We start from the raw sequence: 54,935 nt of genomic DNA on the forward strand, positions 1-54,935 counted from the left end.
AGGCCGTCGTCAATCGCGCTGCAGCTGATCAAGCGGCTGCGTCTACAGCGAGAGAAGACCTCGATGCCGAGCTCGACCAGATCGGCGCACTGCGAAAGGAGCAATGAGCATGCGGGCCATGACTATTTGCTGCGCACTGGCAATCGCTGGGTGTGCGACGACAGCGCCGACGCCTCAGCCGCCTCAGACCGTGACCGTTACGAAAGTCGTTGACACAGCGTGCGACTGGGTCAGGCCAATCACCGCGAGCAAGGCCGACACCGCTGAAACCAAACGTCAAATCCTCGCGCACGATTTGGCGGTCGCGAAGAACTGTCCGGGCAAATAGAAAAGCCCGGCACGAAGCCGGGCAACATTGCCGAGAGGGCAAGCGCATGGATGCGACACGCGCGAGGGAATAATCGCGTACGCAGCGCAGCGATGCAACGCCGGTTGGTGAAGCACTGCATTGCTCGATGCGAAACAGGCGGAGCCGGCGGATTGGGACGGCGGTGCTCGCGCATGATCTCGCGGTAGCGAAGAACTGTCCTCGGAAATGAAAGCCCATGGCGCGGCGCTCAGGACTTGTCGCGCGTCGATATTTGACCGTCGCCGGACATGATCTTCGCCAGACCAGGAAAGTAGACGTCGCACCGCTCGTGGTGCGCGGTCGCGCTCCGCCGGGGACAATCCGCCAACTCGGCGCCGAGATCGGTCATCGGGAAGTCCGGTCCAAGCCGTGCCACGAGGTTAGCGACGCGGTATCGGCCTTTGCGGTCACAGCGAGAGCACCTGATGTCGATGTGGGTCGCGCGTCCGGCGACCGCGCCGAGCGAGACGCTTCCCGAACTCATCGCGCTGCTGCGGGCAGGCTTTCGCCTTCGAGCCAGTCTGGACGCTCGTACTCATCGTCGTAGTCGTTGACGACGCAATCGCAATCCCCGCACATCCACCGATCCGGCGCGTCGCCGACTGCGGCGTGAAACTCTTCATGCCCGAGCGCCCGGGCGCATATTGGACACCGCATCCTCGGCATTTCTTCCTCGCTGGTGCGACACGCATTGTTGCGCGCTGTACACTGTATATATAAACAGTATATGCTCAGATGCGCACGCCGCGCCGAAAAATATTAGGAAACGCCCTCCAGCGATATTAGGAGCCGAGATTCCGAGATGTGCGACACTCCCGCCACTCAAGGCTTTCTTGGCATGAACTCCCGATTCGCCATGCTGACCGTCCATCACCTGAACAACTCCCGCTCGCAACGCGTGCTGTGGATGCTCGAAGAACTCGGCGTGCCGTACGAGATCAGGCGCTACGAGCGCGATCCGCAGACGATGCTCGCGCCGCCCGCACTCCGCGCGGTGCATCCGCTCGGGAAGTCGCCTGTCGTGACGGACGGCGCGCTTGTCGTCGCGGAGTCCGGTGCGATCATCGAATATCTGGTGGACCGCTACGGCGAAGGGCGCTTCGCGCCGCCGCACGGGGCGTCGCCTGAACGCGTGCGCTACAACTACTGGATGCATTACGCGGAAGGCTCGGCCATGCCGCCGCTCCTCCTCAAGCTCGTGGCGTCGCGAATCGGAAAGGCGAAGATGCCGTTCTTCGCGAGGCCCATTGCCCGGCGCATCGGCGAGACGTTGCAGCGCGGTTTTATCGATCCGCAACTGAAGCTGCATTTCGGCTATATCGAAAGCGAACTCGCAAAGTCGCCGTGGTTCGCGGGCGATACGTTCAGCGCCGCCGATGTTCAAATGAGCTTCCCGCTCGAAGCCGGCAGCCAGCGCGCGGGCGCCAAGGATTGGCCGCATATCCGCGCGTTTCTGGAACGCATTCACGCTCGGCCTGCTTATCGGCGCGCATTGGAGCGCGGCGGCCGCTACGACTACGCGGGCTAGCCGCCCGTCCAGAAAAGCGCCGCGCGTTGCGTACAATGAGGCGCACCACGCGCCGCACCCTGGCCGCGCGTTTCGTCGCAAGTCCCTCACGCTCAAAGGCAACGCATGGCCCGAATCGTTCCCGACGACTGGAAGAACCTCGAAGCGACCGGCGCCGCAGCGCGCGAACTGGAGACGCTCGCGCAACTCGAAAAGCTGCCCGACGACTACACGGTCTATCACGGCGTCCACTGGACGCGCATCAACGAAGGCTTCTCGGTTTTCGGCGAGGCGGATTTCGTCGTGGTCGCGCCTTCGGGGCGCGTGCTGATGATCGAAATGAAGGCCGGGTTCCTCCGCGAAACAGGCGCAGGGCTCGTCAAGGTCTATCTGCAGAAGGAGCGCAATGTCGCCATCCAGCTTGCGCGCACGCTGGAAAACCTGCACCGGCGCTTCACGGCGGCGTTCGGCGCGGGGACGTATCGCATCGAGGAACTGCTGTATTGCCCCGACTACACGGTGAAAGACGCGGCGATCGCGGGCGTGCCGCCGGGCCGTATCGTCGATGCAAGCCGTAAGGCGCAGCTTGCGCGCGTCGTGCTGGAGATTCTGCCGCCCGACGAGCCGCGCTTCGAAGCCGCCGCGCGCATCCACCACTTTCTCGCCGATGAACTCTCGCTCACGCCGGACACGAACGCGCTCGTCGGCGCGGCGAACACGCTCGTCACGCGGCTGTCCGGCGGACTCGCGACGTGGGCGCGGCGCCTCGAATTCGAGCCGTTTCGTCTGCGCGTGATCGCGACGGCGGGCGCGGGCAAGACGCAGCTCGCCGTGCGCGTGATGCGCGACGCGCTGGCCGCCGGCAAGAGCGTGCTGTACGTCTGCTTCAACCGGCCGCTCGCAGACCATATTCGCGCGATCGCGCCAAAAGACGCGAAGATCGCGAACTATCATCAACTGAGCGCAGCGGTTGCGCGCGATGCCGGCAGCCCGCCGGATTTCAGCCAGCCCAACGTCTTCGCGACGCTCGAAGAGCGCTTCGCGGCCGTGCCCGTGCCGGAGCACTGGAAGACGGACGTGCTGATCGTCGACGAGGGACAGGATTTTCAGGCCGCGTGGGTCGAGGCGCTCGAACGGCTGCTCAAGCCCGATGCGGCGTGGTGGTGGCTCGAAGATCCGATGCAGAACCTCTATCTGCGCGAGCCGGTGCCGCTGCCCGGCTGGACCATCCTGCGCGAAACCACCAACTATCGCAGTCCGCGCGACTTGCTCGGCTTTATCCGCAAAATCGTCGGGCCGAATGTGCGGCTCGATGCGGGCAGTCCGTTCGACGGCTCGGACGTCACCGTCTCGACCTATGAGGACGGCCATCCCGACGAAGTCATCGAAGCCACGAAGCGCGCCATCACGCACGCGCTCTCGCTCGGCTTTCGCAAGCAAGACATCGCCGTGCTGTCGTTTCGCGGGCGCGAGGGTTCGGCGCTCACCGCCGTCGATCATCTCGGGCCGCATCGGCTGCGCGCGTTCACGGGAACGTACGATCTGTTCGGCAATCCTGAGTATCGCGAGGGCGACGTGCTTCTGGAGTCGATCTATCGCTTCAAGGGGCAATCCGCGCCGTGCGTGATCCTCACCGAAGTCGACTTCGACACGCTCGACGATCAGGCGGCGCGCAAAGTGTTCGTCGGCGCGACGCGGGCGACGATGAAGCTCATCGTGGTCGCCTCCGAACGCGCGACGCACGCGATGGAAGCGTTGCGCTAGGCCGCGCCGCAGTCGTCTCATGCCATTCATGCAGAACCGGCGTCCGTGGCTGCGCCGCCTCTGGTATGCGGCGCTGATCGCGCTCGCGGTCGCGCCGCCGCTCGGCGCGGTCGGCTATATGCTGTATTCCGGCCTGCTGGCCCGGCAGCCGCACGGCATGGTCGTGCCGTACGAGGGCTTGTACTGGGACGCCGCGCAGTTCCAGATTGCCTACGAGCGCTTCGAAAGCCAGGTGCTGCTTTTTCGCAGCGGCATCGACGAGGATGCCGGCGCGGTCCGCGATTCGTATGCTCGTCTGCGAGCGCGGCTCGACATCGTCTCCGATGCCACGCGCACGCCCGAAGGCCACGACGCGATGCACAACCGTCAGCAGGAAATCTTGCGCCAGCTGCATACGGCGCTCGATTCCATCGAAGGCGACGTGAGTCGGCTGACGGTCAGGCAAAGCCGCGCGCTGCGGGTGATCGGCGTGCTGCGGCAAAACGCGCCCGCCGTCGCGGAACTAGCGACCGGCAGGCGGCTGATGGACGCCGCCGAGCGCGAAAACATCGTGCGCGACTTCGAGGCCAAGCGCCGCTATCTGCTTTATGGCGGCATTCTGCTCGGCTTGTTGTCGGCGGCGGCGACTTCGCTGCTTCTGCTCAACGGCTATCGGCGCGCGCGCCTGATCGAGCAGCAACGCGCCGCGCTCTCAGCCGAGCATCAGGCGACGCGGGCGGCGCGCGAAACCGCTGTAGCAAAAGACACGTTCCTCGGCATGATCAGCCACGAACTGCGCACGCCGCTGCACGCGATCGTCTCCTCCATCGAACTGCTCGGGCTGAATCTGCGCGGCGAGGCGGATCGCAAGATCATTCAGCGGCTGGAAACCGGCGCGCGTCATCTGGAAGCGCAGATGCGCGACCTGACCGATTACGCGCGCCTCGGCGCCGGCAAGCTCGAACTGCGCCTCGCCGCGTTCGATCCCGCCGAACTGCTCGATTCCATCGTCGATGCGAACCTGCCCGCCGCGTCCGCGAAGGGCCTCGAATTGCGCGGCGAATACAGCGGCGAGCGTGGGCTGCTCGAATCGGACCCGCATCGCGTGCGTCAGATCGTCACCAATCTCGTCACGAACGCGATCAAGTACACGGACGCCGGGTCCATCGACGTGCGCTTCGTGCGCGACCAGGCGCGTCTCGATATCTCCGTGACCGACACGGGGCCCGGCATCGCGCGGGAACAACTGCCGCTCATCTTCCAGGAATTCACGCAGCTCGATTCGTCGAGCACGCGGCGTTTCGATGGCGCTGGGATGGGGCTCGCAGTCGTGCGAGGCTTGGTCGATCTGCTCGGCGGCAGCATCGACGTGTCGAGCGAAGTCGGTCAGGGCGCGGCGTTTCGCGTGAGCCTGCCCGCCGTGTCCGTCGACGAGATGCCCGAGCGCCGCGACGACGACGCCGAAGCCTCCGCCTTGCGTAAGTCGCGCGTGCTGGTGATAGACGATCACGAGTCGATCCGCGACTCGCTGATCGAGATGCTGACGCTTCTGGGTTACTGGGCCGTGGGCATGCCGGACGTCGACAGCGCGCTCGCGTGGCTGCGCGCCAACGACGCCGACGTAATCCTGCTCGACCTGCACATGCCGGGCAAGGACGGCTACTCGTTCGCCAACGAATACCGCTCGCGGATCGCGCCGGGCGCGAGCGTGCCGATCATCGCGGTGAGCGCGTATGTGCCCGAACTCGTCGATCCGACCGCGACGGTGCTCTTCTTCGACTACCTGCTGAAGCCGGTGCGCTTCGAGGTGCTGAAGGCGGCGGTGCATCGCGCGGCGACGGCGCGGCGGCGCGCTGCCTGAGGCCTAGTTCCGCAACAGCCGCTTCGACAGGTCGGCCACCAGAATGCCGAGCCGCGCCGGCTTCTCGAAGCACGCGACGTTGTAATCGCGAATGATCTGGCTGATCTCCGATTCGCTCGCCTTGCCGGTCGTGAGCTCGCCGGTGAGCACGAAGATCGGCGCGTCGGGGTTGTCGGACTCGCGCACCGCCTGTATCGCGCCCGCCGAAGTGTGCGCGCCGAACAGCCAGTCGATCACCACGGCGTCGAAGACCTGCGACTGCAGCGCCTCCAGAAACGCGTCGAGGCCGTAGAAGGCCATCGCGGTGAAGCCGGTCATCTCCAGATAGTCGTGCAGATTGTCGGCCGACGCGTGATCGTCGTCGACGACCGCGATCACGGGCTTCTCGGTATCCGCGCGGCGCGGCTGGATCTCGATCTTGTGGACGTCGCTCGCTTGCTGCAACAGCACGCCTTCGTGGCGCGTGACGATCCAGCGGCCGTTCACTTTCTGCGCAATGAAATCGGGCCGGCTGCCCGCGTCCAGTGCATCGCCGATCCACGCGGTGCATGGAATCTCGACCGAGCCGAGCTTCAACACGGCGTCGTGGGCGGTGCCTTCGGTTTCGTCGGGGCGCGTATCGATGCTGTCGAAGAGCTGGAGCGCGGGCTCGTCGAAGGCGTCGGCGACACGGCGAATCTGCGCGAGCGTCCACGGGCTATTGCCGCGCAGCTTGCGGTGCCCTTGCGAAAAGCTCAGATCGAGAATGCGGCACAGTTCGGCCGTCTGCTGACGCTTGCCGATGCCGTGACGGCTCATCAGCTCGCGCACGCGCTCGGCGACGGCGAGCGATTCCAGTGAAGAGGTTTCAGAGACCATGCTGCCAGGCGGGCGGGAAATAGCTGCGAACGCGCAGCGAACCGCCCATTGTAAAGGGCCGCGCTCGGCGTGCCCCAAAACGAAACAATGAAGCAGCCGCCAATGTTCAGCATAGGAATGAAAATCGGCCGGTCGATTAATCTTTACAATGTAAAAATCCGTTGACGCGGCTGTGCTCAGACAGCACAATGTTTCCAGCGTAAAGATTCGTGTTGTGACTTTCCTGACGGTTCAACGGAGAACGATCATGTCCTTGCAAGCAATCTTGGCCGGTACGCCGGCGTGGGTCTGGGTGTTGTTGGCGGTGCTCGTTTCGCGCGGCCTCAAAGCGATGAAAGGCGGCACGGCGCCGCTCTCGAAGCTCGCGGTCGTGCCGGCAATCTTCGCCGCGTGGGGCTTGCTGCATGTCGTCAGAGGGCCGGACGCCGGCTGGGAACCGGCAGCGACGTGGCTGATCGGCGGCGCGATAGGCGGCGGCATCGGCGCGATGCTGGCGAAGAACAGCGCCATCGCCGTGGACCGCGTGCGGCGCACCGTCACCGTGCCGGGCTCCGTCGTGCCGATGCTGCTTATCCTCGCGACGTTCGCGTCGAAATTCTTCATCGGCTTCGAACTGGCGACGGGCGCTGGCATCGAGTCGACGTGGGCCGTGCTCAGCGCGCTGATTTCAGGCGTGGTCGCGGGAATCTTCGCGGGCCGCTTCGTGATCTACTGGCTGGCGCTGCGCCCGGCGGCGGCCGTGTTCGAACGGGTCTGATGGTCGAAAGCAAAAAGCCGTGAAGCCGATGCAACGGCTTCACGGCTTCGTCGTCGGAACGCGCGCTTATTGCGGCTGGATATTCGCGGCTTGCAGGCCCTTGGGACCTTGGCGCACTTCGAACAGCACCTTCTGATTTTCTTGCAGCGACTTGTAGCCGTCCGCCCGGATTTCCGAGAAATGCGCGAACACGTCCGGGCTGCCGTCGTCCGGCTTGATGAACCCGAAGCCCTTCGTGTCGTTGAACCATTTCACAGTGCCAGTTGCCATTATTTCCTCTTCTTCTGCAGCGTTGAGCGAGACCGAATCTCGCTTGGGTAAGTAATCGTTGAAGGCGTGTTCACGCGAACGCGGCTTCGGCGGGGATTTCGTCGAGCAGCGTGGAGAGTTGGCCCTCCGTCTCGCGGCCGCTGAATTCACGCAGCGTCGCGAGCAGCGTGCGCCACGGCGCGGGCCAGCGCGTTTCCCGCACGCAGCGGCCGGTCGCGTCGGTGATGCGCAAGAGCGTGGTGTCGGGGTAGTAGGTGAGGGTGACGGGTATTCCGTCGAGAATGCAAGTAGCGGTACAAGGCTTCGGTGTGAACATGCTGTTTTTGTTGGATAAGTGGTCGTCGGTGCGCGCGGCGCGCGCCTGGTCGGTCGACGGTGCAGAGCATTTAGCAACGTCTGTGCCTGTTGGTCGCCTTGTTCCTTGCACGCCCGGCTCCATCGTCGGATTTCGAAAACGCGTTTCTAGATGTTAAGCGGCGAATGCTTTAGTTTTGTGTTAGTTAGCTGACGTTCCGCGGATAAACTGCCTCGCACTTTATTCGAGGAGTCTCATCATGTTCGTCGCTGCCTTGTTGCTTTGCCCCGTCGGTGTCGCCGCGCTTTTCGCCTTCGCCCTGTATGCCGATAAGGTGTTTCGGCGCGGCAGCCGGCAAAAGCCGCCCGCGCCCCTACACTTCGAGACGACGCAGCGGCCCGTCTCCGACCGCTGACGCAGAGAGCCACCGATCCGCTTTCGTTATCGAACGATCGCCCATTCGGATTGTTGCGTTATCGCTGCCCGACTATAGTGCTATCGACGACACAACAGGAGACAAGGCATGAACCGGATCGATCTGGCGGAACGCACCGTGGTCATCACCGGCGGCGCGCGGGGCATCGGCCTCGCGGTGGCCGAGCGGGCGCTGGCTTCGGGCGCGAACGTGGCGCTGTGGGATGTCGACGCCGAGCGGCTGCAGCGCACGCGCGCCGAACTCGCGTCGAAGCACTTGGAGCGCACCGTCAGCGACTCGGTCGTCGAGCTGACCGATGAAGCGTCCGTCGATGCCGCCGTGCAATCGACGCTCGCCGCGCACGGCAAGATCGACGTGCTCGTGAACAACGCGGGCATCACCGGCGGCAACGGGACGACGTGGGAACTGGCGCCCGACGTGTGGCGCCGCGTGATCGACGTGAATCTGATCGGGCCGTATCTCACCTGTCGCGCCGTCGTGCCGCACATGCTAAAGAGCGGCTACGGCCGCATCGTCAATATCGCCTCGATCGCGGGCAAGGAAGGCAATCCGAACGCCTCGCACTACAGCGCGTCGAAGGCCGGACTGATCGGGCTGACGAAATCGCTCGGGAAGGAACTCGCGGGCAAGAACATTCTCGTGAATGCGGTCACGCCCGCCGCCGCGAAAACCGAAATCTTCGATTCGATGTCGCAGCAGCACATCGACTACATGCTCTCCAAGATCCCGATGAACCGCTTCCTCATGCCGGAGGAAGCGGCGTCGCTCATTCTGTGGCTCTCCTCCGAGGACTGCGCGTTCAGCACGGGCGCGGTGTTCGACCTGTCGGGCGGACGCGCGACTTACTGAGCCGCGCGCTTCACGGGAGAGAGACACGGACCATTCCGCCGCGGCGGAAGGCGCTGTCACGTCCCGCGTGATGCGCCGACTGCTGCAGTTTCTCTTTGATGTACGTGCGCGTGCCGGCGCGCGGCGCGGCGCCCGAGTCTCGCGTCGATAGCCCCAAGCCCGCGAACGCGTGCTGACCATTCCAACATTCGGAGACGAAACCATGTCCATGCCCACCATTCGCCAGGTTCGCGCTTTCGTGGTTCGCGGCGGCGGCGCCGATTATCACGATCAGGGCGCCGATCACTGGATCGACGATCACATCGCCACGCCGATGGCGCGCTATCCCGAGTATCGACAGAGCCGCCAGTCGTTCGGGCTGAACGTGCTCGGCTCGCTCGTCGTCGAGATCGAAGCGAGCGACGGCACCGTCGGCTTCGCGGTGACGACCGGCGGCGAGATCGGCGCGTTCATCGTCGAGAAGCATCTCGCGCGTTTCATCGAAGGCCAGCGCGTGACGGACATCGAGAAAATGTGGGATCAGATGTACTTCGCGACGCTCTACTACGGCCGAAAAGGCATCGTGCTGAACGCGATTTCGGGCGTCGATCTCGCGCTCTGGGATCTGCTCGCGAAGGTGCGCAAGGAGCCGGTGTTTCAGCTGCTCGGCGGCCCGGTGCGCGACGAATTGCAGTTCTACGCGACCGGCGCGCGGCCGGACCTCGCGAAGCAGATGGGCTTCATCGGCGGGAAGATGCCGTTGCAGCACGGCCCGGCGGAAGGCGAGGAAGGGCTCGCCGCGAACATCGCGAAACTCGCGGACATGCGCTCGAAAGTGGGCGACGACTTTTGGCTCATGTTCGACTGCTGGATGTCGCTCGATCTCAACTACGCGAAGCGGCTCGCCACGGCCGCGCACGAATACGGCCTGAAATGGCTCGAAGAAACGCTGCCGCCCGACGACTATTGGGGCTACGCCGAACTGCGCCGCTCCGTTCCGCGCGGCATGATGGTGACGACGGGCGAACACGAAGCGACGCGCTGGGGCTTCCGCATGCTCTTCGAGATGGGCTGCGCGGACCTCGTGCAGCCGGACGTGGGCTGGTGCGGCGGCATCACGGAGTTGATCAAGATTTCGGCGATGGCGGATGCGCATAACGTGCTCGTCGTGCCGCACGGGTCGTCGGTGTACAGCTATCACTTCGTCGTGACGCGGCACAACTCGCCGTTCGCCGAATTTCTGATGATGGCGCCGCAAGCCGATCAGGTCGTGCCGATGTTCACGCCCTTGCTGCTCGACGAGCCCGTGCCGGTCAACGGCCGCATGAAAGTGCCGGAAACGCCGGGCTTCGGCGTGCGGCTGAACCCCGAATGCGCGCTGGCGCGGCCTTATACCCACTGACGAGGCGTCCCATGCTGCTAGACAACAAAGTCGTGATCGTGACGGGCGGCTCGCGCGGCATCGGGCGGGCGATCGCGCTGGCGAGCGCGCGCGAAGGCGCGAACGTCGCGATCAATTACTGGCGCGACAACGATCAGTCGTACGGCAAGGCATTGGCGGTGGAGTCGATCGTCGGCGAGATCGAGGCGCTCGGCCGCCGCGCGATTGCGGTGGAAGGCAACGTCGCGGAGCGCGAGACGGGCATCGAACTGGTGCGGCGCACGGTGGGAGCGTTCGGGCGCGTCGACGTGCTGTCGAGCAATGCGGGCATCTGTCCGTTCCATGCGTTTCTAGACATGCCGCCTTCGGTGTACGAAACGACGGTCGCGGTGAACCTGAACGGCGCGTTCTATGTGACGCAGGCCGCCGCGAATCAGATGAAGGCGCAAGCCACGGGCGGCGCGATCGTCGCGACGAGTTCGATCAGCGCGCTCGTCGGCGGCGGCATGCAGACGCACTACACGCCGACCAAAGCGGGCGTGCATTCGCTGATGCAGTCGTGCGCCATCGCGCTGGGACCGTACGGCATCCGCTGTAATTCAGTGATGCCCGGCACCATCGCGACGGACCTGAACGCCGAAGACTTGTCGGATGCCGACAAGCGCGCGTACATGGAAAAGCGCATTCCGCTCGGTCGTCTCGGCGCGCCGGACGATGTCGCGCAATGCGTGGTGTTTCTCGCCTCGGACCGCGCGCGCTATGTAACGGGCGCGTCCTTACTGGTTGATGGCGGGCTCTTCGTCAACTTGCAGTGACGGCGAGCGAAACGGCCGAGTATTTGCGCAGTAACGCGATGAAGTACTCGGCCGGCTCGCTCAGCGTTTCGAACTTGCGGCGCAGCAGGCCGAAGCCCGACAGGCTCTTGCCGATCTCGACGGGCAACTCTACGAGCAGTTGCGCGCGCAGATAGTCGCGCACGACGGACTCGGGCAGCATCGCGACGGCGTCGCTGTTTTGCAGCAGTTGCAGCGTCGCGAAGATGGACGCGCATTCGACGATATCGGCGGGCGTGGTCAACCCCGCGCGCGCGAGTTCTTCCTCGAAGAGACCGCGCGCGGGACTCGTGATCGGCTGAAGAATCCACGGCCATCCGACGAGCGTGTCCAGTTCGAGCGAAGCCTTGCTTGCAAGCGGATGCTTCGCGCGCACGACGAGGCGCATGGCTTCGCGAGCGAGTGGTTCGAAGTCGAAATCGTTGTGCTGTAGCGGCGTGGTCAGGCGGCCGAGCGCGAGATCCACTTCGCGGCGATGCAGAAGTTGCACGACCTGATCGCTCGTTTCGCCGAGTATGCGCACGTTGAGCAGCGGGCGTTCGGACTTCAGTTCGGTGACCGCCATCGCGAGGACGTCGGGCGCCGCGCCCATGATCGCGCCGACCGTCAGTTGTCCGTGACCGCCGCGCCGCTTGTTGTCGAGATCGTCGGCGAAGCGCGTGAGGTCCGCCAGCGAGCGGCGCGCGTAGGCGAGCGCGGCGGTGCCGAGCGGCGTCGGATGCATGCCGCGCGCATTGCGGTCGAAGAGCTGGAAGCCGAACGCTTCTTCGATATCCGCGAGCATGCGGCTCGCGCTCGGCTGCGCGACGTTGATGATGTCCGCGGCCTGATGAAGGTTGCGCGTGTCGTCGAGCGCGACGAGCAGCGCGAGATGCTTGAATTTGAGGCGATTGACGAGCGCGAGCTGTGAGACGTTCTGGTTCATTGAAGAGCCCCGCATGATGCAACGCAACGATGTTCGCTGATACGGTTTTGCGATCGGCCAATCCTGCTTTCGGATTGTCGTGCTATCGGTCGGCGCATTATAGTCGCAGCCATAACGCGCCTCTACGCAAAGACAGGGCGCATCGAACATAAGAAGGCGGCCGCCATGGAGACAGTGGCTTTTCGCATGACCCTGAAGCCGGGCATGCGCGAGGAGTACGAACGGCGCCATCGCGAGCTATGGCCCGAACTGGCCGATGCATTGCATGCGGCCGGCATCCGCGATTACTGGATCTTTCTGGACGAAGCGACCGGTCATCTGTTCGCGACATACAAGCGCGCGGACACACATACGACCGACGCGCTGCCGAACTTGCCCATCATGCGTAAATGGTGGGACTTCATGGCGGAACTGATGGAGACGCATGCGGACAACGCGCCCGTCGCTGTTGCGCTTGCGCCCGTGTTTCATCTTGCGTGAATCAGCCCGAGCCGCGAGGACACCATCATGCAGGTTGTCGATCCGCATATTCATCTGTGGGACCTTTCCACGCACCATTACCCGTGGTTGGCCAATCCGCAGACATCCTTCGTCGGCGATGCGCGCGAGTTGCAGCACGACTATCTGCTCGCCGACTTGCTGCGTGATGCAGAAGGCATCGACGTGCTCAAGCTCGTGCATGTCGATGCGAATCACGATCCCGCCGATCCGGTGGAAGAAACGCGCTGGCTGCAAGGCATCGCGGATGGCGAAGGGCGCGGCATGCCGAACGGCATCGTCGCGGGCGCGGATCTGTCGCGCGACGACGCGCCTCGCGTGCTCGAAGCGCACGCGGCGTTCGCGAATACGCGCGGCATTCGCCAGATACTGAACGTGCATGACAACCCGCTCTACGACTACGTAGGCCGCCACTACATGCACGAGCCGCAATGGCGCAAGCATTTCGCGTTGCTGAGGCGCTTCGGTTTGTCGTTCGACTTGCAGCTTTATCCGTCACAGATGCCCGATGCGGCGCAGCTTGCGCGGGAACATGCCGACACGCAGTTCATCGTCAATCACGCGGGCATGTTCGTGGATCGGACGTCGCCGGCGGGGTATCGCGCGTGGCGTGAAGGGATGCGCGCGCTCGCGGCGTGCCCGAACGTCGCGGTGAAAATCAGCGGTCTCGCGATGTTCGACCATCGATGGACGGTCGAGAGCTTCCGTCCTTACGTGCTCGAAACCATCGACACATTCGGCAGCGAGCGCGCCATGTTCGCATCGAATTTTCCGGTAGACCGCTTGTTCGGCTCTTACACGGCGATATGGAACGCGTATGCGCGCATCGTCGAGGACGCCAGCGCGAGCGAGAAGGAAGCATTATTCGTTCGGAATGCAGAACGTATTTACCGCATCTAGGCAGGAGACGTTCGATGACACCAAGGCTTGAAATGCGGCATGCGAGCAAGTCATTCGGCCGCGTGCGCGCGCTCGGCGACGCGAGCTTGCAGCTCTTCCCCGGCGAAGTGCATGCGCTGCTCGGCGAAAACGGCGCGGGCAAGTCCACGCTCGTCAAGCTGCTCGCGGGCGTTTATCAGCCGGATTCAGGCGAGCTGCTGGTCGACGGCGCGGCGCGGCGTTTCGCCAATCCCGCCGAAGCACGCAATGCCGGCATAGCCGTCATCTATCAAGAGCCGACGCTCTTCGCGGATCTGTCCATCGCGGAGAACATCTACATGGGACGCCAGCCGCGCGACCGGCTGGGGCGCATCCGTTATGACGAAATGCATCGCGAAGTGGATGCGTTGCTCGCCTCGCTCGGCGTCAGCATGCGCGCGCAACGGCTGGTGCGCGGGTTGTCCATTGCGGACCAGCAGGTCGTCGAGATCGCCAAGGCGCTGTCGCTCGATGCGAACGTGCTCATCATGGACGAGCCGACCGCCGCGCTTTCGCTGCCGGAAGTGGAGCGGCTCTTCGAAATCGTGCGCGGGCTGCGCGAGCGCAACGCGGCGGTGCTCTTCATCACGCATCGGCTCGATGAGGTCTTTGCGCTGACGCAACGCATGACGATCATGCGCGACGGCATGAAGGTTCACGACGCGCTGACTGCGGACATGACCATCGATTCCATCGTGAGCAAGATGGTAGGCCGCGATCTCGATACGTTCTACCCGAAGGCCGATGTTTCGCCGGGGGATGTACGTCTTTCCGTGCGCAATCTGACGCGAGAAGGCGTCTTCAAGAACGTGTCGTTCGATGTGCGCGCGGGCGAGATCGTCGCGCTGGCAGGTCTCGTCGGCGCGGGAAGAAGCGAGGTCGCGCGGGCGATCTTCGGCATCGATCCGGTCGATGCCGGCGAAGTCAGGATGGGCGGCGACAAGATCGAACTCGGCAGACCGGCTGCTGCCGTGCGCGCCGGGCTCGCGCTCGTGCCCGAGGACCGGCGCGCGCAAGGACTCGCGATGGAGCTGTCCATCGCGCGCAATGCATCGTTGACCGTGCTCGGGCGACTGATGCGGCACGGTCTCATCTCGTCGCGTAGCGAAGCCTCCCTCGCCGCGGACTGGGGCAAACGCCTTCGCCTGAAAGCCAGCGATCTGGATGCGCCTGTCGGCACGCTATCGGGTGGCAATCAGCAGAAGGTCGTGCTCGGCAAGTGGCTCGCGACGAACCCGAAGGTGCTCATCATCGACGAGCCGACGCGCGGCATCGACGTGGGTGCGAAGGCCGAGGTGTATCGCACGCTCGCGGAACTCGTGAAGGAGGGCATGGCTGTGTTGATGATATCGAGCGAACTGCCCGAAGTGCTGGGCATGGCGGACCGCGTGCTCGTGATGCACGAAGGCCGTATCAGCGCGGACATCGCCCGCGCCGATGCGAACGAGGAGCGCGTGATGAGCGCGGCGTTGGGTGCGGTTTTAGGCGCGCCTGCGCATACATTGGGTCACGCGGCATGATGACACGACACTCTCCCAGCTTGCCCGCCATGCCCGCCGCGCAAGACAAGCGCGGCGGCTTCGCGGCATCCATCGCGAAGAGCCGCGAGCTGACGCTCTTCGTCGTGCTGCTCGCGCTCGTCGGCGCGACGGCGGCCGTGAAGCCCGACTTCCTCAATCTGCAGAATCTGCGCGACGTATTGCTCAATGTGTCGATCATCGGCTTGCTCACGGCGGGCATGACCATCGTGATGTTGATGCGGCACATCGACCTGTCGGTGGCGTCGATCGTCGGCGTGAGCGCGTATGCGGTCGGCAGCCTGTTCGTCATGTTCCCGCATATGCCCGTGTCCGTCGCGATGCTCGCCGGAATATGCATCGGAGTCCTGATCGGTGCATTGAACGGCGCGCTCGTCACGTTCGGCCGCGTGCCGTCGCTCGTTGCCACGCTTTCGACGCTATACATCGTGCGCGGCGCGGATTACGCGTGGGTCCACGGCGGACAGATCAACGCGACGAGTCTGCCCGATGCGTTCGCGAGAATCGCGACCGGCTCGTTGCTCGGCGTGCCGAATCTCGTGTTGATCGCGCTTATCGTGCTCGTCGCGCTGTCGGTGTATCTGAAGCAGTACCGCGGCGGACGCGAGCATTACGCGATCGGCTCGAATCCCGAAGCGGCGCGACTCGCCGGCATTCGCGTGGACCGTCGGGTGATGATCGGCTTCTTGCTGTCGGGCGCGATAGCGGGGCTTGCGGGCGTGCTGTGGCTCGCGCGCTTCGGCACGGTGGATGCCAGCACGGCGAAAGGCATCGAACTGCAAGTCGTCGCGGCGGCGGTCGTCGGCAGCGTCGCGATCACGGGCGGCGTCGGCACCGTGGCGGGCGCGACGCTCGGCGCACTGGTGCTCGGCGTCATCAACATCGCGCTGGTGGTGCTGCGCGTGTCCCCGTTCTGGCAGCAGGCGATACAAGGCGCGCTGATCGTCGCGGCGATCACGCTGGACACGTTGCTCGCGCGTTCCGTCGCGCGCCGCATGATGAGGAAACGAGATCATGGCTAAACCGGATTCCGCTTTGTCCATCGCCAAACGCCGTCATTTGCAGTGGGAAGCGATGCTCGTCATTGTGCTCGTCGTCTCGCTCGTGGCGGGGCGCGTGCTCGCGCCGATGTTTCTGTCGTCGGCCAATCTCTCGAACATGCTGGCCGATTTCACCGAGATCGCGTTGATCGCGCTGCCGATGACGCTCGTCATCGTGGCGGCCGAGATCGACTTGTCGGTGGCGTCGGTGCTCGGCGCATCGAGCGCGCTGATGGGCGTGCTCTGGCATATGGGATTGCCGATGCCGCTGGTTATCGCCATCGTGCTCGTCGCGGGCACGCTCGCCGGCCTGCTGAACGGGCTCGTCATCGTGCGCTTCGGCTTGCCTTCGCTTGCCGTGACCATCGGCACGCTCGCGCTCTTTCGCGGCCTCGCGTATGTGTTGCTCGGCGATCAGGCCATCGCGGATTTTCCCGCGTCGTACACGGCGTTCGGCATCAATACGGTCGGCGATACGTTCCTGCCCATGCCGTTCCTGCTCGTGATCGCGGGCGCCATCGTCTTCACGGTTCTATTGCAGGCGACGCCCTTCGGACGCAGCCTCTATGCCATCGGCGCGAACCCGACAGCCGCGCAGTTCTCCGGCATCGACGTCGGCAAGACGAAGCTCAGGCTCTTCATGATGTCGGGCGCGATGTCGGCGCTCGCGGGCATTGTTTATACGCTGCGCTTCACGAGCGCGCGCGGCGACAATGGCGAGGGCTTCGAGTTGTCCGTCATCGCCGCGGTGCTGTTCGGCGGCGTGAGCATCTTCGGCGGACGCGGCTCGATGATCGGCGTGCTGCTGTCGCTCGTCATCATCGGCGTGCTGCGCAATGCGTTGACGCTCGCGGACGTATCGAGCGAAACGCTCACCATCGTGACCGGCGCGTTGCTGCTTTCGTCGGTGCTGATACCGAATCTCGTCGCGCGCTGGCGGGCAGTACGCGAGAAGCGCCTGATGACGCAGACCTCATGACGCAGACCCTATGACGAACCGTTATACCCCGCGTTGATAACCCGCGCCGAAGCCTCTTTTCAGGGCCTGCGCGCAATGACAGGAGACATCCCGACATGAAAAAGCCCTATCGATTCGCACGCGGCCCGATGCTCGCGGCGGCCTTCCTGGCCGTCGCCGTGGCGCTGAACGCGAGCGCCGCCGAAGTGAAAAGCGGCCTCAAGATCGCGTTCGTGCCGAAGCAGATCAACAACCCGTATGAGGTGATCGCGGACGATGGCGGCATGGCCGCGATCAAGGAGATGAAGGGCGATGGCAAGGTCGTCGGGCCGTCGGACGCGGGGGCGTCGTCGCAAGTCAGCTATATCAACACGCTCATCACGCAGCGCCAGAACGCCATCGTGATCGCGGCCAACGATGCCAATGCGCTCGTGCCGTACCTCAAGAAAGCGATGTCGCAGGGCATCAAGGTCGTGACGTTCGACTCCGACACGGCACCCGAAGGCCGGCAGATCTTCGTGAATCAGGCCGAGTCCGAGGCCATCGGGCGCGGGCAGATTCAATTGCTGTCGAAGCTGATCGGCGGCGAAGGCGAATTCGCGATCCTCTCCGCCACGCCCAACGCGACGAATCAGAACGCGTGGATCAAATGGATGCAGGAGGAGTTGAAGAAGCCCGAGTATTCGAAGATGAAGCTCGTGAAGATCGCGTACGGCAACGACGATGACCAGAAATCGTTCGTCGAAACGCAGGGCTTGTTGCAGGCGTATCCGAACCTGAAGGGCATCGTCGCGCCGACATCGGTGGGCATTGCCGCGGCGGCGCGCTATATCTCCAGTTCGCCGGCCAAGGGCAAGGTCGTCGTGACGGGCCTCGGCACGCCGAACCAGATGCGCGCGTTCATCAAGAACGGCACCGTGCAGGCGTTCCAGTTGTGGGACCCGGGCCAGTTGGGCTATCTCGCGGCGTTCGCGGCGGCGAACCTCGCGTCCGGCACCATCACGGGCAAGGAAGGCGATTCGTTCGATGCCGGCAAGCTCGGCAAGCGTACCGTGGGCAAGAGCGGCGAAGTCATTCTCGGGCCGCCGACCACGTTCGACGCGAGCAATATCGATCGTTTCAATTTCTGAAAGACGCGGCGGAGCGGCTGCACGCTCCGCCATCGTCATGCGATAAGCAACCCTAACTATCGACGCGACTTCGACAGCCGGTGCGCGAGGCCCAGATTCGTCGCGATCTGCCAGACATACACGCGCGAGAAGCGCACGCCGAAGCGCCGCTCGATCAGTTCGCGCAGACGCGCATTGGTCCACGCGTCGCTCGGAAAACCGTGTTTGCGCGGCGAATTCTGCAACGCGGCCGCGATCCAGTCGAGCGCGGCGCGATCCAGTACGGACGTGCGACCGCCGACGCCCATCTTCGCGAGCGCGTCGAGCCCGCCGTCCGACACGATGGCCCGGTAGCGGCGCACTGTCTGCACCGAGAGATGCAATTCGTCCGCGACCGTCTCCACCGATGCGCCTTCCAGCAGTCTGCGCCCGGCGGTCATGCGCCGGACGACGCTCGGAAGGGTGGCGGGGCGGGACGGCATCGCGCTGGTCGCTCGGTCGCGGTCCGCGGCTTTTCTCGCGCGGCCGGTCAGCCGCGCAGCCCGGCGGCGCAGCCGCGCGCCGTGGAGTGCGCTCGGTAAGCGCAGGGCGCGTTCAGACGGGGCGCGGCGTCACGGCGTCCGTATGCGTTCATGCGTGGCTCCTTGTCGGGAGACTGCGGAACTCGATCGGGCGTGCTCAACGGCGAAAGGATGCGCGGCCGGGAAAGCCAGGCCGGCTACTTGTGGGCTACCAATAAACGTTTTACGGCGCAATGGACACGCATGGCCGAAAATATTTCGGCTTGAATATTGGGCGTGAATTGCCTATGGGCCGATCGACGCGCGTGTTCGGCCCACGCACGATGCGCGGCGAGCAACGCTGCGGGTGTCGGTTTTCGGTAGTGCGACTGATTTGCTTAGTCGTGGACAAGGACCACGACTCGCAGACACGTCAAACGCGATAGAACTCGATATCCTGACCCGCATGTACCGCGCGTTTCAACCATTCGGGCATGTCGCCGACGCCGTCCCACGTGTCGCCGCTCGCGTTTCGGAAAACCGGACCCGCGCCGTTCGATACCGGCACGGACGGCAATTTCGGCATCGCGCGATGCGGTTTCGGCGCGCCATTCGCCGCGTTCCCGTTGGTCCTGGTGAACGTGGGCGGTACGGGAGGCGCGGCCTGCGCTTCGGCTAATGCTTCGGCCAGAGCAGTTTCGGTAATCCCGAATTCGGCCATTCGGCTGCGCAAGTACGCAATGATGCTATCTCGCTTTCTTTCGTCCACGGCTTTCCTGATTCAGCTTTTTGATTTGCACAAGACGAACCCATGCCCCGCGCGGACCGGGGCGGTTCGAAGACTTAAATATATGTATTACCAAGCGTGGCGCAGTGTGTGCCGCTCGTCAATTGGTGTATTTACCGCGAGGCTGTTTTAATCCGCCAGACTCATTGACGCATTCGCCGAATAGAGCCGGTCCGGTCCATTCACTCGCTCGAGGATCACCGCGACGGACGCACGACAAGAGTGCGCGCGGGAAGTCACGCCGAAAACCGCGATCCGCTGAGGGGCATGCCGCGCCGCCGCGACGAAGCGGCGGCCGAAAGGCTCGCTCCACTTGTATTGTATGCCGGTCTTGGCAGCGTTTAAAAAGTTTTAACGCGAATGTTGTTCTCCCGGTAATTCCGCGCCGTGCGCGCGAATCGCGGCAATGAGTTCCGCCGGCGTTATTTCATAACGGACTTCGCGATGAATGCCGGGCTTGCGTTCATCGATCTCGATCAGCAGCACGGCCTTGCCGTCAGCAGCGGGTTCGAGCTTCAACGAGCGCACTTCCTGGCCGGTGGTGTCGTCAAATTCGGTCAGGAGCGTCATGGCTCCGGTGGCTGCGCTTCTCGGCATCGACATTCTTCCTCCCGTCTTGCGACGCATTTGTTGTTGTTCCGCTGCATCGCCCAGCCGCGCGCAGCGAATGGCGTGCGCGCTCCAGGGACGAAACAGGGCGGATACGGCGGACGCGAAGCGCGGCGCCTGCGCGAGCGCGCTCCGGTATCTCATTATTGCCTGTCAAATGCGCGGGCGTCCAGCGCGCGAGATTTCCAGCCGCTTGCGCCCGCTTGCGGCCGTTTGCGCCCTCAGGCGTTGGCGGCGATGGCGTCGCGGACCTCGGCCGTGATCTCGAACGAACGCAGGCGCGCCGCGTGATCGAAAATCTGCGCCGTGACGATGAGTTCGTCCGCCTGCGTCTGGTCGATGACCGAGCGCAGCCCGGCTTCCACGTCGCCGCGGTCGCCGATCACCGAGCACGACAGCGAGTGCTCGACGCCCGCGCGCTCGGCCGGCGTCCACGCAATGGATTCGACGGGCGGCGGCAGTTGTCCGGGCGTGCCACGTCGAAGATTGATGAACTGCTGTTGCAGCGATGTGAACAGGAAGCGCGCTTCGTCCGCGGTGTCGGCGGCGAAGACGTTCACGCCGACCATCGCGTAAGGCTTGTCCAGCGTGGCGGACGGCCGGAATTGCGAGCGGTAGACGTGCAACGCGGTCATCAGATAATCCGGCGCGAAATGGGACGCGAACGCGAACGGCAGGCCGAGCGCCGCCGCCAGCTGCGCGGAAAAGAGCGAGGAGCCGAGCAGCCAGATCGGCACATGCAGTCCCGCGCCGGGCACCGCGCGCACGCGCTGGCCTTCCACGGGATCGGCGAAATAGCGCTGAAGCTCCACGACGTCGTCGGGGAACGAATCGGCGCTGCCTTGCAGGTCGCGGCGCAGCGCGCGGGCGGTCGTCTGGTCAGTGCCGGGCGCGCGCCCGAGTCCGAGGTCGATGCGGCCCGGAAACAGCGAGGCGAGCGTGCCGAACTGCTCCGCGATGACGAGTGGCGCGTGATTCGGCAGCATGATGCCGCCCGAGCCGACGCGAATGGTCTTGGTGCCTGCCGCGATGTGCGCGATCACCACCGACGTGGCCGCGCTGGCGATGCCCGTCATGTTGTGATGCTCGGCGAGCCAGTAGCGCCGGTAGCCCCAGCGTTCGGCGTGCTGCGCGAGATCGAGCGAATGGGCGAAGGCGTCGGCGGCGGTGGAGCCGAGCGGAATGGGCGAGAGGTCCAGCAGCGAGAAGGGGATCATTGCGAGTTTGGCGTGCTACAGCGTGATGGCGTGGCGGCGCGACATGCGCATGGGCAGAGCGGCCTCGACGCGGCCACGCGTTGGATATTCGATTGTGCCGAAAGTCTGCGAAGTCTGCCGAAGCGGTCGCGAGCCGAGGATTCTGAGCGGAGTCTGCGCCGACGCTAGGCCAGCACCGGATATCCCTGCTCCGCCGCTTCGCGTTCGTAGCGAAGGATCGGCGCGTAATCCGCTGGCGTGAGGCGCACGAAGCCTTTAAGCCGCAGCCGGCTCCCAAGTGCCGGGTCTTGCGCGACCGTATCGCTGAGCGCGGCGGCGAGCGCATCGACGATTTCGCGCGGCACGCGTTTCGACGCGATGAACGGCAGCGCGGGCGCGCTCGCCGTCACGCCGAGCTCGCGCACGCCGGCCGCCAGTTCCGGCCGATGCGCGCGCACGAATGCGAGCGTCACGCAGTCGATGGCGGCGATATCCGCGCTTTTATCGATCGCGACCGCATGCAGCGACGCGAGATGTCCGCCGCTCTTCGCGACAGAAGCGAAGAAGCGCGAGCCCTGCGCGAACGGCGCCACCGCATGACGGAAGAGGTTCATGCCGCTATTCGAATCGTCGTCGTTGTAGACCGCGCGCAGCCCGCGGCAGTCCGCGAGCGATGCCGCGTTCACATGCGCGCCCGCGACGAGCACGCTGCGATAGCCGCCGCTTTCGTAGCCGTTTTCGTAGCCGCTTTCGCAGCCGGGCGCATCGAAATCGGGCGTGGCGACGAGCTGCACGCGATCATCGAGCGCATGCAGCAGCGGATATCCGCACGTCTGCGACAGCAGCAGGTCGTCGCGCAGCCAGAAGGCGGTCAGGTCAGAAACCGAGTCGGTCATGCCGAGCGTATCGCCGCGGGCCCTGAGCGTGTCGGCGAGCCGGGCGTGCACGGCATCGAGCAACGCGCGCCAGTCGGCGGCGAGCGCGGGCGTGACGTTGTACATCGGCAGGGCGGCGGTCCAGTGCATCGTCGGGGAATGGCGGGGGATGTCGCATCGTAGCGGTATTCGCAGCGATGCGTATTTCAATGGAAGGTCTAGCCTTTTTGCGGCGTCCCGGCTGCCGTAAAAGACGAACGAACCGGCCGGTTCCGCGTCACAAGCCGCCCGAAGCCGCCTCCGCGCTTTCCGCATGCCCGAACGTTCGCACTGCTGCGTCCTCGCCCGAGCCCGCGAACGGATGCACCGGCGCGACCGCCCGCGCGAACGCATACTGCCGGAACCACTCGCCGTAACCTTCCGCGACGAAGCCGCCATTGCTCGCCCGATACGCGTCCCGCCGCTCGCGATAGATGGCAGCCAGCGCAAACCACGGCACGCCCGGCAAGTCGTGGTGCACCGCGTGGAAGTTGTTGTTCAGGAAAAGCAGCCGCCACGGCCACGCGGCCTCGTTGATGACCGTTCGCTCACGTTCCGCGCCCGCCGCGCGATGCTCGTGGAACGATCGCACCGAAGCAAGCGCGAGCGCCGCATAGCCCACGCCTGCGAACGCGCGCCACGGCACGCCGCACCGAGTGTCGAGCCACCACGCGAGCGCCGCGAGCGCGGCGAGATGCGCGACCCAGCTCGCGACGATCCGCCAGTCGCCATCGATAATGGCCTGAGCCGCTTCCCGCCACGACGCGGCGATCGCGAACCACGGCCCGATCAGCACGCGGCCCACGAACGTGTTGCGCGCAGCGATCGCGCCACGCAATACGACGCCCGCGCTCGCCCACTGTTCGGGCGTCACGTAGTAGCTTTCGGGATCGCGGCCGGGCACGGTCAGATGCGCATCGTCGTGATGACGCAGGTGCGACGCGCGATAGACCGCATAGGGAAACCACACGGCGAGCGGCGCTAGTCCGAAGAGCATGTTGACGAGCGGCCAGCGCGTCGGATGCCCGTGCAACAGCTCGTGCTGGAGCGACATGTACCAGCACGACAACACCGCGAGCAACCCGAGCGCGAGCGGCATGCCGAGCGTACGCGCGCTCGTCGCGACGCCAATCCAGCCGCCGTACACCGCGACGATCACGAGCCACGTCGGCCATTCGGTGCGCCAGCGCCACGACGCGCGCCGATCCTGGATTGCATCGCGTTGGGCGTCGTCGAGATAGCGTGGCATGGCGGGCTCTGAATGGCGAAGGGCCATGTTAGCCGCGCACCGCCGCAAGCCCAACGAACGAATACGCCTATGTTTTTCGCGCAGCGCGAATTGGAGCGCGTTTTTCGCGCGCTTTTTCCCATGAAATGGATAGGATCCCGAATCAATGCACATCTGCGACACGGCCGGGTGCCCCGCACGCGATTATTGGCCGCGAGCCGAAGCAGGGTATTCTCTGACGCTGTCCCCGGTTCTTCGCCGCCACGCGCCCCTATGACCCGACCCACCGATTCCGCCCGCTCCGCGCGTCTTTTCGCCGGACTCATCGCGTTCAACGTGCTCGCGTGGCTCTGGGCGCTCATCGCGTTTCGTCACTATCCGCTGCTCATGGGCACGTCGCTGCTCGCGTATTCGCTCGGGCTTCGCCATGCGGTCGATGCCGATCACATCGCCGCCATCGACAACGTCACGCGCAAGCTGATGCAGCACGGCGAGCGCCCGCTCTCCGTCGGCGTGTTCTTCTCGCTCGGACATTCGACCGTCGTGATGCTCGCGACCGCGCTCATCGCCGCCACCGCGCTCGCCGTGCAGGCGCGCTTCGCGGCGTTCCGCGAGATCGGCGCGCTCATCGGCACGTCGGTGTCCGCGTTTTTCCTGTTCGCCATCGCCGCGATGAATCTGGTCGTGCTGCGCGGCGTGTGGCGCGCATTCCGGCGCGCGCGCCGCGGCGACGTGCTGAACGACGACGATGCCGACCTGCTCGTCGTCGGAGGCGGTCCGCTCGCGCGCATCGCGCGGCCGCTCTTTGCGCTGATCGGCAAGAGCTGGCACATGTATCCGCTGGGCTTCCTGTTCGGCCTCGGCTTCGATACGGCGACCGAGATCGGGCTGATGGGCATTGCCGCGTCCGAAGCGGCGCGCGGCATGCCGGTATGGTCGATCCTCGTGTTCCCGGTGCTGTTCGCAGCCGGCATGTCCCTGATCGATACCGCCGACAGCCTGCTGATGGTCGGCGCGTACGGCTGGGCCTTCATGAAGCCGGTGCGCAAGCTCTACTACAACCTCACGGTGACGCTGGCCTCGGTCGTGATCGCGGTGTTCGTCGGCAGCGTCGAGGCGCTCGGCCTGCTCGCGGATCGCCTGCAACTCAAGGGCGGCCTGTGGGACTTCGCCGCGCGTCTGTCGGATCACTTCGGCGCGCTCGGCTATGCAGTCATCGGCCTCTTCGCCGCATGCTGGCTGGCCTCGGCGCTGCTCTACAAGTGGCGCGGCTACGATGCCGCCGACGACGCGCTCGACTCGGGCATCGCGCGCTAGCTTCGACGTTCGCCTTCGCGCCAGCTTTCGTTTTCCTGATGCGGGCATCGTTTCTGCTGTCGATGAGCGCCTGCCGTTCATCGGCTTCGGCATGAACGGCTCTCAGGGAGAACACAACCATGGCAGATACGCAGGACAACTCGCGCGAGGGTTCAGCAGGCGCGGAATCACCGAATCTCGACGATGCACAACGCGAACAGGCGGCCGAGCATTCCACGCCACACGCGCTCGTCATTCACGAAATCGTGCGGGAGGAAGGCGAGGCCGCGATGGAGCGCACCTTCGCCGCGTTGATGTGGTCCGCGCTCGCCGCCGGCCTGTCGATGGGCTTCTCGTTTCTCGTGCAGTCCATACTGGAAAGCGCGGTGCCCGAGTCGCAGTCGAGCCACCTCGTCACGAGCCTCGGCTATACCATCGGCTTCGTGTTCGTCATTCTGGGGCGGCAGCAGCTTTTCACGGAAAGCACGCTGACGGCGGTGCTGCCTGTCCTCACGCGCCGCGACATGAAGACGGTCGCCAAGACCGTGCGCCTGTGGATCATCGTGCTGGTGTTCAATCTGATCGGCACGGCGATCTTCGCGGGCCTGCTGCAACTTCCCGGCGTGTTCTCGCCTGAAGTGACCGAGGCGCTCGCCAAGGTGGCGAAGGCGCCGTATGCCGGCAGCTTCGGCGTGACCTTGGCGCGGGCGTTGTTCGCGGGCTGGCTGATCGCGTTGATGGTCTGGTTGCTGCCGAGCGCGAGATCGGCGCGTCTGCTCACGATTCTGCTCGTCACGTACACGGTCGCGGTCGCGAAGCTCTCGCACGTGATCGCGGGCTCCGTCGAAGCGGCTTATGGGGTGATGTCGGGCGCGGCCAGCGTTTCCGACTACTTCCTCGTGTTCCTCGTGCCGACGCTCATCGGGAATATTCTCGGCGGCGTGTCGCTCGTGGCGATTGTGAATCACGCCGCCATCGCGCCGGAAATCAACGGCACGGCGCAGAACGCGGACTAAGCGGATCAAGCGGACCGAGCCGACGTACGGCGCGGCGCGCTACTTGTTGTTGCCCGCGCCGGTGCCGTACAGCCCGTTGTTGAAGCCGCCGGCGCCGTTCGTCGAGTGTTCCTTGCCGACGGTCGGGCCGCGCGATGCGCCCGCCGCGTCCTTCGACTGCGGCTTCTGCGTCTCATGCACGGCGACGCCGGACGGATTGGCCCGCGCGGTCGAATCGGACGTGCGGTTCTCCTGCTGATCCGAGCCTTCCGGTTTCGTGATCTGCGCGCTGGCGCACACGCTGGTTGCGGCGGCGAAGCACGCGAGCAGCGTGGCGGCGATTCGTTTGCGTGATGCGGACATGAGGTCTCCATGCAGTTCGTGAGCCAAGAGCCGAGCACGAACGATGCCTGAGAAGCGTCTCCGCCGTGTCGGCTCAAGTCTCTCGCTGCGAGCCTGCGCGCCCGCCGGCCGGACCGTGCGGGCGATGAGCGTCGCGCACGTGGCGCGAGTGGCGAAAGCGGCGGTCAGGCCGCTTTCGCCCAAAGCCTATTGGTCGACCTTTTGCGGCTGCCGCCGTCGCGCGGATGAATGTGGACGGCATCGAGTGCGGCGCGCAGCGCCTGAATGCGCTGCTTCTGCGCGGGCACGAGCGCATAGCCGCTGACGACAGCCGCGAGCCGCTCGCGCCAGTATTCGACGTTGAGCGTTCCGGACGACTGGCTCTTCATCGCGCGAAGCTGCGCCACGGCGCGTTCGATATGCTGCAACTCGACGTCCGCCATCGCCGAGGGCAGCAGGCTGCCCTTGGTCTCGCTCTTCTTCTTCATTGTTGGTCTTCCTCTCAGCCGCGCGGCGTGACGCTGTCTCGCGTCTCCCATCGCACGGGCACCCCGTTCACCCACGCGCTTTCTATTGAAACGTCGCGGGCGGCCCTTGCTCATTTTCTGAAATTGTTCGGGCGTGACCGGCAGGCGTAATCCGCAGTCTTGCTCGGCGGCTGCCAACGGTACGACCGTTGACAAAAATGTACGCAACGGGGGCCTGTTGCCTCCGTCTGTCATCGCACATTGATCAAGGGGCTGGCGCGTTTTTCGATGCTGCGCCGCGCCACGCCGAGCAAGCAGAGGCGGGCGGCGAGCTTAGTCCGCGTCGTCGGAGGAAGGCTTTTCCGCGCGCTTGCCGCTGCGCCCGATCTGCGCTTCGAGCGCTTCGTCGAGCTTGCTCACCTTGCGCGGTTTCGCCGGTTCGCGTGCGTTGACGAACGCGATGAAGTCGTCCATCGGCAACGGGTCGCACAGCTTCTTCGAGCCTTCGGCCGCGCGTTCTACCAGATAGAAGTAGCCGCCCGGCATGCTCACGGCCGCGTAATGCGAATTGCCGCTGCGCGTCTTCAGCCGTTCGACGGCGCTGATGGCTCGTGTCGAGCGCATGATGCTAGGCCCGTCCGCTCACGGCGCGCACTTCTTGCCCGCGCCTTCGATCCACATGTTCGACACGTGGCGCTCGCCGGGGTAGAAGCGGTAGGTGGTCTCGCCGTTGTCGTAGCGGACCTTGACGACGTTCGAGTCGCCGAATTCGAGCATGGTGCCTTGCGGAATCGCCGTCTGCTTGTAGGTGGCGTTGTGTTTCTTCGCTTCGTCGGCGATGCACTGGACGATGCTCGCAACTTCGTTATGCGTCGATGCGGCTTCGACTTCCGGCTGGCCGGCGTCTTCGTTATGAAAGCGGCCGCAAGCGGCGATGAGAAGGGGCAGCGCGAGGGCCGCAGCGAGTTTCTTCATGATCTTCCCGGTATGAGGGTATGGATTCGAACGCTCCATTAGAGCACAGCGTCTTTACAGTTCGGCGCAGTGTCGGACGAAGCAACCTACGAGCCCGCACGTCTAAGGGAAGCGCCTCGTTCACGCGTCCGGCGGCACGCCCAGAAGCGGCAACGTCCCTCCGACGATGCCCGAGAACACCGGCCCCGCGACGGTCCCGCCGTAGTACGCGCCGCCCGATGGCTCGTCGATCATCACGGCGACGATCACGCGCGGATCGCTCATCGGCGCGATGCCGACGAACGACGCGCGATATTTGTTCGCCGCATACGACCGCCCGACCTGCTTGCGCGCCGTGCCCGTCTTTCCGCCCACGCGATAGCCCTCGACCGCGGCGGCGCGTCCGGTGCCGTCCGATCCTGTGGCCGCTTCGAGCATGTTGCGCACGGCGGCGGCCGTCGCGGGCTGCACGACCTGCGTGCCCGCGCGGCGCGTTTCGCCGTGGATGAGCGTCGCGGCATGAAAGCGCCCGTCGCCGGCATACGCCGTGTAGATCTGCGCGATCTGCAAGAGCGAGAGCGACAGGCCGTAGCCGTAGGCCATCGTCGCCTGTTCGATCGGCTTCCAACGTTCAGGCGCGCGCAGCCGTCCCGTGGCCGCGCCGGGAAACGTCAGTTCCGGCGCCTGTCCGATGCCGTATTCGCGGTACTTGTCCCAGATGGTCCGCGCGGGAATCTTCAGCGCGAGCTGCGTCAGCGCCACGTTGCTCGACATCTGCACGGCCTCCGACACCGTGATGACGCCATGATTCGACGTGTCGTGAATCACGTTCGGCCCGATCTTCAGCGTGCCGGGATTCGTGTCGATGCGCGTGTCCGGCCGCACGTGACCGAGGTCGATGGCGAGCGCGGCCACGAGCGGCTTGATGGTCGAGCCCGGCTCGAACGTATCCGTGAGCGCGCGGTTGCGAAGCTGCTCGCCCGTGAGACGGCGGCGGTCGTTCGGATCGAAGCTCGGGTAATTGGCGAGCGCCAGCACTTCGCCGTTCTTCGCGTCCAGCACGACGACGCTGCCCGCGCGCGCCCGATGTTTCGCGACGGCCGCCTTGAGTTGCGAATGCGCGAGTTGCTGGATGCGCCGGTCGATCGTCAAGTGGATGGTTTCGCCGTTCTGCGGCATCTCCGTTTCGCCGATCTGCGACACCACGCGCCCGAGCCGGTCGCGGATGACTTCGCGCTGCCCGGCCGAACCGGCGAGGCGCGCGTCCGCGGCAAGCTCCACGCCTTCCTGGCCCCGATCCTCGTTGTCCGTGAAGCCGACGACATGCGCCGCCGATTCGCCTTCGGGATAGAAGCGTTTGGTGTCCGGCACGAGCGTGATGCCCGCGCGACCGATTTCCGCGATGCGCTCGGCCGTCTCTGCCTCTACCTGGCGCTTGAGCAACACGAAGCTGCGATCCGTGCCGATGCGGCGGCTGAGTTCGCTCGCCGGAAAGTCGAGCAGCTTGGCGATGTCGTCGGCGCGGGCGGCGTCGAAACGCTTCGGGCTCGCCCAGACCTCGTACGTGGCGAGGCTGACCGCGAGCATCGCGCCGTTTCTGTCGACGATGCGCCCGCGCGTGGCGTCGAGCGCGAGCGTTCGCTGGTAGCGCTTCTGTCCTTCGCCGATATAGAACGCGTGGTCGACCACCTGCACCCACAGCGCGCGCCCGGCGAGCGCGAGGAACGCGGCGGTGACGCCCGCGAGCACGAACGTCGAGCGCCACGCGGGCAGCCGTTGCGCGAGCATGGCGCTGCGATGATGCGTATGGAATTCGCGGCTGCCGCGCGTCTTATTGCTTTTGAACATCGGCGCGATGCGTCAGGCGGGATCGGACTGCGCGAGGCGCGCGAGCGCGGCGTCGAGATCGGACGAAGGGATGGAGCCGTCCGCATCGGGCAGACGAATGCCGAGATCCTCGCTCAGTACGCGCCGAAGCGCTTCGACGCCGACCAGTTCGCGATGCGTGGTGCCGTCGCGTTCGTCGTGCAGCGATAGACGCTGGTCGAAAAGACCGTAGCGGCGCCCCGGCGCGAGCCGCGCTGCGAGCAGGTGATGCACGAAGACCGACTGCGGATACGTGGAGACGAAGTAGTTCGACATCTCGTAGTCGATGTCGTATTGCGGATCGAAGTCGAAGCGGTAGATGGCCGTCCACGTCCCGTCGATCAGCGCTTCCATCCGATAGTTTGGCAGGCCCGCATCCCAGTCGATGCGTTGCAGCCTGAACGCGCCGTGCGGCGTGATCTGCTCCAGACCGCCTTGCAGCGCGAGCGGCGCGGAAAGCGTCATGCCGCCGAAGCCGACATCCGCGACGAACGCGCCTTCGTCGAGTTCCACGACGAGCAGCATATGCGAGCGCGGCGGCATGACCGATGCATCGCGGCCCCACAGCACGCGGCCCGCGTAGCTTTTCACGCGAAAACCCAGTGCTTCGAGTACGCTGCGGAAAAGCAGATTGTGTTCGTAGCAGTAACCGCCGCGCCGGTTCGTGACGAGCTTGCGTTGAATCGAGGCGAGATCGATCCGGATCGGACGGCCGAGCAGCACGTCGAGATTTTCGAACGGTATCGCCTGCGGATGTAGCAGATGCAGCGCGCGCAGCGTGTCGAGCGTGGGCGCGGGCCGGTCGCCGCCGCCGAAGCCGATGCGTGCGAAGTAGGCGGGCAGGTCGATGAGCGTGTCGGGTGATGTCATATCGATGTTGGCCTCGTGCTGCGAAGTCGCGCAAGCATTCTACGACACGCGAAGCGGAAAATTACAGATGGCCTACAAACGAAGCGGGCGCCGTAAGAAGCGATGCGCGATTGAACTGTGCCGCGTCGCCGGAGGTCTTTCCATTTTCGCTCAACGGATGAGGACACCCACGTCATGCCGAACGATGCAGACAATAGCAGTCAGGCAAGTGCTTCGAAGCCGTCTTCAGCGTCGCCCGCAGCGAAGCGCCGCGCGCCTGCGTGCACGCTCGTGATCTTCGGCGCGGGCGGCGATCTCACGCGGCGGCTTCTGATGCCCGCGCTCTACAACCTGTCCGCCGACGGTCTGCTCGACGACGACATGCAGATCATCGGCGTGAATCACGGCGAGCGCGAGACCTCCGCGTGGCGCGACGAGCTCACCGAGTCGCTGCGCAAGTTCGCCGCCGACAAGGCCAGCACCTTCCATACGTCGAAGCTGAACGAAGACGCGTGGAATCGCGTCGCGAACAAGCTCGAATACTTCGCGGGCGAGTTCGACGACGAGGAGACCTTCGCGCGGCTCGAAGCGCGTCTCACCGAGATGAAGAGCCGCAATGTCGTGTTCTATCTCGCGGTAAGCGCGCGGTTCTTTGCGCCGATCGCGGAACACCTCGGGCGTGCCGGGCTGCTGGAGGAGCAAGACGGCGCCTTCAGGCGGCTAGTCATCGAAAAGCCGTTCGGCACCGACCTCGCTTCGGCGCAGGCGCTCAACCGCTGCATCCTCGCGTATGCGAAGGAACCGCAGATTTATCGCATCGACCATTTTCTCGGCAAGGACACGGTGCAAAGCATTCTGGCCGTGCGCTTCGCGAACGCCATGTTCGAGCCGGTCTGGCGACGCGAATACATCGATCACGTGCAGATCACGGCGTCGGAGACCATCGGCGTGGAAGGGCGCGGCAGCTTCTACGAGCAGACGGGCGCGTTCCGCGACATGGTGCCGAACCATCTCTTTCAGCTGCTCGGCATGGTGGCGATGGAACCACCCAATTCCTTCGACGCCGAAGCTGTGCGCGACAAGAAGGCCGAGGTCTTCGACGCGATGAAGCCGCTTTCGGCGCGCGACGTGGTGTTCGGGCAATATGAAGCCGGCGCGGCGGGACCGGGTTATCGCGAAGAGCCGGGTGTCGCGAAGGACAGCCGCACCGAAACGTATGCGGCGGCGCGCGTGTTCATCGAAAACTGGCGCTGGGCCGGCGTGCCCTTCTATCTGCGCACCGGCAAGCGGCTGACGGAGCGCCGCACGGAGATATCGGTGCAACTGAAGGCGGTTCCGTTCCGGCTGTTCCGCGACACGCCCGTCGACGAGCTGACGCCGAACGTCTACACGCTGCGTATCGACCCGGCGCACGGCACGACCTTCGACTTCAACGTCAAGGTGCCGGGCCCGGTCATGCAGATGGGCGCGGTGCGCTCGTCGTTCGATTACGGCGACTTCTTCGCCGAGCGCGCGAACGTGGGCTATGAAACGCTGCTCTACGACTGCATGCTCGGCGACGAAACGCTGTTTCAGCGCGCCGACAGCATCGAGACGGCGTGGGCGGCGGTGGATCGCGTGCTGCATCCGGAGAGCGAACTGCCGGTACATGGCTACGCGGCGGGCAGCGCCGGCCCGGAGGAGGCGGACCGTCTGCTCGCCGAAGACGGCCGCGCGTGGCGTCCGCTGACCGACAACCGCAAGAAGAACTGAATATTGGATAACAACGATGACCAGCGTGAGCACGGAAACCCGAACGAAGCAAAGAAAGCGCGCGAGCACCGCGAAGGGCGCGGTGAAGGCGGACCGCATTCTCGCCATCGACATCGGCGGGACGGGGCTGAAGGCCGCGGTGCTGTCCGAAGACGGCGAGATGAAAAGCGAGCGCGTGCGCGTGCCGACGCCCAAGCCCGCGATGCCTGATGTAATCGTCGATACGCTCGTCGCGCTCGTGCAGCCGATTCTCACCGAGCCGCCGACGCACATTTCGATCGGCTTTCCCGGCGTGGTGCGCGATAACGTCGTGCTGACGGCGCCGAATCTGGGCAACGAATACTGGCAGCGCGTGCCGCTCGCGGACATGATCTCGCAGCGTCTCGGCGGCATGCCGGCGCGTATGATCAACGATGCCGAAATGCAAGGACTCGCGGCTATCGAAGGTCGTGGTCTGGAGTTCGTGCTGACGCTCGGCACGGGCGCGGGCACCGCGCTCTTTCGCGACGGCGAACTGATGCCGCATCTGGAACTGGCGCATCATCCTGTGTCGAAAAGCCGAACCTACGACGAATACATCGGCAACGCCGCGCGCGAGAAAGCCGGCAACAAGCGCTGGAACCGCCGCGTCGAGAAGGTGCTCGGCATTCTCGACACGCTCGTCAATTTCGACAAGCTCTGGATCGGCGGAGGCAACGCCACGCATCTGAACTTCGAGTTGCCGCCGAACGTGGCGGTCGTATCGAACGCGGCGGGGATCGAGGGCGGCGCGAAGCTGTGGCATCCGCGCTCGGTTCGCGAGACTCGCCAACTCTCCGACTTCAATCAGCGCGAAGGAGCGCCTTCATGAATGCCAATAGCCAATTCGGTTTGCACAGCATAAGCGGCGACGCCGCCGCCGCGTTCGAGGCGCTCGCGCACGTCCAACTCGTCGTGTCGGACTGCGACGGCACGCTGCTTCACACCGACAAGTCGATCAGCGAGCCCGCGAAGGACGCGGTGCGGCGTCTGCGGCAAGCGGGCGTCGAGTTCACCGTCGCGAGCAGCCGGCCGGGCGCGGGCATGCGCTATATCGTGGAGACGCTCGGCGTCGACATGCCGTATGCGTCGTATAACGGCGGCAATCTCGTTCAGCCGGGCACGTGGGAAGTGCTCGCCGCGCACAAGCTGCCGCGCGATGCCGTGCAGACGTCGCTGGAGGCGCTCGCGTCGGCGGGCGTGGATGCGTGGGTGTTCGTCGGCGACGTGTGGTATCTGACCAATCCCGACGGCGCGTATGTGCCGCGCGAACGGCGCACGGTCGGCTATGACGGCGTGCTCGTGCAGCGTTTCGACGATGTGGATCTGGATGCCGTCGACAAGATCGTCGGTTCGACGGCGGACGCGCCGCTGCTCGAACGCGTGGAAGCGCAGTTGCAGACTCAACTCGAAGGGCGCGCGAACGCGGCGCGCTCGCAAAGCTATTACCTCGACATCACGCACCTGCTCGCCAACAAGGGCGACGCGGTGCGCGAACTGGCGAAGCGCCGGAACGTGCCGCTCGAGCGCGTGGCCGTGCTCGGCGACATGACCAACGATATCGCGATGTTCGAGATCGCGGGGACGTCGATTGCGATGGGACAGGCGTCGGAGGCGGTGCAACGACGCGCGAGCCTCGTCTCGTCGACGAACGACGAGGACGGCTTCGCGGTGGGAATCAACGCGCTCTTGTCGGCGCGTGGGGTGTAGCGTGTAGCGTGATATGGCTGGTTTAACGGCGGCGCATCGGCGCGCGGGCTGCACCGCCGCCGCTTGCGCGTTCGTCTTTGTGACGGAAGTTGATGCGGCCCTTCGTCATGTCATACACCGACATCTCCAGCGTCACGCGGTCGCCGGCCAGAATGCGGATGTGGTTCTTGCGCATGCGGCCCGAGGCATACGCGCCGACGACGACGCCATTGTCCAGCGTCACGCGATAGCGGCTGTCGGGAAGCACTTCGTCAACGATACCGTCGAGTTCGATGAGTTCTTCTTTCGCCATTTGAGCTCCTGTTCAAGTAATAGTGGGTGCCGCGCCGCTCGACGCCACGCAACGGCATTCGCGAGTGTCGGCGGGCGACGGTGCGCAGAGCGCATCGCCGCTGCAACGCGTCGGAAGCGAAGTCGGGCGTGATCCGGCGCGCTCGAACGACGAACGCGCCGCGTCTTGCTTTCAGGCTCGTGGCGAGCTTGACGGCATAGGCCGGAACGACGGAACTCGCCTTCGAGCGGCAAGCCCTGGCCGGCATGACCGGGACGGCGACGCCGGCTCCCCGCGAGGCTTCGACCGAGATTCAGGGCGATGCCGCGAGTGCCGATGTGCGGTGTGATGCGGTGAATGGGTCTGCTGTGACTGGCAGGTGCGGTCAGAAAGCGGAAAAACAAGCTACTGACCAAGCACTGAGTCTGCGTCGCGACAGAATCCGTTTAGACAGAGGAAACCGCGCAAAAGTTCCTTGCGCGATGCCCGGCGAGTGATGCTGTGTTCTTGCGATGACTTCGCATCGACCCCGTATTATAACCAACCTGCCTTCTTGAAGCGCCAGAACAGCACGATATCGACCAGCAACATCGCGCCGATGCATGCCGGATAGCCATACGTCCAGTCCAGCTCCGGTATCCGGTGGAAGTTCATGCCGTAGATGCCGGCAATCATCGTCGGGACCGCGAAAAGTGCGGCGAACGAGCCGAGGCGCTTCGTGACTTCGCTTTCCGCCAGCGCGATCAGGCCGAGGTTCACCTGAATGGCCGTCACGATCATTTCCCGGCGGCCTTCGATCGTCTTCACGATGCGCAGCAGGTGGTCGTAGACGTCGCGGAAATATTCCTGCATGCCCGCGCATACGCCCGGCGGCCGCCCGCCGTAGAGCTTGCTCACGGCTTCGAGCAGCGGCGCCGTGTGATGCTGCATGAGCGTCATGCGGCGCTTGAGCGAGTACAGGTCCTCGATGATCTCGCGCGACGCAGCCGAGCCGTTGCGCTCGAAGATGCGCTCCTCCACTTCGTCGAGCGCGTTGCCGAGTGATTCCAGCACGGGGAAATAGCGATCGACGACGGCATCGAGCAGCGCGTACATCACGAACGCCGGGCCGTGCTTGAGCAACTGCGGCTCGCGCTCGCAGCGTTTGCGCACTTCTTGGAACCCTTGCGTGGTGCGGTTGCGCACGGAGATCACGTAGTTGCGCCCGACGAACACGTTGATCTCGCCGACGAGCAGTTCGCCTTCCTCGTCGAATTCGACGGTATGGAACACCGCGAAAAGCGAATCGCCGTACTCCTCGATCTTCGGTCGCTGATGCCCGTGTTGCGCGTCCTCGACGGCCAGTTCATGCAGGCCGAACTGATGCGCCATGTGCGCGAGTTCGCCCGGACCGGGCTCCTTCAACGCGACCCAGATGAACGAGTCGGGCAGGTCCCGGTACGCATTGATGTCGTCGATCTGTACATCTGCGAGCTTTCGGCCGTTCTGATAAGCCGCGCAATTGACCAGCATGGGGCGCCCTTGTTATCTCGATGTAATCAGCCGCGCGCCGCCTTTTGTAAGTGCACAAGATGCACAGGATGCAAGACAGGCGCGGGCGCGCGGACTTCCTCGTGGAAATCTTAGCGGATCGCGACGCGCGACGCGCCCTGTATTTGCACGCGCGCGCGGCGTTCAGCTTGCCGTGTAGTCGAGCTGCGGCACGACTTCCGTGGCGGGCAGCGCGGCCACGTTCGACTGCATCGCGTCGAGCTTGGTCAGCTTGCCTTCGACCGTCGCGCCGACGTCCATGCGCAGCTTCTGATAGTAGATGTTGCCGTGCACATGCGCATTCGACTGAAGCTCGACGAAATGCGCGACCATCACGTCGCCGACCACGCGGCCGTTGATGATGACGTCGTAGGCGCTCACGTTGCCGTGAATCGCGCCCTGATCGCTCACGACGAGCAGCGATTCGTCGCCGGCGCGGCCGGTCACGTTGCCGGTCACCTGACCGTCCATGCGCAGGCCTTCGCTGAATTCGAGGTCGCCCGAGATATGGACATTCTGCGCGATCAGAGTGGAGAGCTTGGCCGGCTTGACGCCTTGCGAGTCTTTCTTCGATGAGAACATGGCGGTTCCTTGCGATGCGGTAAAGGATGGCTTCCGACGATCACGCGCCATTGCGTGCTCGGTCGGTCGGATGAATCAGCGTTGCTTCTTCAAAAAGGCGAGGTCGGTTTGCAGCCGCTCGATCTGCGCGGCGCTTTGCATCGCGCGCTGTTCGAGCGCGGCGCGCGCTGCCGTCTGCTGTTCCAGCGCGAACTGCGCGTGGGCCAGTTCTTCGCGCAGCTTTTGCTCGGACATGGGCGGCGCGCAGAGCACGTCGAGTTTGCGCGCCTGTTCGTGCGAGGTCTTGAGCGCGTAGCCGGCCGCGACGAGCGCGCCGATCGCGCAGATGGCCGCGATCACGCCAGGGATATACGCGGTGCTGCGCTTGGGCGTGAGCGCATAGGAATGTTGGGTCAGCTTCAGCGAGACCCGCTTCGAATCAGCCTTGCGCATTGGGTTTCTGCCTGAAGAGCATGAGATAAGCCTTCGGATTGAGCTGCGCGCCGCCCACGATCACTTCGAAGTGCAGGTGCGGCCCGGTCGAACGGCCCGTCGAGCCGACTTCGGCGATCTCGTCGCCCGGCATCACGTACTGGCCTTCGGTCACGAGAATGCGCGACGCGTGGCCGTAGCGCGTCACCGTGCCGTTGCCGTGGCGGATATCCACCGCGTTGCCGTAGCCGTTGCGCTCGCCCGCCTGAATGACGCGCCCGCCCGCGCTCGCGAGAATCGGCGTGCCGGTCGGCGCGACGAGATCGAGTCCCGGATGAAAGCTCACGTGTCCGGTGAACGGATCGATCCGGTTGCCGTAAGGCGAGCCGAAGTGCGAGCCGGGCGCGGGATCGCGGCCGGGAAACGCCATGTACGCGGTGTAATGCGCAATCGCCTGGCCTTGCAACTGCGAGAGCGTGTCGCTCAGGCAGCCGATGACCTTTTGCGCATCCTTGAGGCGCTGCGAAGGCGTGCCGTCGTGCGCGCGCTCCGCGTTGCAAAGACGCGGCGGCAGTTCCGGACCGCCCGCGCCGTCGAGCGCGCTGGCGGCGCCTTCGCTGTCGGGCAGCGGCGGCACGTCGTGCACGCCGGCGGCCGTGCCCGCGCCGGGCGCGGCCTTCAGCCGGTTATCGAAATCACGCAACTCGCCGACCTGAGCCGCGAGCGCCGCGACGCGCGGCACGAGCGCGCCGATGTCGGCGTCGATGCGCCCGAGCTGCTCGATCTCATAGGAACGGCGCGACACGAACGCCTGCTCCTCGCCGAGATGACTGCGCGCGAACGTCGTGCCGATCGCAATGCCGAGCGCGAGCGCGGCGATCAGAAGCGCGATCAGTCCGATGACGGCGATGGTGCGAGCCGTGCGCGCTTCGACGAAGCGCACGCGCTGGCTCGACACGGAGCGTCTTGACCAGATGACGAACGACATCAGCGAACGGCGTGCAGTGAGCCGGCGCGCGCGTCCGGACGGGGTTGAATTAGGAGAAAGCTCAATCGATTCACGGAGATAGCAACGCCGCGACGGACGACGCGATAAAGCGGGCCGGCAGCGGGCCGGCGATTATGCCGCACGGTGCCCGGCGCGCCGACAGTTCGTCGGGATGGCGAATCAAATTTATACGAATCCGGCGGATGATGCCGATTGCCGATGCGTGAACGCATCGGCGGAAAGCGGCCATTAAACCACTTGGGCGCGCGAACAACGTCAAAAAGGTTGAACCTATCTCGAAAGTATGTTCAGGACGACTTGATGTCGACCCAGCCGATCTCGGGCGCGTCGCCCATGAGAAACGCGTAGTTCAGCTCCGCGGCGGCGCGCAGGTAGTCCCAGACGGCGGTGATGCGCCTCAGCCGGCGCAAGTCTTCGCGACACGACAGGAAGAACGCGCGCGTCACGACGATCTCTTCCGGCAGCACGGGCACGAGCCGCGCGTCGGGCGACGCCATGAAGCACGGCAGGATGGCGAGCGCGCGTCCCTGCAACGCGGCGTGATACTGCGCGATCGCGCTCGTGCTGCGCCAGCGCGACACCGCGCCCGGCACCGCGCGCTCCAGATACAGCAGTTCGTGACTGAACGCGAGGTCGTCGATATAGCTCGCGAAGCGATGCTCGCGCAGATCGTCTTTCGCGCGGATCGGCGCGTGGGCGTCGAGATAGCCGGGCGTCGCGTAGAGCTTCAGGCGATAGTCGCAGAGCTTCGTGTAGACGTATTGGCCTTGCTCGGGGCGTTCGAGCGTCACCGCGATATCCGCCTCCCGCTTCGAGAGGCTCACGAAATGCGGCACCGGCAACAGGTCGATGGAGATGTTCGGATGCGCGTCCTGAAACCGCGCGAGATGCGGCGCGAGAAAGAAGCAGCCGAAGCCTTCCGTCGACCCGACCCGCACGTGCCCCGACAGCGCGTGCCCCGTGTTGGCGATCTGCTCGGCGGCGGACTGCACCGTGGTTTCCATCGCGTCGACGAAACCGAGCAGGCGCTGGCCCTCGGCGGTCAGCACGAAGCCGCCGCTGCGCGATTTGTCGAAGAGCAGCGTGCCGAGCGCGTCCTCCAGCGCGCGCACGCGCCGCGCGACCGTCGTGTAATCGACGCCCAGGCGCTTGGCCGCGCCGCTCGCGCGCTGCGTGCGCGCCACTTCGAGGAAATAGCGCAGGTCGTCCCAGTTCAGTTTCGCGGCGTCGAACTTCGGGCCTTTTTGCATATCGGTCGGGTGTTTTTCTAGTGCCAGGGCGGACTTTTGCATAACTATACTCAAAGGCACGAGCCTGCCGAATAGCGGGCCGAGACCTATAACGGAGACGACATGCCTTTCCCCTCGACGCTCTGTCCGCGTCACGCCCGCGCGTCTTCGCTCCTTTCTCCGCACCGTTCCAATCGAGGAGTCATCCGTGAATATCGTTGCTGAACATCCGGCGCAGGGTGTGCGCCCCGGCGCGTCCGTGCGCACCGCCAAACTGCTGATCGACGGCGCGTTCGTCGAATCGAAAACGGGCGAATGGCGGGACATCGTCAATCCGGCGACGCAGGAAGTCGTCGGCCGCGTGCCGTTCGCGACGACGGACGAGGTGAACGCCGCCGTCGCCGCCGCGCAGAAGGCGTTCGAGACGTGGCGCACGACGCCGCTCGGCACGCGCATGCGGCTCATGCTTCGCTTTCAGGACCTGATTCGCCAGAACATGAAGCGCATCGCGCAGACGCTGACGGCCGAGCAGGGCAAGACGCTCGCGGACGCGGAAGGCGACATCTTCCGCGGCCTCGAAGTGGTGGAACACGCGTGCGGCATCGGCACGCTGCAAATGGGCGAATTCGCGGAGAACGTCGCGGGCGGCGTCGACACGTACACGCTGCGCCAGCCCATCGGCGTCTGCGCCGGCATCACGCCCTTCAATTTCCCCGCGATGATCCCGCTCTGGATGTTCCCGATGGCGATCGTCTGCGGCAACACCTTCGTGCTGAAGCCGTCCGAACAAGACCCGCTTTCGACGATGGAGCTGGTCGAACTGGCGATGGAAGCGGGCGTGCCGCCGGGCGTGCTCAACGTCGTGCATGGCGGCAAAGAGGTGGTCGATGCGCTCTGCACGCATCCGGATATCAAGGCCGTCTCGTTCGTCGGCTCGACGGCGGTCGGCACGCACGTGTACAACCTCGCCAGCCAGCACGGCAAGCGCGTCCAGTCGATGATGGGCGCGAAGAACCACGCCGTCGTGCTCCCGGACGCGAACAAGGAGCAGACGCTCAACGCGCTGGCCGGCGCGGGCTTCGGCGCGGCGGGGCAGCGTTGCATGGCGACGTCGGTGGTCGTGCTCGTGGGCGCGTCGAAGGACTGGCTGCCGGATCTCGTCGAACGCGCGCGGTCGCTGAAGGTGAACGCGGGCACGGAGCCGGGCGCAGACCTCGGGCCGGTCGTGTCCCGCGCGGCGAAGGAGCGGATTCTCGGCATGATCGCGAAAGGCGTGGAGGAGGGCGCGACGCTCGCGCTCGACGGCCGCGATATCACCGTGACCGGCTACGAGAACGGCAACTTCATCGGTCCGACCATTTTCTCGGACGTGACCACCGACATGGCCATCTACCAGACGGAGATTTTCGGGCCGGTGCTGTGCGTGCTGGAAGCGGCCACGCTCGACGACGCTATCGCGCTCGTCAACCGCAATCCGATGGGCAACGGCGTTGGTCTCTTCACGCAGAGCGGCGCGGCGGCGCGCAAGTTCCAGAGCGAGATCGACATCGGACAAGTGGGCATCAACATTCCGATTCCGGTGCCGGTGCCGTCGTTCAGCTTCACCGGTTCGCGCGGCTCGAAGCTCGGCGATCTGGGGCCATACGGCAAGCAGGTCGTGCAGTTCTACACGCAGACGAAGACAGTCACGGCGCGCTGGTTCGACGACGCCGCCGTGAACGACGGCGTCAACACGACCATCTCGCTCCGATAACGACAAGGAGACACGCGATGCGAATCGGTTTTATCGGCTTGGGGCACATGGGCGGCCCGATGGCCGCGAATCTGCTGAAAGCGGGTCACGCGGTGACGGCTTTCGACCTGTCGCCGCCGGCGCTCGACGCGGCGAAAACGGCGGGCGCGACGCTCGCCAGTTCGCCGCGCGCGGCGTCCGAAGGCGCGGAAGTCGTCATCACGATGCTGCCCGCCGCGCCGCACGTCAAAGCCGTGTATCTGAACGACGACGGCGTGCTGGCGGGCGTGAGCGCGGGCGTGCCGCTCATCGACAGCAGCACGATCGATCCGGCCACCGCGAAGCTCATCGGCGAGGCCGCGGCGGCGCACGGCAATCCGTTCGCGGATGCGCCGGTCTCGGGCGGCGTGGTCGGCGCGCAGGCGGGCACGCTCACCTTCATGGTCGGCGCGGACGAGGCGCTCTTCGAAACGCTGCGGCCGGTGCTCTCGGGCATGGGCAAGAACATGGTGCGCTGCGGCGACACGGGCACCGGACAGATCGCGAAGATCTGCAATAACCTCTTGCTCGGCATCTCGATGATCGGCGTCGCCGAAGCGATGAAGCTCGGCGAAACGCTGGGCATCGATCCTTCGAAGCTGGCAGCGATCATCAACACGTCGACGGGGCGGTGCTGGAGTTCGGATACGTGTAATCCCTATCCGGGTATTGTCGAGACATCGCCGGCATCGCGCGGTTATAGCGGCGGCTTCGGCGCGGACCTGATGCTCAAGGATCTCGGCCTCGCCGTGGACGCGGCGCGCGCCGCAAAGCAGCCTGTTTTCATGGGCGCAATCGCGCAGCAACTCTATCAGTCGATGAGTCAGCAAGGTCTCGGCGGACTCGATTTTTCAGGCATTATCAAGCTATACGGCAAACATGAGTGAGTGGGTTCGGCACGCACGTGCGTGCCGAATCTGAGAGCCGGAATAACTGCTTTATTAAGTTGCACTGCACAATGCTTCGCGCTGCGGCTTACTGGGCGGAGTTATCGGGATTACGATGATTCGCTTTCCAAAAAAATGTCCTATTCTGAAAGCACGACGCGCGTGTGCCGTTCAGTTCCACACCAGGAGAAACGGTGTCGCGCGCGCCTCCGATGCAGGCGACGAGCCCGGTCTTTCGGGCGATCAGATGAGGAGCACGCGATGCAAGTTACACGTCATTTGAATATGGAACTCCGGCATGCCACGATGCCGACTTATGTAGCCAGCTATTTCTTTCCGTTGCTGCTTTTGGCATACGAAGCCTGGCGAGTGGGATCCTGGGTCGCGGTGAACGGCTTCAACTTCATGAACTTCAATGCGATGGGCTACGAGTTCGCGTTGATGATCGCCGTATTCGCCATGCAGGTTATCGTGGAAATCGCGTTCCTCGCGGGGGCCGTGCTGACGCGCCATAAAGATGTCGGCCACCGGCTGGCAAATCTGCTGCTTGGGCTGTTCTGCTCGATGGTCGTGCTCGGCTTCGACCTTGCGCTGCAATATGGGTTGAGCGGAAGCTGATCCACGGCGCAGTTTAGTCGTCACAAAGCAAAGGCCGGCTGTTTCGACAGCCGGCCTTTGTGTTTTGCCGAAGCGCGTCGTGCTAGCAGCCCGCCGCGCTCGCGAGGTTCGGCGGCTTGGCGGCGCGTTCGGCGTACCACTTCTCGCTGGCGTCGCGCAACGCGGTGCGCAAGCCTTCCTCGACAACCGGGTGATAGAACGGCAGCTTCAGCGCGTCGTCGAGCGTCAGTTCGAGTTGGATCGCCCAGGCGAGCAAATGGCCGACGTGCTCTAGCGCCGGGCCGCAGCCTTGCGCGCCGCGCAGTCGGCCGGTTTTCGCGTCGGCGTAGACGTGCAGCAGGCCGCGGTTGTGGCGCATGACGCGGCTGCGTCCCTGCGTTTCGAACGACACCGCGCCCGTGACCGTCATTTGCTTGTCGAGCGATTCGTACGACGCGCCGACGATAACCACCTGCGGCTCGCAGAACACGATCGAGAACGGAATCTTGCGCTTCACCGGCTGCACGTCGGGGAAACGCGCGGCGTTCTCGCCGGCGAGCTTGCCTTCGTCGGCGGCGTCCTGTAGCCACGGACGCGTGCCGTCGCAGTCGCCGGCAAGGAAGATCGCGCTGTCGCCGCACTGCATCGTGGATTCGTCGAAGCGCGGCACGCCTTTTTCGTTCAGTTCGATGCCGGCGTGTTCCAGCGCGAGCGGCTTCGGATTCGGCGCGCGGCCCGTGGCGGCGAGCACGAGGTCGAACTGCTCGGTGCGCGTGGCGCCGTCGCGGGACTTGAAGCGCAGCGTCGGCCGGCCGTCTTCCAGCGACATGTGTTCGATGTCGCCGTCCGGATCGAGATAGAACTCGTCGGCGAGCGCCGCCGTGAGCGCGTCGCGCACCGGCGTGTCGGACAGCGCCGCGACGCTGCCGCCCTTGCCGAACATGAAGACTTCCACCGACAGTCTCGCGAGCGCCTGTCCCAGTTCCAGCGAGAGCGGCCCGGTGCCGAACACGGTCACGCGCTTAGGCAGCGTGCGCAGTTCGAAGAGATCGTCGCTCGTGATGAGCTTGTCGCCGAAGACCTTGAGCTCGTCGGGCACGCTCGCCGCCGCGCCCGTCGCGATGACGACGCTTTTCGCCTCGACCCGGGTGCTGTCGCCGACGCGAAGTCGCCCCGGCGCTTCGAAGCGCGCCTGTCCGCGCAGCAATGAGCCGTCCGGGAACGCGTCGATTTCCTCGACGATACCGCGCACGAAGTGATCGCGCTCCCCGCGCACGTAGTCCATGACGCGCGCCGAGTCGACATCGAGCGCGTGCGTGCCTTCGATGCCGCGCGCCGCGAGCGAGCGGGCGTCGTGCAGGCCGTTCGCGGCGGCGAGCAGCAGCTTCGACGGCATGCAGCCAACGCGCGCGCACGTCGTCCCCAGTTCGCCGCTTTCGATCAGCACCGTCTTCGCGCCCGCATCGCGCGCCGCGCTAAACGCGGCCATGCCGGCCGTACCCGCGCCGATCACGGCGACGTCCACTTTCACAGAGTCCATAGGCGAATCAGCCGTTGTCGGCGAAACCCGGATACAGCGTCATGCCGCCATCGACGAAAAGCGTCGTGCCGACGACGTAATCGCTGTCATCGGACGCGAGCCACACGGCGGCGCGGCCGATGTCGTCCACCTCGCCGATCCGTCCGTACGGCACGAGCGTCAGCAGGCGGTCGAGCGCCTCTTTCGAATCCCACGCGTCCTGGTTGATCGGCGTTCGGATCGCGCCCGGCGCGATCGAATTGACGCGAATGCGCTGCGGCGCGACCTCCTGCGCGAGCGACTTCATCAGCATCTGAATGCCGCCCTTGGACGAAGCGTAATTCACGTGTCCCGCCCACGGAATGACTTCGTGCACCGAACTCATGCAGATGATCTTGCCGAGCGCCTTCGACACCGGCCGCGGCCCGCGCCGCATGAACTCGCGCACCGCGCGCTGCGCCGTCAGGAATTGCCCGGTCAGATTCGTGTCGATGACCTTGCGCCACTCGTCGAGCGTCATGTCGACGAACTTCGCGTCCTGCTGCAATCCCGAATTCGCGACGACGATATCCACCGTGCCGTAGCGCTTCACGACGGCGTCGAACATGGCGTCGACGGCTTTCTCGTCTGACACGTCCGCGCCGACGGCGAACGCCTCGCCGCCGAGCGCCGCGATCTCGTCGGCCAGCTTTTCGGCCGGCTCCGCGTGCGAGTGATAGTTGATGGCGACGTGCGCGCCGGCGTCCGCCAGCGCTTTCGCGACGCCCGCGCCGATGCCGGAGCTGCCGCCGGTCACGAGCGCGATCTGGCCTGCGAGGGCTTTTTGCATGAGGCTTCCTGATGTCGGTTGATCCGTTGTGAAGCCGCAGCAAGGTGCGCGCCCGACATGCGACGCATTCTCAAGCGCCGAGGAGTTGCCGGTAGACCTCGGCGTAACGTTGCGCCGCCGTCTCCCAACCGAAGTTCTGCGTCATCGCGCGCTTGACGACCGTCTTCCACTCGGTGCGGCGCGCCTTCAGCGCAAACGCACGGCGAATCGACGCGACCATGCCCGCGCGCTGGAATCGGTCGAAGACGAAACCGGTGGCCGTGTCGTCGGCGAGATTTTCGAGCGAGCAATCGACGACCGTGTCCGCGAGGCCGCCCACGCAATGCACGAGCGGCAACGAGCCGTAGGCGAGCGCGTACAACTGCGTGAGCCCGCAGGGTTCGAAGCGCGACGGCACCATCACGACGTCGCTGCCCGCGATGATCGAATGCGAGAGGGTTTCGTCGAAGCCGAGCTCGACCGCCACCGCGCCCGGATGCGCCGCCGCGGCGTTCTTGAGGCCGGTTTCCAGCGCCGGGTCGCCGGTGCCGAGCACGACGAGCTGCCCGCCGCGCTGCACGATCTCGGGCACCGCCGACAGCAGCAGATCGATGCCTTTCTGCTCGGTGAGCCGGCTGACGACGCCGAAGAGCAGCGCGTCGTCGTCGCGTGTCAGTCCCATGCGCTCCTGTAGCGCCGTCTTGCACTTGCTCTTGCCGGCGGGTTTCGCGGCGGTATAGCGGGTGGCGATCGCGTCGTCGATGGCGGGGCTCCAGATCGCATAGTCGACGCCGTTCAGAATGCCGCTGATGTCGTGCGTGCGCGTTTGCAGCAGGCCGTGCAGGCCCGCGCCCTGCGCTTGCGTCTGGATTTCGCGGGCGTAGGTCGGGCTGACAGTCGTGATGCGGTCCGCGTAGTACAGGCCGGCTTTGAGGAACGAAGTCTGGCCGTAGAACTCGACGCCTTCCACCGCGAAGAAATCGGCCGGCAATTGCAGCGCGCCGAATTGCGACGCGGGAAAGACGCCCTGATACGCCAGGTTGTGCACAGTCATGACGGTCGGCACGCGCGGCGCGCCGCCACGCTCGAACGCGCGCAGATAGGCTGGCGCGAGGCCCGCGTGCCAGTCGTGCGCATGGACGATATGCGGCCGCCACGCGGGATCGGCGCCCGTCGCGATGCGCGCGGCGCTCCAGCCGAGCAGCGCGAAGCGGCGGTCGCTGTCAGCGTACGGCTTGTGCGACGCGTCCAGATACGGATTGCCCGGACGGTCATAGAACTGATCGGCGCGCACGACATAGACCACGACGCCGTGCGGCTGCAACACGCCGCGTTCGAGGCGCACGTCGCCGGCGCCGAACGCCGCGCCGAGGCTTGTCACCGGCTGGATGTCGGAGAGCCCGGCGATCACGGCCGGAAAGCCGGGCAGCACGACGCGCACGTCCGCGCCGAGCTGCGATTGCGCGGGCGGCAGCGCGCCGACCACATCGGCGAGGCCGCCAGTTTTCAGAAGCGGAAACATTTCTGCCGCGACATGCAGCACGCATACGGTCATCGGCGCTCCCGTCGATTATGGTTGACTGCGTTATCGGGCGAGCGGCGCGCCCGCCCCCGGTCCGGCCTGGACTCGCGATCAGCGCTCGGCGAGCCGCGCGAGCGCATCGCGCGTAACGAGCGTGACGCCCGACTCGGTGCGGAAGAACCGCGCGGCGTCTTCTTCGGGATCCTCGCCGATCACGAGACCCTCGGGCACCGTGCAGCCGCGGTCGATCACCACGCGCTGCAACCGGCAACTCGGTCCCACCGTCACCTGAGGCAACAAGACTGCCTCGTTGATGTTACAGAACGAGTGCACGCGCACCGCCGACGAAAACACCGACTTCGACACCTGCGAGCCGGAAATCACGCAGCCGCCGCAGACCAGCAGATTCGTGATCGCGCCTTGCTGGCCGTTCAGGTCGCGCACGAACTTGCCGGGCGGCAGCTGCTCCTGATTGGTCCAGATCGGCCACTTGCGGTCGTAGAGATCGAGTTGCGGAATCGTCGACGCGAGATCGAGATTCGCGGCCCAATAGGCGTCGACGGTGCCGACATCGCGCCAGTAGGCGGGCGCGTTCGGATCGTTGTCGGACGTGACGCAGGACATGCCGAACGGATGCGCGATCGCCCGGCCGCTCGTCACAACGCGCGGAATGATGTCCTTGCCGAAATCGTGGTCCGTGCTCGACGCGGCGATGTTCTCTTCGAGCAGTTGATACAGATACTTCGCGCTGAACACATAGATGCCCATGCTCGCGAGCGCAATGTCGGGCTTGCCGGGCATGGCGGGCGGATCGGCGGGCTTCTCCAGAAACGCGGTGACGCGGCGGTTCTCGTCGACGTGCATCACGCCGAAGGCCGTCGCCTCCATGCGAGGCACTTCGATGCAGCCGACCGTGCAGTCCGCGCCGCTCTCGACGTGGTCGAGCACCATGCGCGTGTAGTCCATCTTGTAGACGTGATCGCCCGCGAGCACGATGATGAATTCCGGCGCGATCGACCGGATGATGTCGAGATTCTGGAACACGGCATCGGCCGTGCCGCGATACCAGCTCGAATCGACGCGCTGCTGCGCCGGCCAGATGTCGATGAATTCGTTGAACTCGCCGCGCAGGAAACCCCAGCCGCGCTGAAGATGGCGCAACAGCGAATGTGCCTTGTACTGCGTGACGACCGCGATGCGGCGAATGCCCGAATTGAGGCAATTGGACAGCGCGAAGTCGATGATGCGGTATTTGCCGCCGAAGTGGACGGCGGGTTTGACCCGCTTGTCCGTGAGCGGCCCGAGACGCGTGCCGCGACCGCCGGCGAGGACGATTGCGAGCGTGGACTTCTGCAAGTCGGTGCGATTCTTTGACGGCGTCTCCATGTCGGCTCCTGATTTTGACCTGCGTCTGTTGATGTCGTGTGGATGCTAGGCGGTGCTTCGATCCTCGTGGGTTTGGCGGCCGCTGCGTCGGGCGGTGCGCGCGTTGATGTTCGTAGCATTATCGGCGCGCGTTCGAATCCTGCGGGGCTGGCGTTCGAATTTTTGTTGCCGGCAGGCATTGGTCGTCGAGCGCACCGAGCAAGGCATATGCCAGAGCGCGTGTCGCGAAGCGCGGGGTGTGGCGCGGCGGCGCTGTTGCATGCGCGCGACTGGACAAAATGCGGCGCCGCAATTTATAACGAGCACGCGATGCCGCGCGGGGCGTTGGCGCGGCACAATACACAATGGCCCGCCGGATCGACTTTCACCGCCGTCTCACAGCCTCCTTGCCAGTCCGGAAATGACAACATGAACAATGTCCTGAGTATCCAGTCGCACGTCGTGTTCGGGCATGCGGGCAACAGCGCGGCGGTCTTTCCCATGCGGCGGCTCGGCGTCAACGTCTGGCCGCTCAACACGGTGCAGTTCTCCAATCACACGCAATACGGCCGCTGGACCGGCGGCGTGGTGGATGCCGAGGAACTGCAAAGCGTGATCGAAGGCATCGGCGCGATCGGCGTGCTCGCGCGCTGCAACGCGGTGCTCTCCGGCTATCTCGGCGCGACGGAGCAGGGCCGCGCGGTCGTCGAGATCGTCAAGATGGTGAAGGCCGTGAATCCGCGCGCGCTCTACTTCTGCGATCCGGTGATGGGCGTGGAGGGCGGCTGCACGGTCGCGCCCGGCATCGAAGATTTCCTCGTCACGACGATGCCCGAAGTCGCCGATGCGATCATGCCCAATCACAACGAGCTTCAGAAGCTCACCGGGCGGACCATCGAGACCGTCGAGGAAGCCGTCGATGCCTGCCGCGAAGTCATCGCGCGGGGGCCGCGCGTCGTGCTCGTCAAGCATCTGCTGGATCGCAACAGCCGCGCCGATACGTTCAACATGCTCGCCGTCAGCGCGAACGAGGCGTGGTTCGCGCAGCGGCCGCTGTATCCGTTCGCGCGGCAGCCGGTCGGCGTCGGCGATCTCACGAGCGCGGTGTTCGTCGCGCGCACGCTGCTCGGCGACTCGCTTCGCAACGCGCTCGAACATACGCTCGCGGCCGTCAACGCCGTGGTGAAGGCCACCTACGAGGCGGGGCGCTACGAACTGGAGATCGTGGCGTCGCAAGACGAAATCGCGAAACCGACCGACCGCTTTCCCGCCATTCGCGTGACCGGTAACGCGCCGGCCGCCGCCCGCTGAAGATCAGGCGGCAGCCGCTGCCGCCATCGCCCTGAAGTTCTCGGGCGTGGCGAACGCCCGATACTCGGCCTGCATCTCGGGCGTGAGGAATTCGAGCATCGTGGCGTTCTCGATCCAGAACTCGATCACGTCGAAGAAATGGTCGCCGCGCGTGCAACGCACGGCGCGCCAGCCTTCGCGCTCGCCGATCGCCAGCACGTCGGCGGCGCTGCGCTGCGTCGCGATAGCCATATGGAACGCGCTGTATTGCGGCCGCTCGACCGTGCCCGCGCCATAGCTCACGCTGGTTTCGTGTCCGCCGCCGGGCGTGATCACGCGATCGCTCGGATAGACCTCGATGATGCTGCCGCGCTCATCGCCCGCGACGGCCATCCATGCATCGGGAAACGGCGAGAAGGGCGCGGCAAAGCCGTCCCATAGTTCAGCGAGCACGTGCGCGACGTGCTTCGGGTCGCGGGCGGGAATAGACGCGTGAAAAATCATATGAGCACTCCGGTAGAGAGCGGCGCGGTTGCATGAGGCAATGCGCGTGGATGCTTTCACGCGGCGCTAGTGAGTGTCAATTAGCGTTGTCCGCGACATTGCGGATTAATACTTTGTTTTGTCTTCCGGATTCTTTTTGTCTCGTCATTTGAATGACTAATAGCCGCGCAATACACCTCGAACTTTTAATAGCCCGACAAATACACTTGCGGCAATTAGCCTTGAACGTTACGCTTCGTTCCACCAGCGATTTATCCATTCGCAGGTGCACGTTTCTCCATTGCTCAGAATCTTTGAGCCATTACAAAACAGCGCCCGTCAGGGCGTGATTCTGTGGCCAGTGCTTGCGTCGGGCTAATTCGACCGCATGCAAAAGCCATATAGGCAAAACTTGCGCGCATGAGACCAGCGCCTCGGAGCGAAACACCCGTTTCGCCCGGTCTTATGTCGTGCGCGACGTTTTGTTTGCTCGATTCACGCAGAAGGCATGCATGCGCATGTCATCGCGGAGCGTTGTGCGCCTGAAAACGCATGCCGCAACGAATTCATTTAACGATAGGCGGAGTTGAGACATGGAAGGAAAACATACTCATTGGATTAGCGCCCTCGCTTCGGCGGCCGCGTTGGTTTTACTTGCCGGTTGCGGCGGCGGTGGTGGTGGCGAATCGACTTCGAACGGAACGGGCACGACCACGTCGACGAGTCCGGGCGGAACCTCGTCGTCGGGCGGCGGTTCGACCAGCACCACGCCGACGCTCGCCGCCGCGACGCAAGTCGTCGATGGCACGGCGCTCGGCGCGGCGCAATGGGCGAGCGGCTCGACCGCGAGCGGCGGCACGGGCCAGCAGGTGAGCAGCCTGAACTGCACGGTCGCGGGCAATACGTACAGCTACTCGCACCTGTCCATCTATCAGAACGGCAAACAGCTGGCGCTGCCCGCGAATATCGGCACCGTCGCGCCGACCATGGCGTTGCAGACCGGCTGCGTCTATCCGGTACATACCGACGACAACACCGGCAAGATCCGCATGGATGAAACGAGCAATGCGTCATACACGCTCGGCCAGTTCTTCGCCGTGTGGGGGCAGCCGCTTTCCTCGACGAACGTGGCGGGCATCACCGGACCGGTCACCGCATGGGTGAACACGGGCGGCGCGCTGCAACAATACACGGGCGATCTCGCCGGTCTCGTCCTGCCGCAGCACGGCGAAGTGACGCTTGCCATCGGCACGCCGCCCGCGCAGATTCCGACCTACACGTGGATCGATCCGCCGGCGTTCAACACCAATCCGGTCACGCTGGTTTATGGCGGCGTCGTCGGCGATACGGACGCGTGGGGGATCGGCGGCACGGCGACGGGCACGACCATCGATGGCATCACTTGCGCCGCGGGCATGGCGGAGACGTTCCACGTCCACGCGCACGTCGCGATCATCAAAGATGGTCAGTGGCTGCGATTCCCGAAGCAGATCGGCATTCCGGGAAGCTGCAACTACGAGATGCACACGCATGACCAGACCGGCATCGTCCATATCGAAACGCCGAACGTGAAGACCTACACGCTCGGGCAGTTGTTCGACATCTGGGGCCAGCCGCTCACGACGACCAACGTCGCGGGTATCCAGGGCAACGTCGTGGTCTATATCAACGACAACGGCGACTCGCGGCGTTATCTGGGCGATCCGCGCGATATCGTGCTGACCTCGCATCGCGATATCACTTTCCAGATCGGCTCGCCGGTCAACGCGCTCCCCACGTACTCGTGGTACGAGCCGCAATAAGCGGTAAGCGATAAGCAGTAAGCGATAAGCGGCGCCGGAAACGGCGTCGACACAAGCGGGCGGCGTTCGGTGAGCGCCGCCCGTTTTCATTGCGCCAGACAAAAAAAAGCCGCCCGGGGTAGGCGGCGAGAGCGCGTCCGTTGCGAGACTGTCCCGAACCGGGGAACGGACGCGTGAGGAGACAACGGGATGCAGGTGAGTATCGCAAGGCCGCATGGCCGACTCAACCGGCATTTGGAAGCACTGCGTTTCGCGTTGGCGCGATTATCGCGATCCGCGCAGTTCTAGCGGTGTCCGTCGCAGAAGCCGGATGCGTTCCAAGCGAATCAGCATTCGTTCGACGGCATCAGACGCGGATAGCCGGGCTGCGCCGAATAGACGGTCGTGACGCATGCGCCGGGTTGCACGTCGAGCGTGCTGTCGATTTCCCGCTTCGCGCCGTCGCGGGTCTGCACGCCGTAGCGATACACCTTCGCGGTTTGCTCCGGCGCCTTGTCGAAGAGGCTCGTCAGATCGAAGCTCAGTCCCGCGCCCGCCCCGATGCCGCTCCAGCCGCTGCCGCCTGCGCCGCCGCCGCCGACGCTCACCGCCGGCCCCGACGACGCCGCCGCGCCGGTGGCGACCGTCGTCAGGTACTGCTTGTCCGCGATGCGTCCGTTGGCGAGCCGGGCGTCGGCGGGAAGCGCGCCGGATGCGCCCGGACCGCTTGCGCACGCCGCAAGCAGCGCGCTTGCGACGACGGCGACGCCAGCCAGCGCCGGGCATTTGACGATGCGTTGATACGATTTCATTGCAGCCTTCGTTGAGCTTCTGAAAACCCTCCGTTCGACGTCGAGCGTCTGTGCCGCAAGAGCCGCGAAGCATCGGACAAAAAATGCCGCCCGAAAAGGGCGGCGAGCCGATGTGTCGACGGCAGCCGGCATGCGCGGCTGAGGGAGGCGCGCGCGCCGCGGTATGGTGCAGCAGCGCCGTGCCTATTTGAACCAGACTCCTCCGATTCCGCCAGCCGCCGATTCACTCGCGCAGCAGGAAGTCCACGATGGCGTCGCAGACGCGGCCGAACATCTGCGTGCCCGTGACCGTCGGACAGCCGCGAGCTCGGGCGGCTTCGATGAACGGCGTGATGGGCGGCTTGGTGACGACATCGCCGACGAACGTGGTCGCGGGAAGGCGCGATACGTCGAACGGCAGCGGATCGCCCGCGCGCATGCCGGCTGGCGACGCGTTCACGACGATGTCGTGTGTCGGCGCGTCGCCGTCATCGGCGATGCTCACCGCGCCGCGTCCCAGCGATGCGAGCCGCGAGACGAGCGCGCCGGTGCGTTCGGCATCGAAATCCCGGATGGCGAGCGACGCCACGCCGGCCTCGATCAGCGCGTGACCGATGGCCGAGCCCGCGCCGCCCGCGCCGATCAACAACGCGCGCTTGCCAGCCGGCTCGCAGCCTGCGTCCGCGAGCGCGGCGACCATGCCGACGCCGTCGGACATGCCGCTGTGCCACGTACCGTCGGCATTGCGTCGGAGCATGTTGGTCGCGCCCAGGAACGTCGACTCGCCGGTGAGCGTGCGGCAGTACCGCGCGGCGCTGAACTTGTGCGGCACCGTGATGATGATGCCGTCGACGTTCTGCATTGGCGTCACGCCGGCGAAGAAGGCGTCGAGATCGGCCGGCGCGACGTGCGCGGGAACGACGATCGCGTCGCGGCCGGCCGCGCGCATCGCCGCCGTGACGCCGGAGGGCGAGCGCACCTGCGCGATCGGATCGCCGACGATGAAATACACGCGGGTTGCGCCGCTCAGGCCCGCATCGAGCGATGCGGAGAAGGATGTGTCGTGCGCCATGCGTCGGGTCTCTCCGTTGGACGCGCGGGGGAGCGCGTGCGTCGATGTGAAAAAGCGTGGATGGCGAACTGTAGTGGAGATTGAAAAGGGCTTCAATGAAGTCCCCTACGAGAAGCAACTAACGGTCGAGCCGCTGCGCCTCCGCTAAGTTAAGAGAGGAAGACACACGCTGAAAACCGCGTCTTCAAAAGCAGGCAGGCGACCGAGCCACTGACGCCCTCTGCGCAGTGCGCCATCGATGACCACGCGCGCCAACGCAAAGCAGCACACGCCCTCGATCGGCTAACCCTGCACTATCCTTTGCAAATCAAGCCCCTTCCGAGGCCCATCATGTCAGTCGCGACCGCATCGCTCCCGCGCGTGAAGTCCACGACTTGCCGTCGCCGCGCGGTCTGCCGCTCATCGGCAATCTGCATCAGCTGCCGCCTGCGACGCATCATCTGACGCTCGAACGCTGGGCCGCCGAGCTCGGCACGCCGTACGTGTTCCGGCTCGGCCGCACGCCGGTCACGGTGTGGTCGGACATCGAACTGAGCCATGCCGTGATGCGCGAGCGGCCCCATCGCTACCGGCGCTACGAGCCGATCGAATCCGTGCTGAAAGAGTTCGGCTGCAATGGGCTCTTTTCGGTGGAAGGCGCGGCGTGGCTGCCGCAACGCCGCCTCGTCATGCAGGCGCTCTCCATTCCGCACATCAAGGCGTTTTATCCGACGCTCGCGGCCATTACCGACCGGCTGCGGCGGCGCTGGGAAGCGGCGGCGCGCTCGGGCAGTGTCGTCGATATGATCGCCGACCTGAAGCGCTTCACGGTCGATGCGACGAGCGCGCTCGCCTTCGGCGAAGACCCGAACACGCTGGAACGGGAAGGCGACCTCGTCCAGCAGCATCTCGCGCTGCTTCTGCCGATGCTCATGTCGCGCGTGAATGCGCCGTTCGCTTACTGGCGCTATCTGAAGATGCCGCGCGACCGCCGCTTCGAGCACGCGATGGCCGAAGTGCATCGCTACATTCGCGCGCTCATGGCCCGTGCGCGCGAACGCATGCAGCCACAGGAGGAGCCGCGCAATCTGCTCGAAGCGATGCTCGCCCTGCGCGACGCGCCGGGCGCCGACATCACCGACGACGACGTCGCCGCCAACGTGATGACGCTACTGGTGGCGGGCGAAGACACGACGGCGACGTCGATTGCCTGGGCGCTGCTGTTTCTCGGAACCGACGATGCGCTTCAGGCGCGCGTGGCGGCCGATGCCCGCCACGCGCTCGGCGACGCGCGCGTGTGTCCGACTTACGACGCGATGCGCGCGCTCGATTCGTGCGAAGCCGTCTGCACCGAGGCGAGCCGCCTGCATCCGGTCGCGCCGTATTTGTCGTTCGAGCCGCTGGAAGACGTGCAGTTGTCCGGCGTGCGCTTGCCGGCGGGCACCAAAATGTTCATGCTGAATCGCCCGGCCATGCTCGATACGCGGCATTTCGCCGATGCCGCGCGCTACGACCCGCAGCGCTGGCTGCGCGATCGTCGGCAAAATGGAGACTCGGACGCGCCGACGCATGAACCCCGCGCCTGGATGCAATTCGGCGCCGGGCCGCGCGTGTGTCCGGGGCGGCATCTGGCGTCGGTGCAAATGCGGCTCGTCGTGTCGATGCTGACGGCGAACTTCGTCGCGCGGCTGGCGACCGATCCGGCGAACATCCACGAAGTCTGCGCCTTCACGATGGTGCCGAGCGAGATGCGGATGCGGCTTCGACTGCGTGATAAGCCCGTCGCGTCTCACTGAGCATCCGGTGCGGACGCCGGGGCCGCCGGCACGCCGCCTCCGGTGGCCATCCACAGCACTTCGGCGTCCTCTTTGCTCGTGGAGATCGCCGCGTGCCCGGTACGGCTGTCGAAGTAAATGCTGTCGCCAGCGTTCAGATGCGTCGGCGCGTAGAGTTCCGAGTACAGACAGACGCTGCCGCTGATCACGTACAGAAATTCCTCGCCTTCGTGACGGCCCCAATCGTCGAAGGCGTCGAGCGTGTGCGCGGAGATGCGGATGCGAAACGGCAGCATCGCCTTGTGCGCGAGCTCGGTGGCGAGCAGTTCCATCTGATAGCCGCGATACGCGTGGCGCTGGCCCTGATCGCGGCGTGTGAGCGCGCGCCTTCCGCTCGCGCTCGGCGCGCTCGTGTTGCCGAACAATTCGCCCAGATCGATGCGCAAGCCGCGCACGATCTTCTGGAGCACGTCGAAAGTGGGCGACATCAGCCCGTTCTCGATCTTGGAAAGCGCCGAGCGCGACACGCCGCACAAGCGGCTCGCCGTCTCCAGCGTGATGTCCTGCGCCACGCGCGCCTGTCTGACGCGGCGGCCGAGATCGGCTGCGGACTGCTCGGGCGCCTGGCGGGTCGGTAGGGTCGTCATCACGATGCGAGGAAATTTTGTTTCCGATA

57 protein-coding genes (1 of these 57 running past the window's edge) are annotated in these 54,935 nt (G+C 65.1%); 26 read left to right on the plus strand and 31 right to left on the minus strand.

What is annotated here, in order from left to right:
• On the plus strand, positions 1–107 hold the 3' end of the coding sequence (locus NCR34_RS16780; protein WP_250500577.1) for a hypothetical protein. It extends 208 nt beyond the left edge of the window; the window shows 107 of its 315 coding nt (coding positions 209–315); its start codon lies beyond the left edge, outside the window; it ends in the stop codon at positions 105–107.
• Positions 108–557: 450 nt separating this feature from the next.
• Here the strand turns inward: NCR34_RS16780 and NCR34_RS16785 are convergent, their stop codons facing one another.
• Positions 558–698, minus strand: coding sequence for a hypothetical protein (locus NCR34_RS16785; RefSeq protein WP_250500578.1), 141 nt, complete (start codon positions 696–698; stop codon positions 558–560).
• Positions 699–1,205: 507 nt separating this feature from the next.
• Here NCR34_RS16785 and NCR34_RS16790 point away from each other — a divergent pair.
• The 3 genes from NCR34_RS16790 (at position 1,206) to NCR34_RS16800 (ending at position 5,460) form a co-directional block, all read left to right on the plus strand.
• Complete coding sequence (locus tag NCR34_RS16790; RefSeq protein ID WP_250500734.1) at positions 1,206–1,877, plus strand: glutathione S-transferase family protein; 672 nt, start codon at positions 1,206–1,208, stop codon at positions 1,875–1,877.
• Between the two features lie 105 nt (positions 1,878–1,982).
• Entirely contained in the window at positions 1,983–3,620 is a 1,638-nt protein-coding gene (locus NCR34_RS16795; RefSeq protein WP_250500579.1) for an ATP-binding domain-containing protein, read from the plus strand.
• Between the two features lie 19 nt (positions 3,621–3,639).
• Positions 3,640–5,460: an ATP-binding response regulator gene (locus NCR34_RS16800; protein WP_248323174.1), complete on the plus strand. Its 1,821-nt coding sequence runs from the start codon at positions 3,640–3,642 to the stop codon at positions 5,458–5,460.
• Between the two features lie 3 nt (positions 5,461–5,463).
• On the opposite strand, the gene NCR34_RS16805 is transcribed toward NCR34_RS16800, so the two are convergent.
• The gene (locus NCR34_RS16805; protein ID WP_175941949.1) at positions 5,464–6,318 is read right to left on the minus strand and encodes a helix-turn-helix domain-containing protein; all 855 of its coding nucleotides are present in this window, start codon (positions 6,316–6,318) and stop codon (positions 5,464–5,466) included.
• 247 nt (positions 6,319–6,565) lie between these two features.
• On the opposite strand from NCR34_RS16805, the gene NCR34_RS16810 reads away from it, so the two are divergent.
• Positions 6,566–7,075 carry a DUF6622 family protein gene (locus NCR34_RS16810; RefSeq protein WP_250500580.1) on the plus strand — a complete coding sequence of 170 codons (510 nt, stop codon included), beginning with the start codon at positions 6,566–6,568 and terminating at the stop codon, positions 7,073–7,075.
• A 66-nt stretch (positions 7,076–7,141) separates the two neighbouring features.
• Here the strand turns inward: NCR34_RS16810 and NCR34_RS16815 are convergent, their stop codons facing one another.
• Together NCR34_RS16815 and NCR34_RS16820 are read right to left on the minus strand one after the other, a co-directional pair.
• Positions 7,142–7,345 (minus strand): cold-shock protein, encoded by a 204-nt coding sequence (locus tag NCR34_RS16815; protein WP_175941946.1) that lies wholly within the window; start codon positions 7,343–7,345, stop codon positions 7,142–7,144.
• 70 nt (positions 7,346–7,415) lie between these two features.
• Positions 7,416–7,661: a hypothetical protein gene (locus tag NCR34_RS16820; RefSeq protein WP_250500581.1), complete on the minus strand. Its 246-nt coding sequence runs from the start codon at positions 7,659–7,661 to the stop codon at positions 7,416–7,418.
• Between the two features lie 238 nt (positions 7,662–7,899).
• On the opposite strand from NCR34_RS16820, the gene NCR34_RS16825 reads away from it, so the two are divergent.
• The 4 genes from NCR34_RS16825 (at position 7,900) to lra1 (ending at position 11,100) form a co-directional block, all read left to right on the plus strand.
• The gene (locus NCR34_RS16825; RefSeq protein ID WP_250500582.1) at positions 7,900–8,055 is read left to right on the plus strand and encodes a hypothetical protein; all 156 of its coding nucleotides are present in this window, start codon (positions 7,900–7,902) and stop codon (positions 8,053–8,055) included.
• Positions 8,056–8,163: 108 nt separating this feature from the next.
• Entirely contained in the window at positions 8,164–8,925 is a 762-nt protein-coding gene (locus NCR34_RS16830) for an SDR family NAD(P)-dependent oxidoreductase (protein WP_250500583.1), read from the plus strand.
• 202 nt (positions 8,926–9,127) lie between these two features.
• Positions 9,128–10,306: an L-rhamnonate dehydratase gene (gene rhmD, locus NCR34_RS16835; RefSeq protein ID WP_175941938.1), complete on the plus strand. Its 1,179-nt coding sequence runs from the start codon at positions 9,128–9,130 to the stop codon at positions 10,304–10,306.
• 11 nt (positions 10,307–10,317) lie between these two features.
• Entirely contained in the window at positions 10,318–11,100 is a 783-nt protein-coding gene (gene lra1, locus NCR34_RS16840) for an L-rhamnose 1-dehydrogenase Lra1 (protein WP_250500584.1), read from the plus strand.
• Here the strand turns inward: lra1 and NCR34_RS16845 are convergent.
• Positions 11,087–12,043: a LysR family transcriptional regulator gene (locus tag NCR34_RS16845; RefSeq protein WP_250500585.1), complete on the minus strand. Its 957-nt coding sequence runs from the start codon at positions 12,041–12,043 to the stop codon at positions 11,087–11,089. The two genes, lra1 and NCR34_RS16845, sit on opposite strands and share 14 nt — an antisense overlap.
• A 165-nt stretch (positions 12,044–12,208) precedes the next feature.
• On the opposite strand from NCR34_RS16845, the gene rhaM reads away from it, so the two are divergent.
• The 6 genes from rhaM to rhaS all read left to right on the plus strand — a co-directional run bounded on the left by rhaM (position 12,209) and on the right by rhaS (position 18,125).
• Complete coding sequence (gene rhaM, locus NCR34_RS16850; protein WP_250500586.1) at positions 12,209–12,523, plus strand: L-rhamnose mutarotase; 315 nt, start codon at positions 12,209–12,211, stop codon at positions 12,521–12,523.
• A gap of 27 nt (positions 12,524–12,550) precedes the next feature.
• Positions 12,551–13,441, plus strand: coding sequence for an amidohydrolase family protein (locus NCR34_RS16855; protein ID WP_250500587.1), 891 nt, complete (start codon positions 12,551–12,553; stop codon positions 13,439–13,441).
• A gap of 14 nt (positions 13,442–13,455) precedes the next feature.
• Positions 13,456–14,979, plus strand: a complete 1,524-nt coding sequence (locus tag NCR34_RS16860) for a sugar ABC transporter ATP-binding protein (RefSeq protein ID WP_250500588.1) — start codon at positions 13,456–13,458, stop codon at positions 14,977–14,979.
• The gene (locus tag NCR34_RS16865; RefSeq protein ID WP_502800095.1) at positions 14,979–16,019 is read left to right on the plus strand and encodes an ABC transporter permease; all 1,041 of its coding nucleotides are present in this window, start codon (positions 14,979–14,981) and stop codon (positions 16,017–16,019) included. The genes NCR34_RS16860 and NCR34_RS16865 overlap by 1 nt, the downstream gene beginning before the upstream one ends.
• On the plus strand, positions 16,012–17,016 hold the full coding sequence (locus NCR34_RS16870) for an ABC transporter permease (protein ID WP_250500590.1): 1,005 nt from the start codon (positions 16,012–16,014) through the stop codon (positions 17,014–17,016). Before NCR34_RS16865 ends, NCR34_RS16870 begins: the two co-directional genes overlap by 8 nt.
• Before the next feature lie 95 nt (positions 17,017–17,111).
• On the plus strand, positions 17,112–18,125 hold the full coding sequence (gene rhaS, locus NCR34_RS16875; protein WP_250500591.1) for a rhamnose ABC transporter substrate-binding protein: 1,014 nt from the start codon (positions 17,112–17,114) through the stop codon (positions 18,123–18,125).
• A gap of 56 nt (positions 18,126–18,181) precedes the next feature.
• Here the strand turns inward: rhaS and NCR34_RS16880 are convergent, their stop codons facing one another.
• The 6 genes from NCR34_RS16880 to NCR34_RS16905 form a co-directional block, all read right to left on the minus strand.
• Positions 18,182–18,586 carry a helix-turn-helix domain-containing protein gene (locus NCR34_RS16880; protein WP_175941921.1) on the minus strand — a complete coding sequence of 135 codons (405 nt, stop codon included), beginning with the start codon at positions 18,584–18,586 and terminating at the stop codon, positions 18,182–18,184.
• A gap of 451 nt (positions 18,587–19,037) precedes the next feature.
• On the minus strand, positions 19,038–19,190 hold the full coding sequence (locus tag NCR34_RS28360) for an H-NS family nucleoid-associated regulatory protein (protein WP_502800096.1): 153 nt from the start codon (positions 19,188–19,190) through the stop codon (positions 19,038–19,040).
• Positions 19,191–19,742: 552 nt separating this feature from the next.
• Positions 19,743–19,988, minus strand: coding sequence for a hypothetical protein (locus NCR34_RS16890; RefSeq protein WP_175941917.1), 246 nt, complete (start codon positions 19,986–19,988; stop codon positions 19,743–19,745).
• Positions 19,989–20,221: 233 nt separating this feature from the next.
• Positions 20,222–21,217, minus strand: coding sequence for a luciferase-like monooxygenase (locus tag NCR34_RS16895; protein WP_250500592.1), 996 nt, complete (start codon positions 21,215–21,217; stop codon positions 20,222–20,224).
• A 164-nt stretch (positions 21,218–21,381) separates the two neighbouring features.
• Positions 21,382–22,221, minus strand: a complete 840-nt coding sequence (locus NCR34_RS16900) for a phosphate/phosphite/phosphonate ABC transporter substrate-binding protein (RefSeq protein ID WP_250500593.1) — start codon at positions 22,219–22,221, stop codon at positions 21,382–21,384.
• A 127-nt stretch (positions 22,222–22,348) separates the two neighbouring features.
• The gene (locus tag NCR34_RS16905; RefSeq protein ID WP_250500594.1) at positions 22,349–23,359 is read right to left on the minus strand and encodes a fatty acid desaturase; all 1,011 of its coding nucleotides are present in this window, start codon (positions 23,357–23,359) and stop codon (positions 22,349–22,351) included.
• Positions 23,360–23,611: 252 nt separating this feature from the next.
• On the opposite strand from NCR34_RS16905, the gene NCR34_RS16910 reads away from it, so the two are divergent.
• Positions 23,612–24,655: a HoxN/HupN/NixA family nickel/cobalt transporter gene (locus NCR34_RS16910; protein WP_250500595.1), complete on the plus strand. Its 1,044-nt coding sequence runs from the start codon at positions 23,612–23,614 to the stop codon at positions 24,653–24,655.
• Positions 24,656–24,774: 119 nt separating this feature from the next.
• On the plus strand, positions 24,775–25,650 hold the full coding sequence (locus NCR34_RS16915) for a formate/nitrite transporter family protein (RefSeq protein WP_250500596.1): 876 nt from the start codon (positions 24,775–24,777) through the stop codon (positions 25,648–25,650).
• Between the two features lie 39 nt (positions 25,651–25,689).
• Here the strand turns inward: NCR34_RS16915 and NCR34_RS16920 are convergent, their stop codons facing one another.
• The 6 genes from NCR34_RS16920 to NCR34_RS16945 all read right to left on the minus strand — a co-directional run bounded on the left by NCR34_RS16920 (position 25,690) and on the right by NCR34_RS16945 (position 30,128).
• Positions 25,690–25,992: a beta-xylosidase gene (locus NCR34_RS16920; protein WP_250500597.1), complete on the minus strand. Its 303-nt coding sequence runs from the start codon at positions 25,990–25,992 to the stop codon at positions 25,690–25,692.
• A gap of 164 nt (positions 25,993–26,156) precedes the next feature.
• On the minus strand, positions 26,157–26,459 hold the full coding sequence (locus NCR34_RS16925) for a hypothetical protein (protein WP_248323193.1): 303 nt from the start codon (positions 26,457–26,459) through the stop codon (positions 26,157–26,159).
• A 312-nt stretch (positions 26,460–26,771) separates the two neighbouring features.
• Positions 26,772–27,062, minus strand: a complete 291-nt coding sequence (locus NCR34_RS16930) for a hypothetical protein (protein WP_250500598.1) — start codon at positions 27,060–27,062, stop codon at positions 26,772–26,774.
• A gap of 18 nt (positions 27,063–27,080) precedes the next feature.
• Positions 27,081–27,413 (minus strand): hypothetical protein, encoded by a 333-nt coding sequence (locus tag NCR34_RS16935; protein ID WP_250500599.1) that lies wholly within the window; start codon positions 27,411–27,413, stop codon positions 27,081–27,083.
• 120 nt (positions 27,414–27,533) lie between these two features.
• Entirely contained in the window at positions 27,534–29,240 is a 1,707-nt protein-coding gene (locus NCR34_RS16940; RefSeq protein WP_250500600.1) for a peptidoglycan D,D-transpeptidase FtsI family protein, read from the minus strand.
• 12 nt (positions 29,241–29,252) lie between these two features.
• Positions 29,253–30,128, minus strand: a complete 876-nt coding sequence (locus NCR34_RS16945) for an arylamine N-acetyltransferase family protein (protein WP_250500601.1) — start codon at positions 30,126–30,128, stop codon at positions 29,253–29,255.
• Positions 30,129–30,302: 174 nt separating this feature from the next.
• Here NCR34_RS16945 and zwf point away from each other — a divergent pair, with 174 nt between their 5' ends.
• From zwf to NCR34_RS16960, 3 genes are read left to right on the plus strand one after another with little or no spacing between them, the layout of a single operon-like run.
• Positions 30,303–31,859 (plus strand): glucose-6-phosphate dehydrogenase, encoded by a 1,557-nt coding sequence (zwf, locus tag NCR34_RS16950; RefSeq protein ID WP_250500602.1) that lies wholly within the window; start codon positions 30,303–30,305, stop codon positions 31,857–31,859.
• A 16-nt stretch (positions 31,860–31,875) separates the two neighbouring features.
• Positions 31,876–32,709: an ROK family protein gene (locus tag NCR34_RS16955; RefSeq protein ID WP_284506596.1), complete on the plus strand. Its 834-nt coding sequence runs from the start codon at positions 31,876–31,878 to the stop codon at positions 32,707–32,709.
• Positions 32,706–33,587, plus strand: coding sequence for an HAD family hydrolase (locus tag NCR34_RS16960; protein WP_250500603.1), 882 nt, complete (start codon positions 32,706–32,708; stop codon positions 33,585–33,587). Before NCR34_RS16955 ends, NCR34_RS16960 begins: the two co-directional genes overlap by 4 nt.
• Positions 33,588–33,609: 22 nt before the next feature.
• On the opposite strand, the gene infA is transcribed toward NCR34_RS16960, so the two are convergent.
• The 6 genes from infA to NCR34_RS16990 all read right to left on the minus strand — a co-directional run bounded on the left by infA (position 33,610) and on the right by NCR34_RS16990 (position 38,640).
• Positions 33,610–33,879, minus strand: coding sequence for a translation initiation factor IF-1 (gene infA / locus NCR34_RS16965; protein WP_175941889.1), 270 nt, complete (start codon positions 33,877–33,879; stop codon positions 33,610–33,612).
• A 513-nt stretch (positions 33,880–34,392) separates the two neighbouring features.
• Positions 34,393–35,370 (minus strand): magnesium/cobalt transporter CorA, encoded by a 978-nt coding sequence (gene corA / locus NCR34_RS16970; RefSeq protein WP_248323200.1) that lies wholly within the window; start codon positions 35,368–35,370, stop codon positions 34,393–34,395.
• Positions 35,371–35,532: 162 nt separating this feature from the next.
• On the minus strand, positions 35,533–35,970 hold the full coding sequence (locus NCR34_RS16975) for a bactofilin family protein (protein ID WP_248323201.1): 438 nt from the start codon (positions 35,968–35,970) through the stop codon (positions 35,533–35,535).
• Between the two features lie 75 nt (positions 35,971–36,045).
• On the minus strand, positions 36,046–36,402 hold the full coding sequence (locus NCR34_RS16980) for a hypothetical protein (protein WP_250500604.1): 357 nt from the start codon (positions 36,400–36,402) through the stop codon (positions 36,046–36,048).
• Positions 36,389–37,369, minus strand: a complete 981-nt coding sequence (locus NCR34_RS16985) for a M23 family metallopeptidase (protein ID WP_250500605.1) — start codon at positions 37,367–37,369, stop codon at positions 36,389–36,391. The genes NCR34_RS16980 and NCR34_RS16985 overlap by 14 nt, the downstream gene beginning before the upstream one ends.
• 308 nt (positions 37,370–37,677) lie before the next feature.
• Positions 37,678–38,640: a LysR family transcriptional regulator gene (locus tag NCR34_RS16990; RefSeq protein WP_250500606.1), complete on the minus strand. Its 963-nt coding sequence runs from the start codon at positions 38,638–38,640 to the stop codon at positions 37,678–37,680.
• Between the two features lie 187 nt (positions 38,641–38,827).
• On the opposite strand from NCR34_RS16990, the gene NCR34_RS16995 reads away from it, so the two are divergent.
• The 3 genes from NCR34_RS16995 (at position 38,828) to NCR34_RS17005 (ending at position 41,895) form a co-directional block, all read left to right on the plus strand.
• Positions 38,828–40,372 (plus strand): CoA-acylating methylmalonate-semialdehyde dehydrogenase, encoded by a 1,545-nt coding sequence (locus NCR34_RS16995; RefSeq protein ID WP_502800097.1) that lies wholly within the window; start codon positions 38,828–38,830, stop codon positions 40,370–40,372.
• Between the two features lie 17 nt (positions 40,373–40,389).
• A complete protein-coding gene (gene mmsB, locus NCR34_RS17000; RefSeq protein ID WP_250500607.1) occupies positions 40,390–41,277 on the plus strand; it encodes a 3-hydroxyisobutyrate dehydrogenase in 888 nt (295 codons plus the stop codon).
• A gap of 261 nt (positions 41,278–41,538) precedes the next feature.
• Positions 41,539–41,895, plus strand: coding sequence for a hypothetical protein (locus tag NCR34_RS17005; protein WP_206468467.1), 357 nt, complete (start codon positions 41,539–41,541; stop codon positions 41,893–41,895).
• Between the two features lie 82 nt (positions 41,896–41,977).
• On the opposite strand, the gene NCR34_RS17010 is transcribed toward NCR34_RS17005, so the two are convergent.
• The 4 genes from NCR34_RS17010 to glgC all read right to left on the minus strand — a co-directional run bounded on the left by NCR34_RS17010 (position 41,978) and on the right by glgC (position 47,109).
• The gene (locus NCR34_RS17010; RefSeq protein WP_250500608.1) at positions 41,978–43,414 is read right to left on the minus strand and encodes a dihydrolipoyl dehydrogenase; all 1,437 of its coding nucleotides are present in this window, start codon (positions 43,412–43,414) and stop codon (positions 41,978–41,980) included.
• A gap of 7 nt (positions 43,415–43,421) precedes the next feature.
• The gene (locus NCR34_RS17015; protein ID WP_250500609.1) at positions 43,422–44,222 is read right to left on the minus strand and encodes an SDR family oxidoreductase; all 801 of its coding nucleotides are present in this window, start codon (positions 44,220–44,222) and stop codon (positions 43,422–43,424) included.
• Between the two features lie 70 nt (positions 44,223–44,292).
• A complete protein-coding gene (gene glgA, locus NCR34_RS17020; protein ID WP_250500610.1) occupies positions 44,293–45,756 on the minus strand; it encodes a glycogen synthase GlgA in 1,464 nt (487 codons plus the stop codon).
• A 78-nt stretch (positions 45,757–45,834) separates the two neighbouring features.
• A complete protein-coding gene (glgC, locus tag NCR34_RS17025; protein WP_248323209.1) occupies positions 45,835–47,109 on the minus strand; it encodes a glucose-1-phosphate adenylyltransferase in 1,275 nt (424 codons plus the stop codon).
• A 408-nt stretch (positions 47,110–47,517) separates the two neighbouring features.
• On the opposite strand from glgC, the gene pdxY reads away from it, so the two are divergent.
• Positions 47,518–48,399: a pyridoxal kinase PdxY gene (gene pdxY / locus NCR34_RS17030; RefSeq protein ID WP_175941861.1), complete on the plus strand. Its 882-nt coding sequence runs from the start codon at positions 47,518–47,520 to the stop codon at positions 48,397–48,399.
• A gap of 3 nt (positions 48,400–48,402) precedes the next feature.
• On the opposite strand, the gene NCR34_RS17035 is transcribed toward pdxY, so the two are convergent.
• Entirely contained in the window at positions 48,403–48,882 is a 480-nt protein-coding gene (locus NCR34_RS17035) for a hypothetical protein (RefSeq protein ID WP_250500611.1), read from the minus strand.
• A 572-nt stretch (positions 48,883–49,454) separates the two neighbouring features.
• On the opposite strand from NCR34_RS17035, the gene NCR34_RS17040 reads away from it, so the two are divergent.
• The gene (locus tag NCR34_RS17040) at positions 49,455–50,663 is read left to right on the plus strand and encodes a hypothetical protein (RefSeq protein WP_250500612.1); all 1,209 of its coding nucleotides are present in this window, start codon (positions 49,455–49,457) and stop codon (positions 50,661–50,663) included.
• A 326-nt stretch (positions 50,664–50,989) separates the two neighbouring features.
• Here the strand turns inward: NCR34_RS17040 and NCR34_RS17045 are convergent, their stop codons facing one another.
• Positions 50,990–51,454: a hypothetical protein gene (locus tag NCR34_RS17045; RefSeq protein WP_250500613.1), complete on the minus strand. Its 465-nt coding sequence runs from the start codon at positions 51,452–51,454 to the stop codon at positions 50,990–50,992.
• Positions 51,455–51,677: 223 nt separating this feature from the next.
• Positions 51,678–52,505 carry a shikimate dehydrogenase family protein gene (locus NCR34_RS17050; RefSeq protein WP_250500614.1) on the minus strand — a complete coding sequence of 276 codons (828 nt, stop codon included), beginning with the start codon at positions 52,503–52,505 and terminating at the stop codon, positions 51,678–51,680.
• 374 nt (positions 52,506–52,879) lie between these two features.
• Between NCR34_RS17050 and NCR34_RS17055 the strand changes: the two genes are divergently transcribed.
• On the plus strand, positions 52,880–54,280 hold the full coding sequence (locus tag NCR34_RS17055) for a cytochrome P450 (protein ID WP_250500615.1): 1,401 nt from the start codon (positions 52,880–52,882) through the stop codon (positions 54,278–54,280).
• Here NCR34_RS17055 and NCR34_RS17060 read toward each other — a convergent pair.
• Entirely contained in the window at positions 54,274–54,906 is a 633-nt protein-coding gene (locus tag NCR34_RS17060; RefSeq protein ID WP_250500616.1) for a helix-turn-helix domain-containing protein, read from the minus strand. The genes NCR34_RS17055 and NCR34_RS17060 overlap by 7 nt on opposite strands.
• Positions 54,907–54,935: the final 29 nt, after the last annotated feature.

The sequence above is a fragment of the Caballeronia sp. GAWG1-5s-s genome (assembly GCF_023631445.1).
Taxonomy (GTDB): domain Bacteria; phylum Pseudomonadota; class Gammaproteobacteria; order Burkholderiales; family Burkholderiaceae; genus Caballeronia.

What these genes read in the sequence shown, in the direction of transcription:
- glgC (WP_248323209.1), bottom strand. Translation starts at nt 47,109, where the DNA reads ATGGAGACGCCGTCAAAGAATCGCACCGACTTGCAGAAGTCCACGCTC.
- NCR34_RS17050 (WP_250500614.1), bottom strand. Translation starts at nt 52,505, where the DNA reads ATGGCGCACGACACATCCTTCTCCGCATCGCTCGATGCGGGCCTGAGC.
- NCR34_RS16925 (WP_248323193.1), bottom strand. Translation starts at nt 26,459, where the DNA reads ATGAAGAAGAAGAGCGAGACCAAGGGCAGCCTGCTGCCCTCGGCGATG.
- NCR34_RS16870 (WP_250500590.1), top strand. Translation starts at nt 16,012, where the DNA reads ATGGCTAAACCGGATTCCGCTTTGTCCATCGCCAAACGCCGTCATTTG.
- NCR34_RS16990 (WP_250500606.1), bottom strand. Translation starts at nt 38,640, where the DNA reads ATGCAAAAAGGCCCGAAGTTCGACGCCGCGAAACTGAACTGGGACGAC.
- infA (WP_175941889.1), bottom strand. Translation starts at nt 33,879, where the DNA reads ATGGCGAAAGAAGAACTCATCGAACTCGACGGTATCGTTGACGAAGTG.
- NCR34_RS17015 (WP_250500609.1), bottom strand. Translation starts at nt 44,222, where the DNA reads ATGCAAAAAGCCCTCGCAGGCCAGATCGCGCTCGTGACCGGCGGCAGC.
- lra1 (WP_250500584.1), top strand. Translation starts at nt 10,318, where the DNA reads ATGCTGCTAGACAACAAAGTCGTGATCGTGACGGGCGGCTCGCGCGGC.
- glgA (WP_250500610.1), bottom strand. Translation starts at nt 45,756, where the DNA reads ATGACCGTATGCGTGCTGCATGTCGCGGCAGAAATGTTTCCGCTTCTG.
- NCR34_RS16825 (WP_250500582.1), top strand. Translation starts at nt 7,900, where the DNA reads ATGTTCGTCGCTGCCTTGTTGCTTTGCCCCGTCGGTGTCGCCGCGCTT.
- NCR34_RS16805 (WP_175941949.1), bottom strand. Translation starts at nt 6,318, where the DNA reads ATGGTCTCTGAAACCTCTTCACTGGAATCGCTCGCCGTCGCCGAGCGC.
- NCR34_RS17035 (WP_250500611.1), bottom strand. Translation starts at nt 48,882, where the DNA reads ATGATTTTTCACGCGTCTATTCCCGCCCGCGACCCGAAGCACGTCGCG.
- NCR34_RS17040 (WP_250500612.1), top strand. Translation starts at nt 49,455, where the DNA reads ATGGAAGGAAAACATACTCATTGGATTAGCGCCCTCGCTTCGGCGGCC.
- NCR34_RS16795 (WP_250500579.1), top strand. Translation starts at nt 1,983, where the DNA reads ATGGCCCGAATCGTTCCCGACGACTGGAAGAACCTCGAAGCGACCGGC.
- NCR34_RS16985 (WP_250500605.1), bottom strand. Translation starts at nt 37,369, where the DNA reads ATGTCGTTCGTCATCTGGTCAAGACGCTCCGTGTCGAGCCAGCGCGTG.
- NCR34_RS16845 (WP_250500585.1), bottom strand. Translation starts at nt 12,043, where the DNA reads ATGAACCAGAACGTCTCACAGCTCGCGCTCGTCAATCGCCTCAAATTC.
- rhaM (WP_250500586.1), top strand. Translation starts at nt 12,209, where the DNA reads ATGGAGACAGTGGCTTTTCGCATGACCCTGAAGCCGGGCATGCGCGAG.
- corA (WP_248323200.1), bottom strand. Translation starts at nt 35,370, where the DNA reads ATGCTGGTCAATTGCGCGGCTTATCAGAACGGCCGAAAGCTCGCAGAT.
- zwf (WP_250500602.1), top strand. Translation starts at nt 30,303, where the DNA reads ATGCCGAACGATGCAGACAATAGCAGTCAGGCAAGTGCTTCGAAGCCG.
- NCR34_RS16905 (WP_250500594.1), bottom strand. Translation starts at nt 23,359, where the DNA reads ATGCCACGCTATCTCGACGACGCCCAACGCGATGCAATCCAGGATCGG.
- NCR34_RS16910 (WP_250500595.1), top strand. Translation starts at nt 23,612, where the DNA reads ATGACCCGACCCACCGATTCCGCCCGCTCCGCGCGTCTTTTCGCCGGA.
- NCR34_RS16820 (WP_250500581.1), bottom strand. Translation starts at nt 7,661, where the DNA reads ATGTTCACACCGAAGCCTTGTACCGCTACTTGCATTCTCGACGGAATA.
- rhmD (WP_175941938.1), top strand. Translation starts at nt 9,128, where the DNA reads ATGTCCATGCCCACCATTCGCCAGGTTCGCGCTTTCGTGGTTCGCGGC.
- NCR34_RS16935 (WP_250500599.1), bottom strand. Translation starts at nt 27,413, where the DNA reads ATGAAGAAACTCGCTGCGGCCCTCGCGCTGCCCCTTCTCATCGCCGCT.
- NCR34_RS16900 (WP_250500593.1), bottom strand. Translation starts at nt 22,221, where the DNA reads ATGCACTGGACCGCCGCCCTGCCGATGTACAACGTCACGCCCGCGCTC.
- NCR34_RS16920 (WP_250500597.1), bottom strand. Translation starts at nt 25,992, where the DNA reads ATGTCCGCATCACGCAAACGAATCGCCGCCACGCTGCTCGCGTGCTTC.
- NCR34_RS16980 (WP_250500604.1), bottom strand. Translation starts at nt 36,402, where the DNA reads ATGCGCAAGGCTGATTCGAAGCGGGTCTCGCTGAAGCTGACCCAACAT.
- pdxY (WP_175941861.1), top strand. Translation starts at nt 47,518, where the DNA reads ATGAACAATGTCCTGAGTATCCAGTCGCACGTCGTGTTCGGGCATGCG.
- NCR34_RS16830 (WP_250500583.1), top strand. Translation starts at nt 8,164, where the DNA reads ATGAACCGGATCGATCTGGCGGAACGCACCGTGGTCATCACCGGCGGC.
- NCR34_RS16855 (WP_250500587.1), top strand. Translation starts at nt 12,551, where the DNA reads ATGCAGGTTGTCGATCCGCATATTCATCTGTGGGACCTTTCCACGCAC.
- NCR34_RS28360 (WP_502800096.1), bottom strand. Translation starts at nt 19,190, where the DNA reads ATGCCGAAATTGCCGTCCGTGCCGGTATCGAACGGCGCGGGTCCGGTT.
- NCR34_RS16890 (WP_175941917.1), bottom strand. Translation starts at nt 19,988, where the DNA reads ATGCCGAGAAGCGCAGCCACCGGAGCCATGACGCTCCTGACCGAATTT.
- NCR34_RS16895 (WP_250500592.1), bottom strand. Translation starts at nt 21,217, where the DNA reads ATGATCCCCTTCTCGCTGCTGGACCTCTCGCCCATTCCGCTCGGCTCC.
- NCR34_RS17010 (WP_250500608.1), bottom strand. Translation starts at nt 43,414, where the DNA reads ATGGACTCTGTGAAAGTGGACGTCGCCGTGATCGGCGCGGGTACGGCC.
- NCR34_RS16815 (WP_175941946.1), bottom strand. Translation starts at nt 7,345, where the DNA reads ATGGCAACTGGCACTGTGAAATGGTTCAACGACACGAAGGGCTTCGGG.
- mmsB (WP_250500607.1), top strand. Translation starts at nt 40,390, where the DNA reads ATGCGAATCGGTTTTATCGGCTTGGGGCACATGGGCGGCCCGATGGCC.
- NCR34_RS17045 (WP_250500613.1), bottom strand. Translation starts at nt 51,454, where the DNA reads ATGAAATCGTATCAACGCATCGTCAAATGCCCGGCGCTGGCTGGCGTC.
- NCR34_RS17060 (WP_250500616.1), bottom strand. Translation starts at nt 54,906, where the DNA reads ATGACGACCCTACCGACCCGCCAGGCGCCCGAGCAGTCCGCAGCCGAT.
- NCR34_RS16975 (WP_248323201.1), bottom strand. Translation starts at nt 35,970, where the DNA reads ATGTTCTCATCGAAGAAAGACTCGCAAGGCGTCAAGCCGGCCAAGCTC.
- NCR34_RS16810 (WP_250500580.1), top strand. Translation starts at nt 6,566, where the DNA reads ATGTCCTTGCAAGCAATCTTGGCCGGTACGCCGGCGTGGGTCTGGGTG.
- NCR34_RS16940 (WP_250500600.1), bottom strand. Translation starts at nt 29,240, where the DNA reads ATGTTCAAAAGCAATAAGACGCGCGGCAGCCGCGAATTCCATACGCAT.
- NCR34_RS16930 (WP_250500598.1), bottom strand. Translation starts at nt 27,062, where the DNA reads ATGCGCTCGACACGAGCCATCAGCGCCGTCGAACGGCTGAAGACGCGC.
- NCR34_RS16955 (WP_284506596.1), top strand. Translation starts at nt 31,876, where the DNA reads ATGACCAGCGTGAGCACGGAAACCCGAACGAAGCAAAGAAAGCGCGCG.
- NCR34_RS16860 (WP_250500588.1), top strand. Translation starts at nt 13,456, where the DNA reads ATGACACCAAGGCTTGAAATGCGGCATGCGAGCAAGTCATTCGGCCGC.
- NCR34_RS17005 (WP_206468467.1), top strand. Translation starts at nt 41,539, where the DNA reads ATGCAAGTTACACGTCATTTGAATATGGAACTCCGGCATGCCACGATG.
- NCR34_RS16785 (WP_250500578.1), bottom strand. Translation starts at nt 698, where the DNA reads ATGACCGATCTCGGCGCCGAGTTGGCGGATTGTCCCCGGCGGAGCGCG.
- NCR34_RS16880 (WP_175941921.1), bottom strand. Translation starts at nt 18,586, where the DNA reads ATGCCGTCCCGCCCCGCCACCCTTCCGAGCGTCGTCCGGCGCATGACC.
- NCR34_RS16790 (WP_250500734.1), top strand. Translation starts at nt 1,206, where the DNA reads ATGCTGACCGTCCATCACCTGAACAACTCCCGCTCGCAACGCGTGCTG.
- rhaS (WP_250500591.1), top strand. Translation starts at nt 17,112, where the DNA reads ATGAAAAAGCCCTATCGATTCGCACGCGGCCCGATGCTCGCGGCGGCC.
- NCR34_RS16945 (WP_250500601.1), bottom strand. Translation starts at nt 30,128, where the DNA reads ATGACATCACCCGACACGCTCATCGACCTGCCCGCCTACTTCGCACGC.
- NCR34_RS16960 (WP_250500603.1), top strand. Translation starts at nt 32,706, where the DNA reads ATGAATGCCAATAGCCAATTCGGTTTGCACAGCATAAGCGGCGACGCC.
- NCR34_RS16915 (WP_250500596.1), top strand. Translation starts at nt 24,775, where the DNA reads ATGGCAGATACGCAGGACAACTCGCGCGAGGGTTCAGCAGGCGCGGAA.
- NCR34_RS16865 (WP_502800095.1), top strand. Translation starts at nt 14,979, where the DNA reads ATGACACGACACTCTCCCAGCTTGCCCGCCATGCCCGCCGCGCAAGAC.
- NCR34_RS16800 (WP_248323174.1), top strand. Translation starts at nt 3,640, where the DNA reads ATGCCATTCATGCAGAACCGGCGTCCGTGGCTGCGCCGCCTCTGGTAT.